General features: G+C 64.9%; 61 protein-coding genes, 1 pseudogene and 1 riboswitch (1 of these 63 cut by a window edge). Of the genes and pseudogenes, 23 read left to right on the forward strand and 39 right to left on the reverse strand.

Going from position 1 to position 52,444, the window contains the following annotated elements; genetic code table 11:
• A protein-coding gene (locus AC0L2F_RS26280; protein WP_473250452.1) for a hypothetical protein crosses the window boundary here: on the reverse strand, positions 1-436 show its 5' portion. It extends 407 nt beyond the left edge of the window; the window shows 436 of its 843 coding nt (coding positions 1-436); it begins with the start codon at positions 434-436; its stop codon lies beyond the left edge, outside the window.
• A gap of 321 nt (positions 437-757) precedes the next feature.
• Between AC0L2F_RS26280 and AC0L2F_RS26285 the strand changes: the two genes are divergently transcribed.
• Together AC0L2F_RS26285 and AC0L2F_RS26290 are read left to right on the forward strand one after the other, a co-directional pair.
• Positions 758-1,945 carry a L,D-transpeptidase gene (locus tag AC0L2F_RS26285; RefSeq protein WP_473250453.1) on the forward strand — a complete coding sequence of 396 codons (1,188 nt, stop codon included), beginning with the start codon at positions 758-760 and terminating at the stop codon, positions 1,943-1,945.
• A gap of 160 nt (positions 1,946-2,105) precedes the next feature.
• Complete coding sequence (locus AC0L2F_RS26290) at positions 2,106-3,074, forward strand: NAD-dependent epimerase/dehydratase family protein (protein WP_473250376.1); 969 nt, start codon at positions 2,106-2,108, stop codon at positions 3,072-3,074.
• A gap of 4 nt (positions 3,075-3,078) precedes the next feature.
• On the opposite strand, the gene AC0L2F_RS26295 is transcribed toward AC0L2F_RS26290, so the two are convergent.
• The gene (locus tag AC0L2F_RS26295; protein WP_473250377.1) at positions 3,079-4,041 is read right to left on the reverse strand and encodes a D-2-hydroxyacid dehydrogenase family protein; all 963 of its coding nucleotides are present in this window, start codon (positions 4,039-4,041) and stop codon (positions 3,079-3,081) included.
• Between the two features lie 104 nt (positions 4,042-4,145).
• Positions 4,146-4,361, reverse strand: coding sequence for a hypothetical protein (locus tag AC0L2F_RS26300; RefSeq protein WP_473250378.1), 216 nt, complete (start codon positions 4,359-4,361; stop codon positions 4,146-4,148).
• 232 nt (positions 4,362-4,593) lie between these two features.
• Here AC0L2F_RS26300 and ettA point away from each other — a divergent pair, with 232 nt between their 5' ends.
• Together ettA and AC0L2F_RS26310 are read left to right on the forward strand one after the other, a co-directional pair.
• The gene (gene ettA, locus AC0L2F_RS26305) at positions 4,594-6,243 is read left to right on the forward strand and encodes an energy-dependent translational throttle protein EttA (RefSeq protein WP_007613699.1); all 1,650 of its coding nucleotides are present in this window, start codon (positions 4,594-4,596) and stop codon (positions 6,241-6,243) included.
• Positions 6,244-6,250: 7 nt separating this feature from the next.
• Positions 6,251-7,477: a lytic murein transglycosylase gene (locus tag AC0L2F_RS26310; protein WP_473250379.1), complete on the forward strand. Its 1,227-nt coding sequence runs from the start codon at positions 6,251-6,253 to the stop codon at positions 7,475-7,477.
• A gap of 88 nt (positions 7,478-7,565) precedes the next feature.
• On the opposite strand, the gene AC0L2F_RS26315 is transcribed toward AC0L2F_RS26310, so the two are convergent.
• Positions 7,566-7,850, reverse strand: coding sequence for a hypothetical protein (locus AC0L2F_RS26315; RefSeq protein WP_007613695.1), 285 nt, complete (start codon positions 7,848-7,850; stop codon positions 7,566-7,568).
• Between the two features lie 212 nt (positions 7,851-8,062).
• Positions 8,063-8,401, reverse strand: a complete 339-nt coding sequence (locus tag AC0L2F_RS26320) for a hypothetical protein (RefSeq protein WP_473250380.1) — start codon at positions 8,399-8,401, stop codon at positions 8,063-8,065.
• Positions 8,402-8,535: 134 nt separating this feature from the next.
• Here AC0L2F_RS26320 and AC0L2F_RS26325 point away from each other — a divergent pair, with 134 nt between their 5' ends.
• From AC0L2F_RS26325 to bfr, 3 genes are all read left to right on the forward strand, one after another.
• Entirely contained in the window at positions 8,536-8,835 is a 300-nt protein-coding gene (locus AC0L2F_RS26325; protein ID WP_473250381.1) for a hypothetical protein, read from the forward strand.
• A gap of 161 nt (positions 8,836-8,996) precedes the next feature.
• Positions 8,997-9,269 (forward strand): (2Fe-2S)-binding protein, encoded by a 273-nt coding sequence (locus AC0L2F_RS26330; RefSeq protein WP_007613692.1) that lies wholly within the window; start codon positions 8,997-8,999, stop codon positions 9,267-9,269.
• A gap of 132 nt (positions 9,270-9,401) precedes the next feature.
• On the forward strand, positions 9,402-9,890 hold the full coding sequence (bfr, locus tag AC0L2F_RS26335; RefSeq protein ID WP_473250382.1) for a bacterioferritin: 489 nt from the start codon (positions 9,402-9,404) through the stop codon (positions 9,888-9,890).
• Positions 9,891-10,008: 118 nt separating this feature from the next.
• Here bfr and AC0L2F_RS26340 read toward each other — a convergent pair whose 3' ends face one another.
• The 4 genes from AC0L2F_RS26340 to AC0L2F_RS26355 all read right to left on the reverse strand — a co-directional run bounded on the left by AC0L2F_RS26340 (position 10,009) and on the right by AC0L2F_RS26355 (position 12,699).
• Positions 10,009-10,611: an MSMEG_1061 family FMN-dependent PPOX-type flavoprotein gene (locus AC0L2F_RS26340; RefSeq protein ID WP_473250383.1), complete on the reverse strand. Its 603-nt coding sequence runs from the start codon at positions 10,609-10,611 to the stop codon at positions 10,009-10,011.
• 31 nt (positions 10,612-10,642) lie between these two features.
• The gene (locus AC0L2F_RS26345; protein ID WP_473250384.1) at positions 10,643-11,077 is read right to left on the reverse strand and encodes a DoxX family protein; all 435 of its coding nucleotides are present in this window, start codon (positions 11,075-11,077) and stop codon (positions 10,643-10,645) included.
• Positions 11,078-11,118: 41 nt separating this feature from the next.
• Entirely contained in the window at positions 11,119-11,463 is a 345-nt protein-coding gene (locus AC0L2F_RS26350; protein ID WP_063995172.1) for a hypothetical protein, read from the reverse strand.
• Positions 11,464-11,607: 144 nt separating this feature from the next.
• Positions 11,608-12,699 carry an alpha/beta fold hydrolase gene (locus AC0L2F_RS26355; protein ID WP_473250385.1) on the reverse strand — a complete coding sequence of 364 codons (1,092 nt, stop codon included), beginning with the start codon at positions 12,697-12,699 and terminating at the stop codon, positions 11,608-11,610.
• Between the two features lie 125 nt (positions 12,700-12,824).
• Between AC0L2F_RS26355 and AC0L2F_RS26360 the strand changes: the two genes are divergently transcribed.
• Together AC0L2F_RS26360 and AC0L2F_RS26365 are read left to right on the forward strand one after the other, a co-directional pair.
• Positions 12,825-13,091, forward strand: a complete 267-nt coding sequence (locus AC0L2F_RS26360) for a DUF2277 domain-containing protein (protein WP_063995174.1) — start codon at positions 12,825-12,827, stop codon at positions 13,089-13,091.
• A gap of 96 nt (positions 13,092-13,187) precedes the next feature.
• On the forward strand, positions 13,188-13,403 hold the full coding sequence (locus AC0L2F_RS26365; RefSeq protein ID WP_007613682.1) for a hypothetical protein: 216 nt from the start codon (positions 13,188-13,190) through the stop codon (positions 13,401-13,403).
• Between the two features lie 9 nt (positions 13,404-13,412).
• Here AC0L2F_RS26365 and AC0L2F_RS26370 read toward each other — a convergent pair whose 3' ends face one another.
• On the reverse strand, positions 13,413-13,928 hold the full coding sequence (locus AC0L2F_RS26370) for a collagen-like protein (protein ID WP_473250386.1): 516 nt from the start codon (positions 13,926-13,928) through the stop codon (positions 13,413-13,415).
• 157 nt (positions 13,929-14,085) lie between these two features.
• On the opposite strand from AC0L2F_RS26370, the gene AC0L2F_RS26375 reads away from it, so the two are divergent.
• Entirely contained in the window at positions 14,086-14,367 is a 282-nt protein-coding gene (locus AC0L2F_RS26375; RefSeq protein WP_473250387.1) for a hypothetical protein, read from the forward strand.
• A 9-nt stretch (positions 14,368-14,376) separates the two neighbouring features.
• Here AC0L2F_RS26375 and AC0L2F_RS26380 read toward each other — a convergent pair whose 3' ends face one another.
• The gene (locus AC0L2F_RS26380) at positions 14,377-14,625 is read right to left on the reverse strand and encodes a helix-turn-helix domain-containing protein (protein WP_018454141.1); all 249 of its coding nucleotides are present in this window, start codon (positions 14,623-14,625) and stop codon (positions 14,377-14,379) included.
• A gap of 221 nt (positions 14,626-14,846) precedes the next feature.
• The gene (locus AC0L2F_RS26385) at positions 14,847-15,614 is read right to left on the reverse strand and encodes an SDR family NAD(P)-dependent oxidoreductase (protein WP_473250388.1); all 768 of its coding nucleotides are present in this window, start codon (positions 15,612-15,614) and stop codon (positions 14,847-14,849) included.
• A gap of 111 nt (positions 15,615-15,725) precedes the next feature.
• Here AC0L2F_RS26385 and AC0L2F_RS26390 point away from each other — a divergent pair, with 111 nt between their 5' ends.
• Positions 15,726-16,211: a J domain-containing protein gene (locus tag AC0L2F_RS26390; protein WP_473250389.1), complete on the forward strand. Its 486-nt coding sequence runs from the start codon at positions 15,726-15,728 to the stop codon at positions 16,209-16,211.
• 4 nt (positions 16,212-16,215) lie between these two features.
• Here the strand turns inward: AC0L2F_RS26390 and AC0L2F_RS26395 are convergent, their stop codons facing one another.
• The 4 genes from AC0L2F_RS26395 to AC0L2F_RS26410 all read right to left on the reverse strand — a co-directional run bounded on the left by AC0L2F_RS26395 (position 16,216) and on the right by AC0L2F_RS26410 (position 18,242).
• A complete protein-coding gene (locus AC0L2F_RS26395; protein WP_473250390.1) occupies positions 16,216-16,851 on the reverse strand; it encodes a hypothetical protein in 636 nt (211 codons plus the stop codon).
• A 101-nt stretch (positions 16,852-16,952) separates the two neighbouring features.
• On the reverse strand, positions 16,953-17,204 hold the full coding sequence (locus AC0L2F_RS26400; RefSeq protein ID WP_007613674.1) for a hypothetical protein: 252 nt from the start codon (positions 17,202-17,204) through the stop codon (positions 16,953-16,955).
• Positions 17,205-17,441: 237 nt separating this feature from the next.
• Positions 17,442-17,702, reverse strand: coding sequence for a hypothetical protein (locus AC0L2F_RS26405; RefSeq protein ID WP_007613673.1), 261 nt, complete (start codon positions 17,700-17,702; stop codon positions 17,442-17,444).
• A gap of 153 nt (positions 17,703-17,855) precedes the next feature.
• Entirely contained in the window at positions 17,856-18,242 is a 387-nt protein-coding gene (locus tag AC0L2F_RS26410) for a RidA family protein (protein WP_473250391.1), read from the reverse strand.
• A gap of 452 nt (positions 18,243-18,694) precedes the next feature.
• Between AC0L2F_RS26410 and AC0L2F_RS26415 the strand changes: the two genes are divergently transcribed.
• Positions 18,695-19,129 (forward strand): hypothetical protein, encoded by a 435-nt coding sequence (locus AC0L2F_RS26415; RefSeq protein ID WP_007613671.1) that lies wholly within the window; start codon positions 18,695-18,697, stop codon positions 19,127-19,129.
• Positions 19,130-19,219: 90 nt separating this feature from the next.
• Here the strand turns inward: AC0L2F_RS26415 and AC0L2F_RS26420 are convergent, their stop codons facing one another.
• Together AC0L2F_RS26420 and AC0L2F_RS26425 are read right to left on the reverse strand one after the other, a co-directional pair.
• A complete protein-coding gene (locus tag AC0L2F_RS26420) occupies positions 19,220-19,915 on the reverse strand; it encodes a glutathione S-transferase family protein (protein WP_473250392.1) in 696 nt (231 codons plus the stop codon).
• Positions 19,916-19,986: 71 nt separating this feature from the next.
• Entirely contained in the window at positions 19,987-20,634 is a 648-nt protein-coding gene (locus AC0L2F_RS26425) for a glutathione S-transferase family protein (protein WP_473250393.1), read from the reverse strand.
• Between the two features lie 267 nt (positions 20,635-20,901).
• Here AC0L2F_RS26425 and AC0L2F_RS26430 point away from each other — a divergent pair, with 267 nt between their 5' ends.
• The gene (locus AC0L2F_RS26430; RefSeq protein WP_473250394.1) at positions 20,902-21,339 is read left to right on the forward strand and encodes a VOC family protein; all 438 of its coding nucleotides are present in this window, start codon (positions 20,902-20,904) and stop codon (positions 21,337-21,339) included.
• A gap of 164 nt (positions 21,340-21,503) precedes the next feature.
• On the opposite strand, the gene AC0L2F_RS26435 is transcribed toward AC0L2F_RS26430, so the two are convergent.
• From AC0L2F_RS26435 to AC0L2F_RS26470, 8 genes are all read right to left on the reverse strand, one after another.
• Positions 21,504-22,067 carry a mismatch-specific DNA-glycosylase gene (locus AC0L2F_RS26435; protein WP_473250395.1) on the reverse strand — a complete coding sequence of 188 codons (564 nt, stop codon included), beginning with the start codon at positions 22,065-22,067 and terminating at the stop codon, positions 21,504-21,506.
• 49 nt (positions 22,068-22,116) lie between these two features.
• Positions 22,117-22,407: a hypothetical protein gene (locus AC0L2F_RS26440; RefSeq protein ID WP_473250396.1), complete on the reverse strand. Its 291-nt coding sequence runs from the start codon at positions 22,405-22,407 to the stop codon at positions 22,117-22,119.
• A gap of 221 nt (positions 22,408-22,628) precedes the next feature.
• On the reverse strand, positions 22,629-24,527 hold the full coding sequence (gene thiC / locus AC0L2F_RS26445) for a phosphomethylpyrimidine synthase ThiC (RefSeq protein WP_473250397.1): 1,899 nt from the start codon (positions 24,525-24,527) through the stop codon (positions 22,629-22,631).
• A gap of 181 nt (positions 24,528-24,708) precedes the next feature.
• Complete coding sequence (locus tag AC0L2F_RS26450) at positions 24,709-25,317, reverse strand: thiamine phosphate synthase (RefSeq protein WP_473250399.1); 609 nt, start codon at positions 25,315-25,317, stop codon at positions 24,709-24,711.
• Positions 25,304-26,086: a thiazole synthase gene (locus tag AC0L2F_RS26455; RefSeq protein WP_473250454.1), complete on the reverse strand. Its 783-nt coding sequence runs from the start codon at positions 26,084-26,086 to the stop codon at positions 25,304-25,306. The genes AC0L2F_RS26450 and AC0L2F_RS26455 overlap by 14 nt, the downstream gene beginning before the upstream one ends.
• Positions 26,087-26,290: 204 nt before the next feature.
• Positions 26,291-26,488, reverse strand: a complete 198-nt coding sequence (gene thiS / locus AC0L2F_RS26460; RefSeq protein WP_063995188.1) for a sulfur carrier protein ThiS — start codon at positions 26,486-26,488, stop codon at positions 26,291-26,293.
• The gene (locus tag AC0L2F_RS26465; RefSeq protein WP_473250400.1) at positions 26,479-27,489 is read right to left on the reverse strand and encodes an FAD-dependent oxidoreductase; all 1,011 of its coding nucleotides are present in this window, start codon (positions 27,487-27,489) and stop codon (positions 26,479-26,481) included. Before AC0L2F_RS26465 ends, thiS begins: the two co-directional genes overlap by 10 nt.
• A riboswitch (TPP riboswitch) is annotated at positions 27,477-27,605 on the reverse strand. Its footprint overlaps the gene before it by 13 nt.
• Positions 27,606-27,805: 200 nt before the next feature.
• Positions 27,806-28,354 (reverse strand): transglycosylase SLT domain-containing protein, encoded by a 549-nt coding sequence (locus tag AC0L2F_RS26470; protein ID WP_473250401.1) that lies wholly within the window; start codon positions 28,352-28,354, stop codon positions 27,806-27,808.
• A 242-nt stretch (positions 28,355-28,596) separates the two neighbouring features.
• Between AC0L2F_RS26470 and AC0L2F_RS26475 the strand changes: the two genes are divergently transcribed.
• Positions 28,597-28,827, forward strand: coding sequence for a hypothetical protein (locus tag AC0L2F_RS26475; RefSeq protein WP_473250402.1), 231 nt, complete (start codon positions 28,597-28,599; stop codon positions 28,825-28,827).
• Between the two features lie 308 nt (positions 28,828-29,135).
• Complete coding sequence (locus AC0L2F_RS26480) at positions 29,136-29,681, forward strand: PRC-barrel domain-containing protein (RefSeq protein ID WP_473250404.1); 546 nt, start codon at positions 29,136-29,138, stop codon at positions 29,679-29,681.
• Between the two features lie 210 nt (positions 29,682-29,891).
• Here AC0L2F_RS26480 and AC0L2F_RS26485 read toward each other — a convergent pair.
• The 8 genes and pseudogenes from AC0L2F_RS26485 to AC0L2F_RS26520 form a co-directional block, all read right to left on the reverse strand.
• Positions 29,892-31,105 (reverse strand): annotated as a pseudogene (locus tag AC0L2F_RS26485) (ABC transporter substrate-binding protein).
• A 236-nt stretch (positions 31,106-31,341) separates the two neighbouring features.
• Complete coding sequence (locus tag AC0L2F_RS26490; protein WP_007613647.1) at positions 31,342-32,172, reverse strand: ABC transporter permease; 831 nt, start codon at positions 32,170-32,172, stop codon at positions 31,342-31,344.
• Positions 32,169-33,431: an ABC transporter permease gene (locus AC0L2F_RS26495; RefSeq protein WP_473250405.1), complete on the reverse strand. Its 1,263-nt coding sequence runs from the start codon at positions 33,429-33,431 to the stop codon at positions 32,169-32,171. Before AC0L2F_RS26495 ends, AC0L2F_RS26490 begins: the two co-directional genes overlap by 4 nt.
• Before the next feature lie 307 nt (positions 33,432-33,738).
• On the reverse strand, positions 33,739-34,788 hold the full coding sequence (locus AC0L2F_RS26500; protein ID WP_473250406.1) for an ABC transporter substrate-binding protein: 1,050 nt from the start codon (positions 34,786-34,788) through the stop codon (positions 33,739-33,741).
• 86 nt (positions 34,789-34,874) lie between these two features.
• Positions 34,875-35,999: an ABC transporter ATP-binding protein gene (locus AC0L2F_RS26505; RefSeq protein ID WP_063995196.1), complete on the reverse strand. Its 1,125-nt coding sequence runs from the start codon at positions 35,997-35,999 to the stop codon at positions 34,875-34,877.
• Between the two features lie 119 nt (positions 36,000-36,118).
• Positions 36,119-37,687 carry a DUF4403 family protein gene (locus AC0L2F_RS26510; protein ID WP_063995197.1) on the reverse strand — a complete coding sequence of 523 codons (1,569 nt, stop codon included), beginning with the start codon at positions 37,685-37,687 and terminating at the stop codon, positions 36,119-36,121.
• Positions 37,688-37,824: 137 nt separating this feature from the next.
• Entirely contained in the window at positions 37,825-38,463 is a 639-nt protein-coding gene (locus AC0L2F_RS26515) for a Vgb family protein (protein WP_473250407.1), read from the reverse strand.
• Between the two features lie 30 nt (positions 38,464-38,493).
• Positions 38,494-39,726, reverse strand: coding sequence for a helix-turn-helix domain-containing protein (locus AC0L2F_RS26520; RefSeq protein WP_473250408.1), 1,233 nt, complete (start codon positions 39,724-39,726; stop codon positions 38,494-38,496).
• A gap of 147 nt (positions 39,727-39,873) precedes the next feature.
• Here AC0L2F_RS26520 and AC0L2F_RS26525 point away from each other — a divergent pair, with 147 nt between their 5' ends.
• Positions 39,874-40,656 (forward strand): DUF899 domain-containing protein, encoded by a 783-nt coding sequence (locus tag AC0L2F_RS26525; RefSeq protein ID WP_473250409.1) that lies wholly within the window; start codon positions 39,874-39,876, stop codon positions 40,654-40,656.
• A gap of 5 nt (positions 40,657-40,661) precedes the next feature.
• Positions 40,662-40,934: a hypothetical protein gene (locus tag AC0L2F_RS26530; RefSeq protein WP_473250410.1), complete on the forward strand. Its 273-nt coding sequence runs from the start codon at positions 40,662-40,664 to the stop codon at positions 40,932-40,934.
• 31 nt (positions 40,935-40,965) lie between these two features.
• Here AC0L2F_RS26530 and AC0L2F_RS26535 read toward each other — a convergent pair whose 3' ends face one another.
• On the reverse strand, positions 40,966-41,379 hold the full coding sequence (locus AC0L2F_RS26535) for a c-type cytochrome (protein WP_473250411.1): 414 nt from the start codon (positions 41,377-41,379) through the stop codon (positions 40,966-40,968).
• 110 nt (positions 41,380-41,489) lie between these two features.
• Complete coding sequence (locus tag AC0L2F_RS26540) at positions 41,490-42,197, reverse strand: L,D-transpeptidase (protein ID WP_473250412.1); 708 nt, start codon at positions 42,195-42,197, stop codon at positions 41,490-41,492.
• A gap of 274 nt (positions 42,198-42,471) precedes the next feature.
• On the opposite strand from AC0L2F_RS26540, the gene AC0L2F_RS26545 reads away from it, so the two are divergent.
• The 3 genes from AC0L2F_RS26545 (at position 42,472) to AC0L2F_RS26555 (ending at position 45,163) form a co-directional block, all read left to right on the forward strand.
• On the forward strand, positions 42,472-43,524 hold the full coding sequence (locus tag AC0L2F_RS26545; protein ID WP_473250413.1) for a glycosyltransferase family 4 protein: 1,053 nt from the start codon (positions 42,472-42,474) through the stop codon (positions 43,522-43,524).
• 35 nt (positions 43,525-43,559) lie between these two features.
• A complete protein-coding gene (locus AC0L2F_RS26550; protein WP_007613627.1) occupies positions 43,560-44,249 on the forward strand; it encodes a class I SAM-dependent methyltransferase in 690 nt (229 codons plus the stop codon).
• 254 nt (positions 44,250-44,503) lie between these two features.
• Positions 44,504-45,163 (forward strand): hypothetical protein, encoded by a 660-nt coding sequence (locus tag AC0L2F_RS26555; protein WP_007613626.1) that lies wholly within the window; start codon positions 44,504-44,506, stop codon positions 45,161-45,163.
• 185 nt (positions 45,164-45,348) lie between these two features.
• On the opposite strand, the gene AC0L2F_RS26560 is transcribed toward AC0L2F_RS26555, so the two are convergent.
• Entirely contained in the window at positions 45,349-47,013 is a 1,665-nt protein-coding gene (locus tag AC0L2F_RS26560) for an aminotransferase class III-fold pyridoxal phosphate-dependent enzyme (protein WP_473250414.1), read from the reverse strand.
• A gap of 35 nt (positions 47,014-47,048) precedes the next feature.
• Between AC0L2F_RS26560 and asd the strand changes: the two genes are divergently transcribed.
• On the forward strand, positions 47,049-47,912 hold the full coding sequence (asd, locus tag AC0L2F_RS26565; RefSeq protein WP_007613624.1) for an archaetidylserine decarboxylase: 864 nt from the start codon (positions 47,049-47,051) through the stop codon (positions 47,910-47,912).
• Positions 47,913-47,976: 64 nt separating this feature from the next.
• Complete coding sequence (locus AC0L2F_RS26570; RefSeq protein WP_473250415.1) at positions 47,977-48,540, forward strand: NUDIX hydrolase; 564 nt, start codon at positions 47,977-47,979, stop codon at positions 48,538-48,540.
• Positions 48,541-48,732: 192 nt separating this feature from the next.
• Here AC0L2F_RS26570 and AC0L2F_RS26575 read toward each other — a convergent pair whose 3' ends face one another.
• Both AC0L2F_RS26575 and AC0L2F_RS26580 read right to left on the reverse strand, forming a co-directional pair.
• Positions 48,733-50,193 (reverse strand): FecR family protein, encoded by a 1,461-nt coding sequence (locus tag AC0L2F_RS26575; RefSeq protein ID WP_473250455.1) that lies wholly within the window; start codon positions 50,191-50,193, stop codon positions 48,733-48,735.
• 272 nt (positions 50,194-50,465) lie between these two features.
• Positions 50,466-51,248, reverse strand: coding sequence for a DUF2147 domain-containing protein (locus tag AC0L2F_RS26580; protein ID WP_473250416.1), 783 nt, complete (start codon positions 51,246-51,248; stop codon positions 50,466-50,468).
• 195 nt (positions 51,249-51,443) lie between these two features.
• Here AC0L2F_RS26580 and AC0L2F_RS26585 point away from each other — a divergent pair, with 195 nt between their 5' ends.
• Complete coding sequence (locus AC0L2F_RS26585) at positions 51,444-52,292, forward strand: DUF2147 domain-containing protein (protein WP_473250417.1); 849 nt, start codon at positions 51,444-51,446, stop codon at positions 52,290-52,292.
• Positions 52,293-52,444 lie beyond the last annotated feature (152 nt).

A 52,444-nucleotide genomic window follows, 5' to 3' on the forward strand; every position in this document is an offset into this window, starting at 1 on the left:
TCGTCTCGGCCTTGGCCTCGACGTTGGCCGGTTCGGCCGGGACGTCAGCCGGAGGTGCAACGACCTGCGGCTGACCGTCGGTCTCGGTTGTCACCATGACGACCGGCTCGGGCTCGCTCATCGGCAGCGCGATGGTCGGGACTTGATCGCGCAGCGACGGCGTCGGATCGGTGGCGGCCTCCGGCTCGGCGCGGAGGACCGCGAGCACCGGCTGGGCCGGCTCGGGAGCTTGTGCAAACACCTGCTCCTGCGGACCATTCCGCCAGGAGGGGTTGCTGACATACTGCTCGTGGCTCGCCCGCAGCAGCGCGGCGGCGCCCAGTCCGAATACCAGGATGGAGGCTGACAGCAGGATCGCGGCAAACAGGAAGCGAAAGCCGGGAAGCATCGAGGGATTGCGAATTTCCGCCCCGGCGGCGAAGTGGCCAGGGCCCATGAGCCATCTGAACGCGGTGACGGTACTGCTTGCCGCGTTCGCCACGCGGGGATCGAAGCTCAAAGCGGAGGCGAATCAGGCTAATTCGAACATACCGCAACGATTCCGCGCCGTTCCGTAAAAAACGGAGCCGGCGACTCCGGCGATCTCACGCACGGACTGATTTTCGTCCCCTGATGCAAGGAGGCAACGGTAGTCTTGCGGATCACAAATTGGCAAATCAGGCACAAATCCGCCTGTAGTGTCTTGAATGTGCCGCTATCTTCGGTCATCTGGCCGTTAACGGTCCGGACGGGGCCCGGGGACTATACAAGAGCGATGATGATCAAACATTTTCTGACGATATGCGCTGCCGCAACAGTCGCTGCGGCGGGAACCTCGCTCGCACAGGCCCAGAGCTATCCGGTCCAGCAGGCGCCGAGCTATGGCGCGCCGGCCGAATATCGGCCCGGCGACCGCGCGCCGAGTTTCGACGCACTGGACGATGAAGACGATTCGATGCCGCAGGCAGCGCTGCCGCCGCCTGGCCCGGATCCGCGCTACGGCCGTCCGCCCGGCGCTCCGCCGGTGTATTCCGCCGCGCCGCCGCAGGGTCCGGTGATGTCGCCCGATGATCCCCGTTATGGCCGTCCCGCCGGCGCCCCCGTCTACTCGGCCGCGCCGCCGCAGGGTCCCGTGACGTCGCCCGACGATCCGCGCTACGGCCGCCCCGCCGGCCCGCCCGCGGTGATCTACGCCGATCGTCCGGATCAAGCGTCCGGCAGTGACGGCCTCCGTCCGCCGGAGGCAGTCGGTGGTCCCGGCGCGACCGGAACGGTCCAGGCCGGGCAGCCGCCCGCGGGTGCCGACGGCCGGCCGATGGCGATCGCCTCGCTGCCGCCCGAGGAGCAGCCTGACGCTGCTCCGGCGCAGCTGCCGCAGAACCTGCGCCGCCAGGAGGTCTCGCTGGTGACCAAGGAGCCGGCCGGAACACTCATCGTCGATACCCCGAATACCTACCTCTATTACGTGCTCGGCAATGGCCGTGCGATCCGCTACGGCGTTCGCGTCGGCCGCGACGGCTTCACCTGGACCGGCGTGCAGAAGATCACCCGCAAGGCCGAGTGGCCGGATTGGCATCCGCCGACCGAGATGATCGAGCGCCAGCCCTATCTGCCGCGCTTCATGGCCGGCGGTCCCGGCAATCCGCTCGGCGCCCGCGCGATGTATCTCGGCTCGACCGTCTACCGCATCCACGGCACCAACCAGCCCTCGACCATCGGCAAGTTCGTGTCCTCCGGCTGCATCGGCATGCTGAACGAGGACGTCTCCGACCTGTTCGATCGCGTCAAGGTCGGCACCCGCGTGGTCGTGATGCCGGGTGGTCCGCCGCCGGGAACTGCGACCGCATCCGCCGCGCCCATGCCCGGCGCTGCCGGGCCCGCTCCGATGGCTGCACAGGCCGGCCCGGTCGGAGGCACCCAGCCGACAGTGGTGCCGCCGCTGCCCGCGCCCGTCACCGTGCGCTGAACCGGCCTCGCAAGAATTGATCTGATGACGGCGCGTGACCTTCGGTCACGCGCCGTCATCATTTGACGAATGCGCACATGTCTCGCTTGCGCATGCCTCCTTGAACGGCTCCGCACCTCGATTACGTCCGGGAGGATTGCAACGAATTGAGGAGCACAGGATGCGCATCTTTGTTGCGGGCGCGACCGGCGCGGTCGGTCAGTATCTTGTTCCGGCGCTGGTCGCAGCGGGTCATTCCGTGATCGGCACGACACGGAATGCGGCAAAAACAGAGCTTGTGCGGCGGTTGGGTGCGGAGCCGGTCGTTGCCGACGGCCTCGATGCCGACAGCATGCGCGCTGCGGTGATTGCGGCACAGCCCGACGCCGTCATCCACCAGATGACAGATCTCGCGGCCGCCACGGACCTCCGGCATTTCGATCGGGCTTTCAAGCGAACCAACGAGCTCCGCACCCGCGGAACCGACATTCTGCTCAACGCTGCACGCGAGGCCGGCGCCAGGCGCTTCATCGCGCAAAGCTTCTGCGGCTGGATCTTCAGTCGCGCCGGGGGAACGGTGAAGACCGAGACCGATGAGCTCGACCCGCATCCGCCGCGAGAGCTGCGACGCACGCTTGAGGCAATCCGGTATCTGGAGCGAAGCGTCACCGCTTCGACGTCGCCGGAGGGCATCGTGCTGCGCTATGGATTCTTCTATGGACCGGTCACCGGCACACTCTCGCCGGCGATGATCGACCAGCTGCGCCACCGGCGTGTGCCCGTGATCGGCGATGGCGGCGGCACGTGGTCGTTCATTCACACCGAAGATGCCGCCTCTGCCACGCTTGCCGCGCTCGAACGCGGGCGCGCGGGCAGCATCTACAATATCGTCGACGATCATCCGGCGCAGGTGAAGGATTGGTTGCCCGCGCTGGCCGAATTGCTCGGTGCCAAGCCGCCGCGTCACATTCCCGCCTGGCTCGGGCGCCTGCTCGCAGGCGAGCATATGGTTGCGATGATGACGGAGGTGCGTGGAGCCTCCAACGGCAAGGCCAAGCGCGAGCTCGGCTGGCTGCCGGCGCATGCCTCCTGGCGCGACGGCTTTGCCGACGCGGCACGGCAGCCCACCAGTCACCGCTCGGCGGCCTGAGGCTTCAGGCCAGCTTCCGCGGCAGCTCGCCGCCCTTGGTGAAGGCGTCGATCGCCTCGACCATCTGGCCGTAATGGATGCGCAAGCCGTCCGCGGTGGCGTAGCCGAGATGCGGCGTCAGCACGAGATTGTCGAGCTTGCGGAAAGGATGGTCCGTCGGCAGCGGCTCGACCGAGAAGACGTCGATGCCGGCGCCTGCAATCCTCTTCTGCTGCAACGCCTCGAGCAGCGCCTGCTCGTCCACGATCGGCCCGCGCGCGGTGTTGACGAGGAAGGCCGTCGGCTTCATCCGCGCGAGGTCGGCAGCCCCGACCAGCCCACGCGAGCGCTCGCTCAGCACCACATGGATGCTGACGATATCGGCCTTGGCGAACAGCTCCTCCTTGGTGGCGTAGCCGACGCCGGCGGCCGCGCACTTCTCCGGGGTCAGGTTCGGGCTCCAGGCGATCACGTTCATGCCGAACGCCTTCGCAATGCCTGCCATCTTGCTGCCGAGCTTGCCGAGCCCGACGACGCCGAGCGTCAAGCCCTCGATCTCGACGCCGGCAAAGGCCTGCCAGGGCTCGCCCGCATGCATGCGCGCGTTCTCGCGGCCGATGCCGCGGGTCAGTTCCAGGATCAGGCCCATGGTGAGGGGCGCGGTCGGATCGCGCGAATATTGCGTGCCGCCGATCGTGACGCCCCGCGCCTTGGCGGCCTCCATGTCGATCGAGGCGTTGCGCATGCCTGACGTCAGCAGCAGCCTCAGCTTCGGCAGGCTCTCGAACAGGCTCTTCGGGAACGCGGTGCGCTCGCGCATCGCGCAGACGATCTCGAAATCGGCCAGCGCGCTCGCTGCGGCCTGCTCGGAGGCGAAGGGATGGCTGAACACGGTGACGTCGATGCGGTCGGACAGGCTTTGCCAGTCGGCGACGTCGAGGGCGAGGTTGAAATAGTCGTCGAGAATTGCACAGCGCAGCCGCGTCATCAGCGTTCATCCATGGCGAGAGGTGGAACCAGGCCATGGTTGCGCGCAATCAGGACCGTGCGCAAGCCGTTCGCGTCTTCAAAAATCCGACAGGTGGTAAAGGCTCAGAGGTCGCGGGGCTTGAGCCGGAACGGCGCATTCATGCCGTGCTTGGCGCGCCAGGCGGGGCCGGGGCCGCGCATGTAATGCAGTTCGGGCCGGTAGGGGTTGAAAGCGGTGGCGAAGAAGCCCTTCCAGAAGCCCTTGATCTCCGAGGCGAACGCGGAGGCGCTGCCGGCTTCCACCGGAACGGGAAGGAAATTGGTCTCGATCATGGCCATGACGCTGTCTCGCTGTGCTCCCGTTCATTCTGAGCGGGTGGCGCTGTTTCCGCGCGAAACCGAGCTTTGGCCTGATTTATTAAAAGATGGTTTCAATTGTCCGGATCGACGGCGGGATGGTGTCCGTCCCGTATTCATCCGTGGTGAACGGAGGGAAAACATTGCCCTTTGGGGGCGGGATCGCTACATCGGCGGCAAGCAAATTTCCTCAAATCGAAGGTTTTCGGGACCGATGGCGCGCCAGTTCATCTATTTCATGCAAGGCCTGACCAAGAGCTACCCGACCCGGAAGGTGCTCGATAACATCCATCTGTCGTTCTATCCGGACGCCAAGATCGGCGTGCTCGGTGTCAACGGCTCGGGCAAGTCGACGCTGCTCAAGATCATGGCTGGCCTCGACAAGGAGTACAACGGCGAGGCCTGGGTCGCCCAGGGCGCCCGCGTCGGCTATCTCGAGCAGGAGCCGCATCTCGATCCGGCACTCAGCGTGCGCGAGAACGTCATGCTGGGCGTCGCCAAGCAGAAGGCCATCCTCGATCGCTACAACGAGCTGGCGATGAACTACTCCGAGGAGACCGCCGACGAGATGACCAAGCTGCAGGACGAGATCGAGGCCCAGGGCCTCTGGGATCTCGACAGCAAGGTCGACCAGGCCATGGATGCGTTGCGCTGTCCGCCCGACGATGCCGACGTCTCGAAACTCTCCGGCGGTGAGCGCCGCCGCGTCGCGCTGTGCAAGCTGCTGCTCGACCAGCCCGAGCTCCTGCTGCTGGACGAGCCGACCAACCATCTCGATGCGGAGTCGGTGTCGTGGCTGGAAGGGCATCTGCGCAACTATCCCGGCGCGATCCTGATCGTCACCCATGACCGCTACTTCCTCGACAACGTCACGAGCTGGATCCTTGAGCTCGATCGCGGCAAGGGCATCCCCTACGAGGGCAATTACTCGTCCTGGCTGCAGCAGAAGCAGAAGCGGCTGGAGCAGGAGGGCCGCGAGGACGCTGCGCATCAAAAGACGCTGGCCCGCGAGCAGGAATGGATCGCGTCCTCGCCGAAAGCCCGCCAGGCCAAATCCAAGGCGCGCTATCAGCGCTATGACGAACTGCTGAAGCAGGCGAGCGAAAAGCAGACACAGACCGCGCAGATCACGATTCCAGTGGCCGAGCGCCTAGGTCAGAACGTGGTCGATTTCGAAGGCCTCAGCAAAGGCTTCGGCGATCGCATGCTGATCGAGGATCTCACTTTCAAGCTGCCGCCCGGCGGTATCGTCGGCGTGATCGGCGCCAACGGCGCCGGCAAGACCACGCTGTTCAGGATGATCACCAAGCAGGAAGAGCCGGACAAGGGCACCATCACGGTCGGCGAGAGCGTTCACCTCGGTTACGTCGACCAGTCGCGCGACGCGCTCGATGGCAGCAAGAACGTGTGGGAGGAGATCTCCGGCGGCAACGAGCTGATCCTGCTCGGCAAGAGGGAAGTCAATTCACGCGGTTATTGTTCGTCGTTCAACTTCAAGGGCGCCGACCAGCAGAAGAAAGTCGGCGCGCTCTCCGGCGGCGAACGCAACCGCGTGCACCTTGCGAAAATGCTGAAATCCGGCGCCAACGTTCTGCTGCTCGACGAGCCGACCAACGACCTCGACGTCGACACCCTGCGTGCGCTCGAAGAGGCTCTGGAAGATTTCGCCGGCTGCGCCGTCATCATCAGCCATGATCGCTGGTTCCTCGATCGCATCGCGACCCACATCCTGGCCTTCGAAGGCGATAGCCATGTCGAATGGTTCGAGGGCAACTTCCAGGACTACGAGAAGGACAAGATGCGCCGGCTTGGCCAGGACAGCATCATCCCGCACCGGGTGAAGTACAAGAAGCTGACGCGGTGATCTCGGCATGATGCGGCGGGTGCTCATAGCTGCGGTGATCATGATCACCTGCGGCCTGTCGCCCGCCCGCGCCGCCGACGCCGCCTTCACGCAGTTCATCGCCTCGCTCTGGCCGGAGGCGGAGGCCGCCGGCGTGTCGCGCGCGACGTTCGAGCGAGAGACGCGTGGGCTCGAGCCTGATTACAAGCTGCCCGATCTGATCCTGCCGGGACGGCCAGCGACCGGTGCGCCGTCGCAGGCCGAGTTCGTGCAGGTGCCGGCCGACTATGTCAGGGAGGCCTCGATCGCGCGGCTTGCGGGCGAGGGGCAGCGGCTGCTGCAAAAATATCGTCAGGCCCTGACCGAGATCGAGAAAAGCTCCGGCGTGCCCGCCACCGTCATGCTGGCGATCTGGGGCCGTGAGACCGACTACGGCCGTTATACGTTGCCTTACGATCTCGTCCGCGTGCTGGCGACGCAGGCCTATGTGGGCCGCCGCAAGGACACCTATCGCAACGAGTTCATCCTCTCGCTCAAAATTCTCGGCGACGGCGTGGTGACACGCAAGGACATGCGCTCGTCCTGGGCCGGCGCGACCGGGCTCACGCAATTCCTGCCGTCCGAATATTACAAGCACGGCGTCGATTTCGATCGTGACGGCCGCATCGACATCTGGCACTCGGTGCCGGATGCGCTGGCATCCGCCGCCCAGCAGCTCGTCAACAAGGGTTGGCAGAGCGGCGTACGCTGGGCTTACGAGGTGCAGGCACCGGCCAAGGTCGATTGCACCGTCGGCGTGCCCGAGGTGACGAAGCCGATCGGCCAGTGGCTGCGCGAAGGCTTTGTGCCGGTGCGCGGACAAAAGCTCACCGCCGCCGAGCAGGCACAGCCGGCTTCGCTGCTGCAACCGGAAGGCATCTACGGCCCGTCCTTCCTGACCACGAAGAACTACTTCGTGATCAAGGAATACAATTTCTCCGATCTCTACGTGCTGTTCGTCGGCCATCTCGCCGACCGCATGACGAGCCCGCAACCGTTCGCGACGCCGTGGTCTGCCTCGAAGCAATTGCGAACCAAGGACGTCGAGGCGATGCAGCGCGGGCTCACACGCGTCGGATTCTACAAGGACAAGATAGACGGCAAGGCCGGCATGCAGACGCGCGCTGCGCTCGGCGCCTACCAGAAGTCGGCAGGGCTCAAGGTCGATTGCTGGCCAAGCGAAGAGGTGCTGCGCTCGATCCAGGCGACGCGATAGCTGCTGCAGGGCCAGCTAAAAGAAAAAGCCCGGCCGAGGTGCTCGGCCGGGCTTCGATCGCGGCGCTCATGAGCGCCGTGCGATCAGATCAGTAGCAAACGCGAACCGGGCGGACGGTCCAGCCGTAGCCGTCCCAGTAGCGCTGGCGCTGCCAATAGCAGGGCGGGGGCGGCGGGCCGGGCTCGGCCACGTAAACCGGTCCGCCATAGGCGGGACGGCTCGATGCGATGGCACCGCCGACGATCGCGCCGCCGATCAGGCCGGCTGCGATGCCGACGCCGACGCCGTCATGGGCCTGGGCGGACGGCGTGGCGGTCACCAGCGAACCGGCGATCGTCGCAACCGTGAGGGCGGCAACTAAAGTCTTCTTCATACGCTTGGCTCTCCTGAGAGATGGATGCTCCTTGTTAGGAGCGTCCGGGGTTCAAAGGTTCACGCAGACTCTGATGGAATTGGCCTTGCAGCTAGGAAGCGCGCAAATGGTCAATCCGCGGTAAACGCACACGGAGCTGTGACGAGAAAAAGCGGTCTTTTTCAGGCCCCTGGATGAACGGCGCATCTGGAATGAACCGGCTTGCAGCGACTTCAGCCGCAGACTCTGGCGCGGCGGACGCGCCAGGCATAACCGTCCCAGAAGCGCTGCTTCTGCCAGACGCAGCCGTTGCCGTAATAGTCGTCCGCGACATAGCCCGGGCCCGGCGCATAGTAGCGCGGCGGATAGTAGCCGGGGCCATATCCGGGACCATATGCGTAGCCGGGGCCGGGCCCGTAATAGTACGGAGAGGCCAGCGCCCCACCGACAATGGCGCCGCCGATGATCCCCGCCGCCACGCCTGCGGCGACGCCGCGTTGCGCCTGGGCTGGTGTAGCGGCGCTAAGGGCCACAGCGGCGACGGCAGCGATTGCCAGGAGCGACTTCTTCATTGGCAGACCTTTCGAACAAAACACGCGGGAACTCTTGAGGGTAAAGTTCCATATTTCGTTTGAATGATCAATGAACGGCACCTTTGCCAGGGGCGACCAATTAACATGGACCGCAGCTCAGCCAAGGGAGGGTGATGGTGGGCAACGCGATGATAAATGCATTGATCGCTGCCGGGATCGTCTCCGCGATCGGCTACGGCTGGATCACCCATCTCCAGAACCGCGGCCAGCGGCGCTCCCGCGCCGAGGCCGGCGGCAATAGCGGTGGCGAGACCGCCACCGGCACGAGCGACGGCTTCTCGTTGGGGAGCTGGTTTTCCAGCGATGGTTCCGGCAGCGCGGCCGACAGCGGCAACTGCTCCAGCAGCGATAGCGGCAGTAGTGGCGGAGATTGCGGGGGCGGCGGCGATGGTGGAGGAGGCGGCGGCGACTAGATCCACCGCATCTTGATCCAGCGCAAAGCGCTATTTTAGAGCCGTTCTAGGCTGTTTACGGGGCCAGTTTGGAATAGCTTCAAATTCCGCTTTTTCCTTTTGCATCCGGCCGGCCCCTTAAATATCGATGATGGCGCATCACCAAAGGGCCTGCCGCTTCCATGATCGTTTGTTCCTGTAACGTGCTGAGCGATGACGACATCCGCGCCGCCGTCGCCGAGTCCGACGACGCCGTGCGCCATGCCAAGCAGGTCTATGGCTGTCTCGGCTGTAGCGCCGAATGCGGCCGCTGCGCCCGGACGATCAAGACCATTATCGACGAAGCGCTCGGCCCCTGTGCCACGTCCTGCTGCTCCGGCTGTCCGCACAATCACAGTGTGGCCGCCAATGACGAGACGGCCCAGCCGGCCGAGTTTGCCCTCGCGGCCTGCTGAAATCTTCCGCAACCTGGCTGAGCTTTTCCCCGGCTGCGTCCCCGTAGCCGGTTGTCCCAGTCTTTAAACTCATTTAGAAGCGTTCTAAATTCGGTTTACGGCCGATTTGGACTGCAAGAGCTGGAGTGAACCATGCAGGGCGACGCAAAAGTTATCGACTATCTCAACAAGGCACTGCGTCACGAGCTGACTGCGATCAACCAGTACTGGCTGCACTACCGCTTCCTCGACAATTGGGGCCTGCGGGACATGTCCAAGGTCTGGCGCAAGGAGTCCATCGAGGAGATGGAGCACGCCGACAAGCTCACCGAGCGGATCCTGTTCTTCGACGGCTTCCCGAACATGCAGGTGCTCGATCCCTTGCGTATCGGCCAGAACGTCAAGGAGATCATCGAGTGCGATCTCGCCGCCGAGATGAGCGCGCGGGCGCTCTACCAGGAAGCGGCGGCCTACTGTCATAGCGTCAAGGACTACGTCACGCGCGACCTGTTCGAGAAGCTGATGAGCGACGAGGAGCACCACATCGACTTCCTCGAGACCCAGCTCGACCTGATCGGCCGCATCGGCCTCGAGCTCTACACCCAGAAGCACGTCGGCGGGCTCGAGGGCGAGGGACATTAGGCCCCTAACTCCGCACTCTCCATTCGTCATGGCCGGGCTTGTCCCGGCCATCCACGTGCTACCCGGATGCCCGGGACAAGCCCACGGCATGACGGCCGTGCGCGGTCGGAAAGCCCGGCTATAGCTGCGTCTTGTAGAGCGCTTCCACCACGTCCTGACTCTGCGGCTCACCAAGGCCGGTCTGCTCGTGGACCACCTCGACGATGCTCGGCATCACCGAGCGCGGCACCTTCTCGGACGACCACAGCTTCGAGCGCATCAGGGCCTTGCCGCAGTGGAAATAGACTTCGCTGACGGCGATGTTCAGTACCGCGCGGGGCGACTTGCCAAACTCTACCATCGAGGCGAGCAGGTCCGGATCGGCCGACAGCGTGCCGCGGCCGCCCACGCGCAGCGTCTCGTCGATGCCGGGGACGAAGAACAATAGATGCACGAAGCCCGAGCCCTCGACGACGTTCCGGAAACTGTCGATCCGGTTGTTGCCGGAGCGATCAGGCATCAGCAGCTGGTTGGGGCCGGCGACGTGGACGAAGCCAGTGCCGCCGCCGCGTGGTGAGGCATCGACGCTGCCGTCCGCTCCCGACGTCGCGAGCACGCAGAACGGCGACATCTCGATGAATTTCTTCGCGTGCGCATCGATCGCGGGGCGCGCTTTCGCGATCACGCGCGGGCTCGGCGGGGCATAGATGGTGGCGAGGTCTTCGGCGCAAAGATCAGTCACGAAGGTCTCCCTGGTGGAATGCCCGAGAATATCATCTCCCAGCGCGATCGCTATCCCCCTTGTCGCGCCGCCACGGCCAGTCGATCACGCCAGCGCAATACAGAGCCCACCAGATCAGGATTGGCTGCAGCGTCAGCCGCGGTCCGTGGTAGAGCCAGCTGTTGGGGACGGGTGGAAGGTCGATGCCCTGCAGGGCATGCTTGATGTTTGCCGGCCACACGCAAAGCGCATAGAGCGCGAGCGCAACGCCCGCCCACCAGCGCAGCGGCTTCGTCACCAGCGCAATCGCGCCCGCGATCTCGCATACGCCCGTGATGAGGATCAGCTGTGTTGCAAACGGAACCCAGGCCGGCGTGATCGCAAGCAGCTTGTCGGGGGCCAGGAGATGCGCGATGCCGGCCGCGATGTAAAACGCTGCCAGCACAAAGCGCATCACAGCGCGCGTTCTGTCGTTCGCAGGAGCCATCGGCCGAACTAGCACGCGCGGCGCCGAGGCGCTACCGCGCGCTACACCGCATCGGCCGGCACGAAGCAACTGATGATGATGGCGCCGCGGTGATGGACGTACCACACCACGGCCTCGCCGACCGGATTGCCGCGGTCGCGGATGATGGCGCGCTCGGGCACCTCCATCCATTGTCCCTCGATCGGCACCCAATAGGCGCCGCTGCGCACGTCGTACTCAGTACGATGGCCGTCGGAGACGTCGCAGCAGGGTACGCCGTTCGGTGCGATCACGCTCTTGAACCAGGCGCGGATGTCGGGCGGGACGTGATCATATTGCCCGTTGTCGAACGCGAACGCGGCGCTTGTCAGCGCGGCCAGCCAAACGCACAGTACGAGCCTGTGCATGCGATCCTCCTCATCGCGTGTCGTGCCATTGGTGCGCGATTGTCCCGCGCGTCGATTCGTATATCGATGCGATTAAGCCCGAGCCGTCAGCCTAATGCATGCTCAAATAATATGCGGGTAGATGGCCCTTGATGCGATGCAAAATCAGCGGCGCGCAGATTCGATCGTTTGCTGCGGCGCGGCTTGCAGAAACTGCCGGACCTGCTCGCTGTAGAATTTGGCGTTCCCGGTGGTGCCGTGGCCGCGCGTCTCCGTGCTTGCCGGGATGAGATACAGCTTGCCGTTCTTGACCCGCGTCATCGCAGCGTCCGTGATGCCGGTCTCAGGCGGGTTGCGTTCGTCGTCGGCGGAATTGATCAGCAGCAGCGACGCCTCGATGGCCTCCAGCTTCTCGCCGGCGTTGTAGTCATGCGAGGACTCCCACTGGTAGACGAAGTCGTTGGCATCTGCCGCGATCGGCATGGCCAGCCGCTCGTCGACGATCTTGTCGGCCTTGGCCGCCGTCGGCGCCTGCGATTGATAGGCCAGCGTTCCACCGATGCTCGCGATGCCGTAGGCGGTGATGGCGTATTTCATCATGCGCGGCTGGCCGGTGTAATTGCCGCCGTTGTAGTCGGGGTCGCTGCGGATGGTGTCAAGCATGATCCGCCGCAGCATCCAGTTGCGCGACGCCATTTCGGTCGGCTGCGAGGCCATCGGGATCAGCGCGTCCATCGCCATCGGGTATTTCTCGCCCCACAGCCAGGTGTGCATGCCGCCCATCGAATTGCCGATGATGAGCCGCAGGTGCTTGACCCCGAGCCCTTCCGTCACCAGGCGATACTGGGCTTCGACCATGTCCTCGTAATCGTATTTCGGGAAGCTCGTCTTCATCCCGTCGGACGGTTTTGACGATTTGCCATGACCAATATTGTCGGGGATGATGATGTAATATTTGGAGGCATCGAGTGGCTGCCCCGCGCCGAACAGCTCGCCGGCAAAGGCTGATGACAGCATGCTCGCGCCCGAGCCGCCGGTGCCGTGCAGCACCAGGACCGGCTGGCCGCTCGGCTCACCCACGGTGGTGTAGTGCAGCTTCAGCTCCGGCATGGTCTCGCCGGTGTGGAACTTGAAATCCCTGGCGATCCAATCGCCCTGCTTCGGCGCCGGATAATCGGCCGCCCATCCGGATGTCGAGATGGCCGCCAACGAGACGGTGAACAGGATGGCTGACAGCGCCGCGCAAGAAGCTTTCATGTCTATTTCCCCCGTGCGGCTCTGGTCGGCGGCCGCGTTGCGGCGGAACTTAGCAGAACTGTCCGGAAGGATGTAGGATTTCGTTTTCGCCGGTCGTCCTCGAGGGAAAGGTCAGGAGAGACTGCATGTGCCGCAACATCAAGACGCTGTTCAACTTCGAGCCGGAGGCGACGGAGGATGAGATCCACGCCAGCGCGCTCCAGTTCGTTCGCAAACTGTCCGGCTTCAACAAGCCTTCGCAGGCCAACGAGGAGGCCTTCGATCGTGCGGTGGCGGAGGTCTCGGAGGCTGCGCGAAAACTCCTGACGTCGCTGCACACCCACGCCCCGGCACGCGACCGCGAGGTCGAGGCGGAAAAGGCCAAGGAACGTTCGCGGCTGCGGTTCGGTTAGGCGGCTCGAAGGTCCGTTCCGTGACCTGGCTCACGGTGAAAGCGGTCGCAACGCGCGATGATGTTCGCCGGGCTTTTGACACCCCGGAGCACGACCATGAGCCGCCCCCTTCTTCCGCTGAAAGCAGGTGCCATCGTTTTCACACTGCTGTGGACAGCGTGGATGACGTGGTGGAGCGGCTCGTTCTCGAGCGCGAGCGTCGTGATCCTGGCCTTGTGCGGCGCAGCAGTCGGCTATCTCTGGTACCGCGCCATGCGCTGGCAGTTCGAGCGCATGGGCATGCTGCCGCGACGCGAGAATGGGACGAAATAGATTCGTCTGTCATTCCTTGCCGTGCTTCTTCTTTTTCTTCTTTTTCCTGTGAGCGTCGCCTTCGCTGCCGTCGTCCTCGTCATCGAGGGGCATTTCGTCGGTCTCCTGCACGGCTGCCTCCAGCGCCTCGCGCTCGGCGGCTTCACGCTCGCGCTGGCGGCGGCGCTCGTCCCAGGCGTCGAACAGCTGATCGAGCCACGGCAGCACCTGCTCGATCGACGGCAATGGGCCGGGCGGCCCGGGCTCGCCGCGCGGGCCTTGCGGCCCCGCCGGCCCTTGGGGTCCCGCAGGTCCCTGTGCACCGGCCGCCCCGCGCGGGCCGGCTTCGCCCTGCTTGCCTTGCGGGCCGGGCTTGCCCAGCGGTCCGGCCTTTCCGATCGGACCCGGCTTGCCCTGCGGACCCGGCTTGCCGCGCGCCCCGTCGGGGCCCCGCTTGCCCGGATGACCCTGCGGGCCCGGCCGCCCCGGTTCGCCCTGCCGTCCGCGCGGTCCCTGAGGTCCCTGCCGTTTTTGTTCGTCTGCCACGCCACTGCTCCCTTGACCGGAGCAAGCTAATTAGCGGCGTTTGACGACAGCGGCAATTCCGCCCGGGCATGGCGTAGGGCTTGATCAACATCAATCGACGGCACGGAGCGCCGTGTCATTGATTGTGCGCGGCCACGATCCCAGCGAGGGGCGACCGATGCGCGCAGCGTGGAACGTCTTTTGCCTGTTCGCTGTCATCCTTGTGGCGGCGCTCGGCCTCGCTCACCTGCTGGTGCCTGACATCGTCCTAGTCGCATTCGCCGAGGAGCCGCAGCCGACCTGGGCGGTCATGACGGCCTTCCTGCTCCGCACGATCGAGATGATCGCAGCGGCGGTTGCGATCATCTCCCTTGCGCTCTTCGCCGGCGCACATTTGCGGCACGAGCTGCGCCGCTGGTCGCGCAGCGCATCGTCACGCAAGGCGTCGCAGGCAGACTGACGTCGCGCGCTAGTCGTGATAGGCCGGCACCTCGATGCCGGAGGCGGCGTAGAGCCTGATCTTGTTGCGCAGCGTGCGCACCGAGAGGCCGAGCACGCGCGAGGCGCGCGTGCGATTGCCGTCGCAGCGGGCGAGCGTCTGCAGCACGAGCTCACGCTCGACCTCGTCGACGGTCGCGCCGATCAGCAGCGGAACGATCTGGTTCGGTGAAAGGACATACGCGCCCGGCTCGGACGCAGCGACATGAACAGTGGTCATCGACACACTCCCCGATCAACGCCCGCTTCCGTCTTTGGAAGCGGATCGAGAACAAACGACCCCCAAGCCGTAGATCTACGGTGGGCGGGTTTGGTTAACGAAAGGTTAACCGAAGGCGATCGCACCAATTGACCTTGGGAATGCCGCCGCATCGCCGCGATTGGCACGGAATGCATATTCCTGCGAGCATACTCCGCGTTACCAAGAAGGCATCATCCCGCTCACACCGTCCGGTATCCGCCGTCCACCATCACGATCGTTCCCGTGACGTAGGCCGACATGTCCGACGCAAGGAAGATCGCGGGACCCACGATGTCCTCGGGCTTGCCGGTGCGCGCCAGCGGGGTGTGATCGACGAAAGCCTGCACCAGCGCCGGATTGGTCGCGCGCACATTGGCGTTGATGTTGGTCTCGATGAAGCCCGGCCCGATCGCATTGACGCGCACGCCCTCCTTGCCGAGCTCGACCGCGAGCGCCTTGGTGAAGCCGAGCACGCCGTGTTTCGAGGTGGTGTAGGCCGCCGAGCTCGGCGTGCGCAGATGCACGAAGGACTGGATCGAGCCGATATTGACGATGCGGCCCTTGGCTGCGCGCAACGGGTTGAGGAACGCCTGCGTCATGTTGAAGACGCCGTTGAGGTTGAGCGAGATGATGTCGTTCCAGTCCTTCGCCACTGTCTCCGGCTCCGCGGTGAAGGCGTTGCGGCGGGTGATGCCGGCATTGTTGACGAGGATCGAGACCTGCCCGACCTTGTCGGCGACCTCTTTGGCGAGCGCAAAGCAGTCGTCGCGTTTGGTCACGTCGAGCGCAAAGCTCTCGGCCTTGCCGCCGGACTTGCGGATCTCCTCGGCGGCTTCCGCGGCCGTGTCGGCGTTGACGTCGAGCAGCACCACCTGCGCGCCCTCGCGGGCGTAGCCGGCCGCGATGGCCCGGCCGATGCCCGAACCGGCGCCCGTGATGACGGCGATATGATTTGCGAGCAATGCCATGACAATTTCCTCCCGATTTATTTTCGAAGTTTCATGAAAGGCTAACTCGAAATTAAGGGGTCGGAAACGGCGGCCTTGGCATACTGGTCTTGATTGCTAAACGTTGCGCGCATGATGGAACGGCTTGAATCCTGGAAACTCGCACTCGAACGCCTGCGGTCGGCGCAAGGCGCCGATTGGGCCGAGGCGGGCCGCCTCGTGACCGAGATCGCGCGGATGAGCACCGACACCATGCTGCGTCAGGCCGCCGAGCAGGCGCTTCCGGTGCTGCGCCAGGCCGTGGACAACGACGATCACAGTGTCACGCTGGCGGCCCGGCGCCGTCTCGGCGTGGTGCTCGATGTCGTTCACGATCTGACCGCGCCGCGCTTCGGCCGCCGCAATGCTGCGCCGAAAAAAATCTCCAGCGAGGATCGCGCCCGCAAGGTGCTCGGCCTGCCGCTCGCGGTGCAGCTCACCTGCGAGGACATCAACCAGGCCTATCGCCGCGCCGCCAAGGGCATGCACCCCGACCAGGGCGGCAGCGCGCAAGCGTTCATCGACCTCGCCGCCGCACGCGATATCCTGATCCATCCCCGCGCCTACAAGGACGCGTGAGGCCTCAACTCTTGTTCACGCAGCTCGGATAGGGCGCGGCTTCGCCGGCCAAAATCGGGCAGAGCTCGATCGGGCTAAGCGCGCGCAAACGCGTCTGCCAGCGGTCGTCGTTCACCAGCGGCTCGTCGGTTTCGGGGCCGCGCTCGGCCCACTGGACGGTGTAGTAGTCGCTCGTGCCCTGGAGCGTGACCAGGAGTGCGGTCTCGCTGTGCCGCGTCGGACCGCTGTCGACGCGACCGCAGCCGATCACGGCGACGAAACCCTCGAAGCGGCCGAACGTGCTGGCGCCGAGCGGCCTTGCCGCGAAGCTGTCGGGGCAGGCGGATTTGAAACCGCTTGCGATCGAGCCCGCGAATTTCTCCGGCGATGAACCTGGAGTCGTCGTCATGCCCTTCTCGCCGGTCACGGTGATCATCTCGGTCCAGCGTTCGGGCGTCTCGCCCTTCAGCACGGACTCGCGGATGTAATGGCCGCCCTTGGTGTTCTCGAACACCACGGAAAAATTCGAAGGCATCGCGAAGCTGACCAGCTGGCCGAAGACCGGCGAGATCACGCGAAAGGATTGCGGGGCCTGCGCGTACGCCGTTGCGGTGAGCAGGAGCGATGCGGCGAGAATGGTTGTTGTCGCCGGTGCGCGCATCGATTGGCTCCAAAGGTGAAAAAACGAGCGGGCAAAAACAAGCAGGCAAGGATGCTGGCATCGCATCCTTGCCCGGACCTTGTCGTCCGCCGATCGAATTCCTACCAGGTGCAGTGGCCGTTCTTCAACGCGTGATCCTTCAGCATGATCGCGTCGCCAAGGGTCGGCACGGTCGCGCTGACGCGGGAATAGCCGGAGGGCCACGGCGTGGTCGGGATGCCCTCGTCCCAGATCTGGCAGAAGCCGGTGTCCTGCCAGCGGATCAGGTGATAGCTGGCCTCGGCAGGGCTTGCGGCGACGAAGGCGGTGACGGCAAGGCCCACAGCAGCGCACAGCACGGAAATACGACGCATGATCAGCTCCTCGAAATGAAAGTTGTGATGCGCCTCCCGACAATGATGGGGAGGGCGGCGCGGGACGCTTGGGGTGCGCCCCGGACAAGATGTGAGTAGGTCCGCCAACGGGCCGGGTTCAAAGCAGGTGCGCGGAAAATGCGTGATTTCGGCAGAAAAAATCAGTGGTGCGTCCAAAGAAAAAGGGCAGACCGCTTGCGCGATCCGCCCTTTGAAATCCGGTCAGTTGCCTCACGCCTAGAGCGTGCAGCGGCGCTCTGCGCGCAGCTTGATCTGGAGCTCCGAGGCGGCCGTGAAGGTCGGGAGCGGCTTGCTGACGACCTTGTAGGTCGACACGCCCCACTGGAACGGCTTGTACTTGAGGTCTTCGTTCCAGACCTGGCAGATGCCGGTGTTGTCCCAGCGGATCACGTAATAGCCGACCGCCGCGGAGGCCGGCACGGCGAACACGGAGGTGGCGATGCCGGCAACGGCACAGAGGGCGAGAACGCGACGCATGAAATATCTCCTGATGGGGAACGTGAGACGGAAACTGGTGCGGCAAAATGGTGCGGGTGGCAAGCGGGGCGGCGACCGTTCACGGACATGTCAGCCGTTGGTCGGCTGTTCGGATGAGCCTTATCGCTTGACTGTCGCTTGTCTATCACTCGTCTATCCCTCGGCCAGCGACGCCACCGCCTCGATCTCGATCAGCATCTTCGGATCGGGCAGTGCGTGGACCACGCAGGTGGTGCGGGCGGGGTAGGGCGGCGGCCCGAAGGCGCCGGCATAGAGCGCGTTCATGGCGGCGACGTCGGAGGCGCGGGTCAGCAGCACGTTGACCTTGACGAGATCGCGGATCTCGGCGCCGGCCTCCGCCAGCACGCGCTTGATGTTGACGGCGACGTTGGCGAACTGCGCCTCGAATCCATCAGGCAGCGCGCCGCTCGCGTCGAAGCCGGGAATGCCGGAGACGAACAGGAGATCGCCGGTGCGCGTGGCAAAGGACAGCGGCGGCGCCTTGACGTGCGGCGGGGGTGCGAAATGCTGGATCGGCATGGGATCACCTCGGATGGACGGCTGACAGCGCAAGCGTAGCGGCAGCTCGGGGCGCCTCCAACAAAAAACGCGAAAACAACCCCATGCACAGTAGACATCCGGCGAGAATCATTGAGCTTTCTTTTTGGATTCGGGAAAAGCAAAATAATCGCTTGCTCCGTCGGGCAAAACAGGGGCAGAATGGCATGATGGCGGGTGAGCGTCTCGTCGCGCCAAACTCCGCCGTCATGCCCCGGCCCGACCGGGGCATCCAGTACGCCGCGGCTTCTCGGTTCACCATCGCCCCTCTGGAATACTGGATCGCCCGGTTAAACCGGGCGATGACAGTTGAATGCGCTGCTGCACCTTGGCCCTGAGAGCCGCCCCCCATCATGTTGCCGCCGCGATGCATCGGATACATTCGCTGCGTCTGATTCGTTTCCCTCCTTGAAGAATAGCCCCCGGAGACTCCCATGAAGTTCGCATCCACCCTTCGTGCCGCGCTGGTCGGCATTGCCGCGCTTGCCGGCCTCTCGACCTCGGCGCTGGCCGACGGCGGCACCGTTGTGCTGACGATCTACAAGGCGGGCTGGATCATCGGCGGCTCCGGCGGCTCGGGCGTGCTGAACTTCCGTGGCCGGGCCTATTCGCTCTCGACCGGCGGTCTCGACTACGGCCTCGTCTTCGGCGGTTCCAAGACCGTGCTGCGCGGCCGCGTGTCCAACATCAACCGGCCCTCCGACATCGCCGGCGTCTACGGCGCCGCCGGTGCGGGCATCGCGGTGGGCCGCGGCGCGCGCGCCATCGTGCTGAGCAACCAGAAGGGCGCCGTGCTCGAGCTGTCCGGCACGCAGGTCGGCCTGATGGCGAATGCGGATCTCAGCGGCCTTGCGATCACGATGCGGTAGGGACGGCGATCAGCTCAATTCGTAGCCCGCATGAGCGACAGCGACATGCGGGTCACCCTCAGCCCCGGATGTCGCTGTCGCTCATCCGGGCTACGTTCCCCTCACCGCCGCGTGAATCCGCTCGCAATGTGCGACGAGATTTGCGTGCGCATCGACGAACGCCTTCAGCGGCGTCGGGATCGGAAAGAATAAAATGTTGGCGATGAAGCCGTAGATGCCGGCATCGACGCTAGTCGGCGCCGCGCCGTGCACGAAGCCGTTCGCCGGCACGATCTCCGCCAGCACCTGCAGATCGGCGAGCCCCCGCGCATAGGCCTGCTCGGGCGTGTAGCGGCCGATGCCCTGGTAGTGATAGCGCTGCGCATTATACGCCTTCGCCTTCTCGAATCCTGCCGCATCGATCTGCCTGTGCTGCGCGATGAAGGCGTCGCGGAATGCCGGATAATAGCGCTCGTCCTTCCAGCGCGAATACGACATCACCCAATAGAGATCGTCGAGCATGCGCGTGACGAAGTGATTGGTGCGGCGCTGCTCCGGTGAAAGCCCCGCGTCGATGGTGAGGCGGTATTTCGCGGTCGCGTGCGTGATGATGGTCTCGCTGTCGCCGATCGTCTCGCCGTCATCCACGATATAGGGCAGCTGCCCGCGCGGTGCGGCGGAGGCATCGAACACATGCTCGTGCACGAACGGCACGCCCGCGAGCTTCAGGAAGGCATAGACCTTGAGGCCGTAGCCGTTGTTGTCGGCGACGCCGAACAGCTCTGGATAGGAGTAGAGGGTCAGCATGGGACGGACGCTCCTCCGCGGTGGAGGGCAGCATGCAGGTGTGCCCCGGGCAACGCAATGGGAGAGTGCCCCTACGAATGCGATGCCGCCGTAAAGACCGCCAATTGCGCGTCGAAAGCGCGCCTGAATGCCGGCCGCGCTTCACCGCGGGCGACATAGGCGGCGATATCGGGATATTCATCCAGCAGACCTGATGCATTCAACCGGCGCAGCACTGTCACCATCATGAGATCGCCGGCGCTGAACGCACCGTCGAGCCAGTCGGCATCGCCGAGGTGGCGGGACAATTCACCGAGCCTGACACGGACGCGATCCTGCAGCAGCGGCAGCCGCTCCGCGTACCAGCTCTTGTTGCGCTCGAACAGCATCGCCATGCCGAGTTCGACGATCGGCGGCTCCAGCGTGCTGAGCGCGGCAAACATCCACGTGATCGCGCGGGCCCGGGCGTTCGGCTCCGTCGCCAGCAGCCCGGCATGACGCTCCGCGAGATGGAGCACGATCGCGCCGGACTCGAACAAGGGGAGGTCACCGTCCTCATAGGTCGGGATTTGCCCGAACGGATGCAGGGCGAGATGGGCGGGCCCCTTCATGTCCGAGAACGAAACCAGACGCACGTCGTAGGGCTGGCCGACCTCCTCGAGCGCCCAGCGCACCCGCATGTCGCGGGCCTGTCCGCGGCCGCGGTCGGGCGAGTTTGCGAAGGCGGTGATGGTGGGCATCTGGAGGGCTCCGGGGTTGATCGCGTTTTGCGTTCGGAGGACGAGTGGAATGAGTGGATTCCGACAGGTCAATGCGTTTTCGTGGACCCCGTAGCCCGCATGAGCGATAGCGATATGCGGGGCAGCTGCCGGCCCCGGATGTCGCTGTCGCTCATCCGGGCTACAGGAAAATCCCGCCGCCACTGTCGGATCGTTGCCCCCTGCCTCGTCCTTGGAACACCGGGCGCGCTCCCGCGTGTCCAGCCTGAGGCAAAAGGATACACGTTCATGATCTCCATCACGCCGTTTCTCTGGTTCGACAACAACGTGCCGGAGGCCGTCGCCTTCTACAAATCGGTGTTTCCCAATGCCAAGGTCGAGACCGTCAGCGACTTCATGGCGGTGTTCGAGCTCGAAGGCCAGCGCTTCAATGCGCTCAACGGCGGGCCGCAATACAAGTTCAACGAAGCGGTGTCGTTCTTCATCAGCGTGGAGACGCAGGCGGAAGTCGATTATTTCTGGGACAAGCTCACCGCCGACGGCGGCGAAGAATCCCGCTGCGGCTGGCTCAAGGACAAGTTCGGGCTGTCCTGGCAGGTGATCCCATCAGCGCTCGGCCGCTACCTCGGCGACCCCGACCGCAGCAAGGCGAACCGCGTCATGCAGGCGATGATGCAGATGAGAAAGATCGTGATTGCGGATTTGGACAAGGCCTATGCTGGGTGAGGCAGGTGCCCGTGCCCCGGACGCAGCGCATCGCGCCGCTCTTCGCGGCGTGGTGCGCTGCAGAGCCGGGGCCCATGCCGCATCCGTGCAGGAGCTTCTGGGTCCCGGGTCTGCGCTTCGCTTGCCCGGGACACGCGAGCAGGCCAAAGCGGGGACACTCTCGACTATTCCGTTGCAGCGATCCACGCCGCAAGCTCACGCCACGGCTCCAATGTCCAATGCCCGGACGCCGCGCCCGACGGTGAGGGCAGCACGAACATTTCGGGCAAACTCTCATCGCGCAGCTGCCGCCCCAGCGCAATCACGCTCGACGGCCTGCCGTAAAACAAGCTCGCCGCCTTCTTGCTCGTGAACGCAATTGTCCGCGGTCGATACTTCTCGATTTTGGCCCTGAAGCCGGGCACGTCGATCGAGGCGGCCTCGATCTGGTGATCCATCCCGGCGCCCGATTTGGAGAGATCGGTGAAGCCAATCCCGAGATCGAGCAAGCTCGCGAACTCGCCCGGCTGATACCGCCGCGGGGTGATGCCGACCTCATGGATCGCGCGCCAAAAGCGGTTGCCGGGATGGGCGTAGTAGTGCCCGAGCTCGGCCGAGCGCGTGCTGGCGGCGGTGCCGACGAAGACGAGGCGGAGGTCGGGGCGGAGTTGGTCGGGGAGGCGGTGCAGCGGGGCTTCGGGCAAATTGTCTATCCGTGGAGCTGCAGCCCGTGTGAGCGGGGGCGGCATTTGGGTGGGCTGTCAATGCGGGATGTCGCTTCGCTCATCCCGGCTACAGTCAATGCGCTCCGCGCTCTTTCAGTCTATCGATCCACTCGCCGTATAGGCCATGGAGAGCACCTTCAATTGGCCAGCCGGGAGATGTCTCGATCAAATGAAGCAGCGACCAAGCAATTCCGAGACAATCATCTGGCCCGAACAGCCGCACCAAAGCTTTTGCCTCGTCATCCGTAATCGGTGTTTGCACTTCGCCGAGCAAAACTTTCAGTTCCCGCAATTCCGGCGCGGTGGCAGCACTTGAACTCGGCAACGGGCCGATTTGAGCAAGGCGCTCAACGGCTGGCTGCATTATTGCTTTCTCCTCTCGTCTTCTCATCGGCTCGGGAAAGGCTCCACGACGGATACTCAAGGCTACGAAGCGTCCGTTGTGGGTTCAAGTATTGTGCCGGTCGGACCTATTCGGAAGCTGTACATCTAGATGGATGTCATCAAAAATGAAGCCGAGCTCTCGCCCGGCTTCGCTTCCGATGGATGCCCGAGCAAGCCCCGCCATGGCGAGGAAGGGCCGGCTCACAACACCCTATTGCTCTCCTTCACCTTCTCCGCGTCCAGATAAACGCTGCTCCCCATCTCCTTGAACTTCGCGCTCATCTTGGCCATGCCGTCCTCGGCGGTCCCGCTCATCGACATGCCCACGCCGTTCGGATCATTCAGTGTCGCGGCATAATCCCGCACGTCCTGCGTGATCTTCATCGAGCAGAATTTTGGGCCGCACATCGAGCAGAAATGGGCGACCTTGTGGGCTTCCTTCGGCAGGGTCTCGTCGTGGAAGTTCTTTGCGGTGTCGGGATCGAGGCCGAGGTTGAACTGGTCGCTCCAGCGGAAGTCGAATCGGGCGCGGGAGAGCGCATCGTCGCGCAGCTGAGCGGCCGGGTGGCCCTTGGCGAGATCGGACGCGTGGGCGGCGATCTTGTAGGTGATGACGCCGACCTTGACGTCGTTGCGATCGGGCAGGCCGAGATGCTCTTTCGGCGTGACGTAGCAGAGCATGGCGCAGCCGAACCAGCCGATCATGGCGGCACCGATGCCCGAGGTGATGTGGTCGTAGCCCGGCGCGATGTCGGTGGTCAGGGGCCCGAGGGTGTAGAACGGCGCCTCGCCGCACTCCTTGAGCTGCTTGTCCATGTTGATCTTGATCTTGTGCATCGGCACGTGGCCGGGGCCTTCGATCATGACCTGGCAGCCCTTGTCCCACGCGATCTTCGTGAGTTCTCCGAGCGTCTCGAGTTCGGCGAACTGCGCGCGGTCGTTGGCATCCGCAATCGAGCCCGGACGCAGGCCGTCGCCGAGCGAGAACGAGACGTCATACTTGCGCATGAGGTCGCAGATCTCGTCGAAATGGGTGTAGAGGAAGCTCTCCTTGTGATGCGCCAGGCACCACTTCGCCATAATGGAACCACCACGAGAAACAATGCCGGTGACGCGGTTGGCGGTGAGATGGATATATTGCAGGCGCACGCCGGCGTGGATGGTGAAATAGTCGACGCCCTGCTCGCACTGCTCGATCAGCGTGTCCTTGTAGAGCTCCCAGGTCAGCTTGACCGGATCGCCGTCGCACTTCTCCAGCGCCTGATAGATCGGAACGGTGCCGATCGGCACCGGCGCGTTGCGCAAAATCCATTCGCGGGTGGTGTGAATGTTGCGCCCCGTCGAGAGGTCCATCACGGTGTCGGCGCCCCAGCGGATCGCCCACACCATCTTCTCGACCTCTTCCTCGACCGATGACGTCACCGCCGAGTTGCCGATATTGGCGTTGATCTTGGTCAGGAAGTTGCGGCCGATGATCATCGGCTCGAGCTCGGCATGGTTGATGTTGCAGGGGATGATGGCGCGGCCGCGGGCGATCTCGCTGCGCACGAACTCCGGGGTGATGAAGGCGGGGACTTCGGCGCCAAAGCTTTCGCCGTCGGCAAGGGCTGCTTCCGCGCGCTCGAGCTGCTGCTTGCGGCCGAGATTTTCGCGCGCCGCGACGTAGATCATCTCCTTGGTGATGACGCCGGCGCGGGCGAATTCGAGCTGCGTGATCTTGTGGCCGTCGAGGCCGCGTAGCGGCTGGTGATAGGCCGAGAAGGCGCGCGCGGCCTTGTCGGTGGAGACGCTGCCATTGTCCTCCGGCTTGATCTGCCGGCCCTGATATTCCTCGACGCCGCCGCGCTCCAGCACCCAGGCCTTGCGGTCGCGCGCGAGACCGGCGTTGACGTCGATGGTCACGCTCGGGTCGGTGTAGGGACCGGAGGTGTCGTACACCGGCAGGTTCGGCTCGCCGGCGCCTTCGGACAGGATGATCTCGCGCAAGGGCACGCGCAGATCAGGCGCGGCGTCGGGCGAGGCGAAGATCTTTCGCGACGAGGGCAGCGGGCCGGTGGTGACGGCGGGGACGGTCTTGTCGGGGTTGGAGCGGATGTTCATGGGATCCTCCTTGATTCAGTTCGTTGGCGTTGCTGCGCGAGAGACAAATCGGCTGTCATCCCCGCGAAAGCGGGGATCCAGTACTCCGAGGCAGTGCGGCCAGAGCCGAGAGGCCGCGGCGTACTGGATCGCCCGGTCAAGCCGGGCGATGACAGAGGTGTGTGGGTGAGGGCGAGGCGCATCACGCCGCCTCCGCGGAGAGGCCGAGCCATTGCCGTACCCGCGCATCCGGGTCGGCGTTCTGGGTGACGTCGCTGACGACGGCGATGGAATCCGCGCCGGCGGCAAAAATCTCCGCGGCGTGCTCGAACTTGATGCCGCCGATCGCGACCAGCGGGATATTGCCGATGCGCTTCTTCCATTCCGTGATCTTTGGAATGCCCTGCGGCTCGAAGCGCATCGATTTGAGCGTGGTGAAGAAGATCGGCCCCAGCGCGACATAATCGGGCTCGGCGGCGAGTGCGGTGTCCAGCTCATCCTCGTCGTGAGTGGAAACGCCGAGCGACAAGCCGGCCTCGCGGATGGCAGCGAGGTCGGCGTCCGCCAAGTCCTCCTGGCCGAGATGCAGATATTTTGCGCCGGCGACGATCGCCGCGCGCCAATAATCGTTGACGACGAGCTTGGCTTGCGTGCCCGCGGTGATCGCCAGCGCATCGGTGACCATCTGCAGCGATTGCGAATCGTCGAGGTCCTTTGCGCGCAGCTGGATGGTGCCGACGCCGAGCCTGGTCAGGCGCTCGACCCAGGCGAGGCTGTCGACGACGGGATAAAAGCGATCAGGATACGGCATGCCAAAAAGGTGTCCCAACGACAGGGGTGGAAGGCGAGGCGAAATCGCGGGCGTTCATCAGCCCGGCCTCATAAGCGGTGCGGCCGGCCTCGATCCCGAGGCGGAAGGCGTTGGCCATCGCGACGGGATCGGCGGCTTTGGCGATGGCCGTGTTGAGCAGCACGGCGTCGTAGCCGAGCTCGAGCGCCTGCGCCGCGTGCGACGGCGCGCCGATACCGGCGTCGACCACCAGCGTGATATCGGGCAGCCGCTCGCGCATCAGCTTGAGCGCATCGCGGTTGGTGATGCCTTTCGCGCTGCCGATCGGCGCGGCCCACGGCATCACCACCTTGCAGCCGGCATCGACCAGGCGGTTTGCGACCGAGAGATCCTCGGTACAATAGGGGAACACTTCAAAGCCGTCCTTGATCAGGATGCTTGCGGCTTCCACAAGTCCGACCACGTCGGGTTGCAGCGTGTCGTTGTCGGCGATGACTTCGAGCTTGATCCAGGATGTGCCAAACAATTCGCGCGCGAGCTTGGCCGTCGTCACCGCCTCGCGCACGCTGCGGCAGCCGGCGGTGTTCGGCAGCACGGTGACGTCGAGCTCGCGGATCAGATTCCAGAACGCATCGCCGGTCTTGCCGCCGGCGGATTCGCGCCGCAGCGACACCGTGACGATGTTCGAGCCCGAGGCGCGGATCGCCGCCTGCATGATCGCAGGCGAGGGATAGAGCGCACTGCCGATGAGGAGGCGGGAGGGGAAGGTCTTGCCGTAGAAATTGACCATCATCAGTGTCTCCGCGATTTGCGGTCTGCTCCCTCGCCCCGCTCTTCGCGGGGAGAGGGTTGGGGTGAGGGGCTGTATCCGCAATGGAGGTGGGAGTCGGACTCGCGGAGAGTCCCCCTCACCCGAAAAAATTCGCGCTCGCGCGAATTTCGACCTCTCCCCGCAAGCGGGGCGAGGTGAAGAAAGGCGACAGCGTCGTTCACATCATCCTCCCTGCCGCGGTGTGATGATCTCGATCTCGTCGCCGGCCTTCAGCGCGGTTTCGGCCCAGCGGCTTTTCGGCACGACGTCGTAGTTGAGCGCGATGGCGAAATGGGTGCCCTCGTAGTCGAGCTCGCTGAGCAGCGCGTCGACGCTGGCGGAATTGATTTCGCGCTGCTCGCCGTTCACCATCACGCGCATTGCATCACCTCATTGTCGATCTGGCCGCGCTCGACAAAGCCAAGCGTCAGCTCGGCCAGAACAGGCGCGATCAGAAAGCCGTGGCGGTAGAGGCCGTTCACGCTGATCGTGTTGCCGCGAATGCCGATGCGCGGCAGATTGTCGGGGAAAGCGGGGCGCAGGCCGGAGCCGAATTCGACGATGCGGGCCTCGCCGAAGGCGGGATGCACGGCGTAGGCGGCGCCCAGCAGCTCCAGCGCGGAGCGCACGCTGACGCCGGTGTCCTCGGCCTCGATCGAGGTCGCGCCCAGCATGAACAGATTGTCCTCGCGCGGGATCACATAGAGCGGCCAGCGCGGATGGATCAGGCGCACCGGGCGCGCGAGCTGCACCTCGGCGGTTTCGATCAGGATCATCTCGCCCTTGACGCCGCGCAAGCCAGGCTGCTCGTCGCGCGCGGCAAGGCCGCGACAGTCGATCACGATGCCCTCCAGGTCTGTGGCGGCGACGTCGCTTTCGAACTTGATGGTGCCGCCGGCCGCAACGATGCGCGCGTGCAGTTTCGGCAGCACGCGGCGCGGCTCGACATGGCCCTCGGTCGGGAAGAACAGCGCGTCGCGGAAGCGGCCTTCGAGCGACGGCTCGAGCTCGGCCAGCGCCGCCGCATCGAGCCGGCGGTGGCCCGCGGTCATCCGGGCAAAGCGCTCGAAATCGTTGCGCTCGCGCGGGTGGGCGACCACCAGCGAACCGTTGAAGGGCGTGTCGGGCAGCTCGCGCCGCCAGATGTCGAGCGAGCGCAGGCCGAGCCTGGAGATGATCGGTTCGGAAACTTCCGCCTCGCAATAGGGCGCGAGCATGCCGCCGGCCCAATGGCTGGTGGCATCGGTCATGTCGGCGTCACCGCGCTCGTGCAGGGTGACGGCATGGCCGGCCTGCGCGAACAGCAAGGCCTGCCAGGCGCCGGCAATGCCCGCGCCGATGATGGATACCGGGGAATCCGGTCGCTTGGTCGTCTGCAACATCCCTGTCCCTTCGCCGGCATGACCCGGATCAGGTTCAAAGGGTCACCGCGGTCCTGGGCGGATTTGCCCATTTAGCGGTATCTCAGCTCCTCCTCGGAGCACCCCTCGGAACGGCTCTAATGTATGCCAGCAGGACTGGGTGGTCAACGCGCTTGGCGGGAACCCACCGCTCTCGTGCCCCGGACGCAGCGCAGTGCGTCGCCTTCTTGGCGACGTGGTGCGCTGCTGAGCCGGGGCCCATTGCTGTGGGAGTAAGTGGGTCCCGGCTCTGCGCAGCAGCGTTGCACGCTGCAGCGCGTCCGGGACACGGAGAGAGCTATCTCGGCGCCTGCGCCCGGGCGTTGCGAACGCGCTGGGCGAGCTTCCGGTGTGGGGCGGTGCCGAATATCGGCTGCGGATTGCCGTTCGGCTCGAGCCAAGGGGCGCCCATATTGGCCTCGCTCATATTGGCGACTTGGACGGCCTCCTGCCGCTGCCGCTTTGCGGCGTAGTAATAGCCGCCGGCGAAATAACGAACGGCGCGGGCGTGATCGCCATTGGCGGCGTGATAGGCGCCGGCGAGATATTTCACGGCATAGGTGAGGTTGGTGTTGGGATCGCGCAGGCCGGCGGCGTCGCCGGTGTAGCCGACCCCGCGGGCCGTCGCGAGCTTGATCTGCATCAGCCCGATGGTGCCGCCATGGCCGACCAGGCCGGGCTGGTAGCGGCTTTCGCGCATGATGACGCGATGCACCAGCGCCTCCGGCACACCGTTGGCGCGCGCATGGGCCGCGACCATCTCGGCGTACTCCGCTTGGCCCGCGAATGCAGCCTGCGGCAACGTCAGTCCGGCCGCGAGCAGCGCGGCGACACGTAAAATTTTCATCAGATATCCCGGAGGTCCTGAGACTGATTGAAGGCCTGCGCCCGGCTGCCGTTTAGGCCCCCGAACGCGGCAATGATGTGACCAAACGCCGCCGTAAATTTTTTCGCGGCGCCGAGCCGCAGTGACGACTCAATGCTGGCGCAGGAGTTCCCTCAGGCGGACAACTCGCGACAGAAGGCCTGTCTATTCGCATGGGCGCACGAAAGCGAGTATGTCACGGCCAGCGAATCGGGAGAGGTGCCATGACAAAATCAACCATGGTCAAGGCCCACAGCGGCGACATGTCAGAACACGATTTGCCCAGAAACAACCCCTGTGCCCAATGCGGCACGCTGATCCCGACGCCCGACTGGACCGAACCGGGCGAAGGGCGCGTCTCCTATCTCTGGACGTGCCACGCCTGCAATTATCGCTTCGAGGCGATTGCGATCTTCGACGAGGCTGCCCTCGAGCACCCGCCGCTCGCGGCCTGAGTTTTGTTCCTTCGGGCATGATTTCGGAAAACCGCTGCACACTTTGCGTTGGCGCGGCCCTTCGGGTCCGGATCATGCCTTAAGCCGAAGCTGCGGCTGTTGCCATGCCGGCAATTGCATCCGCACGATCACGCGCACGGCGATCGTCGGTGAGAACGATGCGCTGCAAAATGTTCCTGGGTGACTTAGGAACAATGCACGCGGCTCCGATACTCGCGCAGCACGCGACGAAATTGCAGCACGCGCGGAACTGGGATTGATCCGAGCTGTTTTCTCCGCACGAGTTTTCTGCTGAAGGAGAGGACAATATGTTGATGAAATCGCTCGCGGCCGGTCTCGCCGGTACCGCACTGCTCGCAACCGTTGCGTTCGCGCAAAATCCGACCGCCACCACCGACAAGGCGCCGGCTGCCGCCGCCTCGACGACGACCACGACCGCGTCGGGACAGTGGCGTACGTCCAAGATGGACGGCATCAAGGTCTATAACGACGCCAACGAGAACATCGGCTCGATCAATGATCTGCTGATGGACAAGAGCGGCAACATCAAGATCGCCGTGATCGGCGTCGGCGGCTTCCTCGGCCTGGGCGAGCATCTGGTCGCGGTGCCCTATGAGAAGCTGAAGTTCGTCAACGAGGCGGTTGCCTACACCGGCGCTGCCGGCAACAACCCGAACAGCGCGGCCAACCGGCCCGCGGCGACCACCACGACGGGTGCCGCAACCGGCACCGACAACAAGCCCGCGACCACGACGACCGCGTCGTCCTCGTCGAAATGGTATCCGGACCACGCCGTGTTCAATGCGAGCAAGGACGAGCTGAAGAACATGCCCGAGTTCAAGTACTCGGAGTAACGCGGCTCTTAACGTCTAACGAAGCGCGCCCGGTTTTTGCCGGGCGCGCTGTCGTGTTTTTTTATCATGCTAGCTGTTGACCCTCACCCTGAGGAGCGCGCCTTTGCGCGCGTCTCGAAGGGCGAGGCCACCGGCCGGGCCTTCATCCTTCGAGACGCGCGAAGACGCGCTCCTCAGGATGAGGAATTGATGCCGGCCCGTTATCTATCCCTAGTTTCCCTTCACCAGCGGGCAGCCGCCCTTGTCGAGCGGGCGGAAGGCCTCGTCGCCGGGCACGGTGGCGATCAGCTTGTAGAGGTCCCACTCGCCCTTGGAATCCTCGGGCTTCTTGACCTCGAACAGATACATGTCGTGGACCATGCGGCCGTCGATGCGGATCTTGCCGTTCTTGGCGAAGAAGTCGTTGACCGGCGTTTTGCGCATCTGCTCCATCACCTTCGGTGCCTCGTCGGACTTGATGGCGTCGATCGCCTTCAGATAATGCATGGTCGCCGAATAGAGCCCCGCCTGGATCATGGTCGGCATGTGGCCGACCTTCTCGTTGAAGCGCCTGGAGAAAGCGCGCGTCTCCTCGTTGGTGTCCCAGTAGAACGCGTCGGTGATGATCAGGCCTTGCGTCGACTTGATGCCGAGCGAATGAACGTCGGTGATTTCCATGAGCAAGGCGATCATCTTCTGGCCGCCCTGCGTCAGGCCGAACTCGGCCGCCTGTTTCAGCGCGTTGGTGGTGTCGCCGCCGGCATTGGCCAGCGCGACCACCTTGGCCTTGGAGGCCTGGGCCTGGAGCAGGAAGGAGGAGAAGTCCGACGAATTGAGCGGGTGTCGGACCTCGCCGAGCACCTTGCCGCCGCTCTCCTTGACGACGTTGGCGGCGTCGCGCTGCAGCGCCATGCCGAAGGCGTAGTCGGCGGTCACGAAGAACCAGGAGTCCTCGCCGCGCTTGACCATCGCCTTGCGGCGACGTTCGACAGCGCATAGGTGTCGTAGGTCCAGTGCACCGTGTTGGGCGAGCAGGCGACGCCCGTGATATCGGATGAGCCGCCGCCGGAATTGATGTTGATCTTGTTCTTCTCGCGCGTCAGCGCCGAGATCGGCAGCGCCACCGACGAGGTCGGCACGTCGAAGATCGCGTCGACCTTGTCGTTGTCGTACCAGTTGCGCGCGATGTTGACGCCGACGTCGGGCTTGTTCTGGTGATCGGCGGAGACCACCTGCACGGGCTTCCCCGCGACCTTCGCGCCGTAATCGGCGACCGCCATTTCGACGGCGGCGAGCGAGCCCTTGCCGGTCGCGTCCGCATAGAGGCTCGACATGTCCGTGAGCACGCCGATCTTGACGACATCGTCGGAAATCTGCGCCCGCGCGGCGCCTGAGGTGGCGGCGAGAGCGAGACCGGCCGCGATCGCGGCGATGAGTTTTTGCATTTTGTTTTTCTCCCTTTGTGTTGCTATTCGGGTTTGTTGCGGGCACGTTCTAGCGACAAACCGACGCGGCAGCAAAGCCCGCGATGCCTGAGGGGGTTGAGAAATAAGCAGGGGTGTTTCCGTCATTCCGGGGCGCGCCCTTAGGCGCGAACCCGGAATCCATTCATCCACCGTCGCTGCGGCACGATGGATTCCGGGCTCGCGCTACGCGCGCCCCGGAATGACGATGAGACAGCTCACGCGCTGCTGCCCTTGAGCCGTTCGTTGCGTCGGCGCAGGCCTTCCAGGGTGGCGAGCAGGATGACCGAGACGGTCGTCAGGATCACCGCCGCTGCCGTGATGGTCGGGCTGATGTTCTCGCGGATGCCGCTGAACATCTCGCGCGGCAGGGTCCGCTGTTCCGGACCTGCCATGAACAGCACGATCACCACTTCGTCGAAGCTGGTCGCGAAGGCGAACAGCGCCCCCGACGCCACGCCGGGCAGGATCAGCGGCAGGATCACCCGGCGGAAGGCATCAAGCGGTGAGGCGCCGAGTGAGGCGGCTGCGCGTGCCAGATTGGTGTCGAAGCTCTGCAGCGTCGCGCCGACCGTGATCACCACGAAGGGCGTCGCCAGAGCGGTGTGAGCCAGGATCAAGCCGAGATAGCTGCCGGTCAATCCGATCGGCGCGAAGAAGAAATACAGGCCGACCGCGGTAATGACGCCGGGCACGACGACCGGCGACAGCACGAAGGCCAGCACGAGCGGCTTGAACCGGCTCTTCCACTGCGCCAGCCCCAGCGCGGCCAGCGTGCCGAGCACCATCGAAAGCAGGGTCGAGGCCACACCGATGATCATGCTGTTCTTCAGCGAATTCATCCAGCGCGGCGAATTGATGAAGTCGTCGTACCAGCGCAGCGAGAGGCCCGGCAGCGGATAGGTGAGGTACGAGCCCGAGCTGAAGGACAGCGGCATGATCGCAAGGATCGGTGCGATCAGGAAGATGAACACCAGCGTGGAGACAATGATCGTCGCGGTCCACGCGATCCGTTGGCTCGGCGTGCGGAGGGAGGAATTGTCGCTCAATTCTTCATCCCTCCCGTCACCTGCTGTCCCTGCACCAGCTTGCCGTAGATGAGCGCGAGCAGAATGGTGGCGAGCAGCAGCACCGCACCTAGTGCCGACGCAAGGCCCCAATTGGCGGTCTCGGTCGTGTAGAGCGCGATGAAGTAGCTGATCATTTGATCGGCGGCGCCACCGACCAGTGCCGGCGTGATGTAGTAGCCGAGCGCCAGGATGAAGACGAGCAGGCTTCCCGCGCCGATGCCGGGCAGCGTCTGAGGCAGGTAGATGCGCAGGAAGGCGGTGAGGGGTGGCGCACCGAGCGAGGCGGCGGCACGCATGTAAGCAGGCGAGATCGCCTTCATGCTGCTGTACAGCGGCAGGATCATGAACGGCAGGAGAACGTGGGTCATGGCCACGCAGACACCGAAGCGGTTGTAGATCAGGCGCAACGGCGCGTCGATGATGCCAAGCCAGAGCAGGCTGTCGTTCACGACGCCTTTGCCCTGCAACAGAACGATCCAGGCGCAGGTGCGGACCAGAAGCGACGTCCAGAAAGGCAGCAGGACGAAGATCATCAGCAGATTCGACCGGCCGGGCGGCAGCGCCGCCAGTAAATAGGCGACTGGAAAGCCCAGGATCAGGCACAGCGCCGTGACACTGAGGCTGATGAGGAAGGTGCGGACGAAAACGTCGCGGTAGATGGCCTGATCCGGCGGGGCTGCGACGATCGTTCCGTCCACGTTCCGCGTCAGGTCGAGCGCCGACAAAAGGTAGAAGCCGGTCACGGGGCCGCTGGCGTCCTTGATCGTGGTCCAGGTGGCGCGTTCGCGCCAGGCCGGATTGATCTTGCCCAGCGTCTCCCTGGCCGTGCCGGGCTCGGGCGCGGTCTTCAGATTGCGTGCCGTGCTGGTCAGGATGGTACGAAAACCGTTCAGCGCGTAGTTCAGCCGCTTGGCCGCAATCGCAATGGCGCCGGAGGCGCGCGCCGCCAGGACGTCGCTTGCCAGCGCAGCGTAAGCCTTCTCGTCCGGCAGGTCCTTGCCGTCCCAGTCGGCGAGAGCAGCCACGGTTTGAGGCAGAACCTGACGCACCTCCCGGTCATCGACCGCGCGCCACAGCATTCCGGCGATCGGGCCCGCGAAGGTGAAGAGCAGAAAGGCGAGAAGCGGCAGAATGAGTGCCAATGCCTTGAGCTGGCGCGCGCGCTCCGCCTGCTTCAAACGGCGCTTGAGCGGCACCTCGGTCCGGGCATCGGCGCCGGTCAGGAGCGAGGCTGTCATGGGATGAGCCTCTTTGACCGGGCATCCCTCGCCATTTCAGTCAGCGCTATCCCACATGGTGTTTTGGAGCGGTCTGAGCGCGCCCCTCGTCCTTCGAGACGACCGCGGAGCCTGTCATCGGGCCGCGCTTTGCGCGGACCCGGTGGCGGTCTCCTCAGGATGAGGCTCATCGACATTGGTGCCTGTCGTGAAATCGCCGCCGCACGCTCCCTCCTCATCCTGAGGAGCCCGCCTAAGGCGGGCATCTCGAAGGATGGCCGCGACGAAACTGCTGCCAATGCGCGCCGCATGCCGGTTCGGCCGTGCGCTATTTCGCTGCCCATTTGTTGAAGCGCTCGGTCAGGCGGTCGATGTTCTCGAGCCAGAAGGCAACGTTGATCTCGACCGCATTCTTGATGTTATCGGGCGCTGTCGGCAGGTCCTTCAGAACAGCAGGCGCGAGCAGGGCGGCTGCGTTCTTGTTCGAGGTGCCATAAGCAATGTTCTCCGACAGTTTCGACTGGTTCTCCGCTTTGCCGACGAAGTCCAGGAACTTGTAGGCCGCGTCCTTGTTCGGGCTGCCTTTCAGGATCACCCAGCTGTCGAGGGTGAACAGCGCTCCGTCCCAGACCATGCCGAAATTCTTCTTCTCGTTCTTGTTCGCTGTGTCGATGCGGCCATTGTAGACCGAGGTCATCGCCACCTCGCCCGAGGCGAGCAATTGCGGCGGCTGAGCGCCGGCCTTCCACCAGACGATGTCGCCCTTGATGGTGTCCAGCTTCTTGAATGCGCGCTCGATGCCTTCGTCGGTCGCCAGCACCTTGTAGACGTCCTTTGGCGCGACGCCGTCGGCCATGAGGGCGATCTCCAGCGTGGTCTTCGGCCCCTGACGAAGGGCGCGCTTGCCCGGGATCTTCTTGGTATCGAAGAAGTCGGCCCAGCCCTTTGGGGCCTCCTTCAGCTTGTCCTTGTCGTAGCCGAGAACGAAGTCGTAGAGGATGGCGCCAACGCCGCAAGCGTTGACTGACGGTGGGATATAGGCTGCCTCGCCGCCGATCTTCGAATAGTCGAGCTTCTCGAACAGGCCTTCCTCGCAGCCGACTGCGAGCTCGTCGCTTTCGACCTGGACCACGTCCCAGGTGGCGGCACCACCCTGCACCTTGGCGCGCAGCACGCCGACGCCGCCGTCCCAAGATTCGTCGTTCATGGGCACACCGGCCGCTTTCTTGAACGGCTCGAAATAGACCTTCTTCTGGGCATCCTGATAGGCGCCGCCCCACGACACGACGGTGAGGTCACGCGCCTGCGCGACCGTGGCCAGCGCCGCGCTGGCGGTGAGTGCCGCGGCGAAACCCAGAACAATCTTGCGCTTCAGCATGGTCTTTGTCCTTCTTCTTCAAGTGACTTGCGTTGAGCTTGGTTGGTGCAGGTCCGCCCGCGTTGGAGCGATGCTGCATGACTGGATCAGACGGGATCGAGGGCCAGGCAGTCCTCCGGGCGGAAGGTGATGAACACGTCATCGCCAGGTGTAAGGCTGCCAGCTCTCAGACTGTCATGCGTCCCCGGCTGAAGCTTGACCATGAACTCCCTGTTGTCGGCGACGTCGAGCACGGCCAACGCGTGGTCGCCGAGATAAATGGTGTTCTGCACCTTGGCTGGCAGTCGGTTCGGTTCGTCGCCGGAGGTGCCGTCCGGGATAATGGCGATCCGCTCCGGCCGCACCGACAGCGAGGTCGATGCGCCCGCGCCTGATACGTTGACCGCTCGTGCGGTCACGGCGCCGCCGCCCGCCAGCGCAACGCGGCAATATTGTTTTTCGAGCGTCTCGACGGTGCCGGACAGCACATTGTTCTCGCCGATGAAATGGGCGACGAAGCTGTTCACCGGATGCTCATACAGCGCGTCGGGCCTGTCGATCTGCTGCACGATGCCGTCGTTGAATACGGCGATGCGGTCCGACATGGTGAGCGCTTCACTTTGATCGTGGGTGACGTAGACGACAGTGATGCCCATCGTCTCGTGCAATTGCTTGATCTCCAGCTGCATCTGCTCCCGCAGGCGCTTGTCCAGGGCGCCCAGGGGCTCGTCCATCAGCACGAGTTGCGGATTGAAAACGAGCGCGCGGGCCAGCGCCACGCGCTGCTGCTGACCGCCGGACAGCTGCCCGGGCCGCCGGTGCGCCAGGGCTTCCATCTTGATCATGCGCAACGCCGCTCCCACGCGCTCCTGCGCTTCGGCCTTGTTCGTGTTGCGGACGGACAGCGGGAAGGCGATATTCTCCGCAATCGTCAAGTGCGGAAACAAGGCATAGTTCTGGAACACCATGCCGATATCGCGCTTGTGTGGCGGTACGTTCTTGATGGGCCGGTCCGCCAGGTAGATCTCGCCATGGGTCGGAACCTCGAAGCCGGCCAGCATCATCAGCGTGGTCGTCTTGCCCGAGCCCGACGGACCAAGCAGCGTGACGAACTCGCCCTTCCTGATGTCGAGATCGAGGTTCTTCACCACGAGGTGCTCGCCATCGTAGGTCTTCTGAATGCCGGAAAAGCGCACCAGTGCCGGCGCAGGCGTGACCATGCCGGCTTCCATGTCGTCCTCGCGTTGTCAGCACCTCGTCCCCGGGGGTGCGAGGAACAGCTTAGCATCCTCCGTCCAGATTGCCAGCGGCGCAAGTGACTGAGCGCACGGAGCCGTCGAGGAAAGGCGCGCTACATCCCGGACAATTTCGTCACGGACACATTCAGCGAGCCGCCGGCTTCCGCGATCACACGCAGCGTCTTGGAATCGAAGGCGATATCGGCGAGAGTCAGGCTGTCGATCTTCGCCTCGACCTTGATGCCGTCCTCGTTCTTCTGGTAGTCGGCGATCGCGGCGGCGATCTTCTCGCGTGCGTTGGCGGCAATCGGCTTCAGATCGACCGTCGCTTTCTGCACCAGCGCCTGCTGCATCTGCGGCACCACCGCGCGCGCCGCGGCACCCAGCAGGCCGAAGGCCGCCTCGGACTCCACCGCGAGCTGGATATCGGCGAGCCGCAGCGTCTGCTGCGCCTGGTCGAGCATCGGCCGGCCCCAGATGTGCACGGTCGCTTCGGCGCCGAGACCGAGCCAGCTCTTCTTCTCCTTGGCGCGCACCAGCAGCGAGATCAGGAGGCGTTCGCCCGACGGGATCACGTTGACGCTCTTGACGGTGACGTCCACGGGACCGGAGCCGTCCTCGGGATAGGTGTGGCCGACCATCTGCGCCGCGATCAGCTTGTTGATCTCGGTGAAGGGGACGTCGATCGGTACGCCGATGTTCACGCCGGTGCCGGTCGGCGGCACGATCGAGATCTTGTCGGGGAACGGGCAGTCGGGCTTGGTCGGCGTCGAGGTGACGCGCGTCTCCGCTTCCAGGCCCAGCAGCAGGGTCACGGCCTGAGCGTCGACGCGCGGCTGCGCCGCGATGGCGCGGATCGGCTTCATCTCCAGCCAGAGTGGCGGCAGCGCGGCCGAGGAGCCCGAGCCTTGCAACGGGATCGAGCGGCAGGCCTTTGCCCATTGCAGCTTCGCGTTCTCCCGCAAGGTCGGATCGTTGCGCATGCGTTCGGAGACGGCGTTGATTTGTTCGCCGACGGTCTTGTCGATCAGCGGCTTCACCTGCGCCGGCACGTTGACCTTGGCGCCCGAGATGTTGAGGTTGGTGTCGCCAAGATTGACCTGGGCGCCGAGATTGGGCTCGAGATGCCAGCTGGCCGCGAGCTTCGGCCGCGAGGTGACGACGACGTTGCCCTTGATCTCGGCGCTGGCGTTCAGGTTCTTGATGTTGACCGCGCCGATCTGTTTCGCAGCATTGCCGCCGAGCACGCTACCGAGCGCCTCGCCGAGCGCACCGGTGGCTTTCGACGACAGCGAGCCCGTCACGTTCAGCTTGCCCGTGAGCGGCGTCGAGATTGTCAGCACGTCCTTGTCGCCGGCAGTCGCCATCGGTCCGCGTACGGCCGACCAGCCGATGTCGGCGTTCTCCAGGATTTGCGAAATCGGGTTCTCGGCCTTGCCGGCGAAATTGCGCGGGGCGGCCTTCTCGGCCTGCTCGCGGATCGCCGACAGCGCGATCGCGACCGGCGCCACCACGATCGAGCTCTTCGCGACCGGCGGCAGCGGCGGCAGTTGCGCCACCGGCGGTGCGGAATTCGTCGCACGCGGCGACAGCCAGTCCATCGCCTTCAGGCTGATGAAAAACGACGCCGCGAGCACCGCGACGGCGATCAGGACAGTTTTCAAGTTCAGCGTCAGTCGCATCAATCCCCCAGGCCGCCCCGGGGCAGAAGTCTACAGGGCAGGCGAGGAGGGCGCTAGAGCTCACCAATGGGGTGGGATTGGGGCGAACATATTAACGGCTGCGAACGCGCCGTTGCCGCGCATTCGTCCTTACGCAGCTAGCTGCGCTTCGGACGGCGTACCGTTCTCACATTGCCGCGATCCCCGCCACCGCAGAAGAAGCGGTCGCCGCCATCGGACTCCAATCCTGACACCATCGTCCCGGCGGGCAGGTCGAGCTGCTCCAGCACCTTGCCCGTATCGGGGTCGATCCGCCTGATGTCGCTGTCCTCGCCTTCCCACGTGCCGTGCCAGAGCTCGCCGTCGACCCAGGTCACGCCGGTGACGAAGCGCTTACTTTCGATGGTGCGGAGAATCTTTCCCGTCTGGGGGTCGACCTGATGGATCTTGCGCTCCCGATACTGCCCGACCCAGAGCGAGCCCTCGGCCCAGGCCAATCCGGAGTCACCACCGCCGCCGGGTGCAGGGATGGTGGCAAGCACCTTGCCGGTCGCCGCGTCAATCTTCTGGATGCGGTCCTCGGCGATCTGGAACAGGTGGCGCCCGTCGAACGCCGTTCCCGCATGCGCGGCGACATCGATGGAGCGGGTGATCTTGCCATCGGCCGGATCGACCGCGTTCAATCTGTCGCCGGACGCGAACCACATTTGGCTGCCGTCGTAGGTGACACCATGCACGGCTTCGACGCCCGCAAAGGGCCCGTATTCCCTGACGATCTCGGCGGCTGAACGTTTCATCTGCTCGGTCCCTGTGGGGTGAATTCCACCTTACGTCTTCATGAGCGGTCCGGGGAGTAACAAGCCTGTCGGGAAACCCGGGACGGGCGGCGTCATCCAGCGCCGCGCCCGTCCGTGTCCGAAGGACTGCACCTTGTTCGATCGCGCCAGCTCTTCGAGGGCCCGTTGCACGGTGCGCGCGCTCGTTCCCAGCGCCAGCGCGAGCGCCGAGCTCGACCAGGGCTCGCCATCGGAGAGGAAGGCGAGCACATTGGCGTGCTTTTCCTCGACGGGTCGTGCCAGCACCAGAACCTGCGGCGTCTTGCGCGGTGTCTTGCGCGGCGTCAGCGCAAAACCTTGCCTGGTCGCGCTGACATCGGCGAGAGGCTTGAGCTTGGTGCGGAGCCGCCCGATTTCAACACGCAGCCGGGCGCGATGCGATTCATCGACGTGCCTTGCCTGAAACGCTCCTGTGATCAACGCCTCCCGCGAGACGTCCGAGGGCCAGGCCTGCGCCAGCATGCGGGCGAGCGCGAACAGCACCGGCCGCCTTCCAAGCGGCACGAGGATGCCTCGCCTGCGAACCGTATGATGGAACGTATCCACCACGAGCGCCTCCGATGTCGCGAGGTCCTCGACCTCTTCGAGCAGTAACGGCCGTTCGTGCCCGCGCGTGACCAGGCGCGCTGCGGGCGTGTCGAGCACGCGGCTCGTGGCTTCGACCTCGGCTGCAAGCGCTGGAATGCCGGCCTGCCGTGCTGCGCTCGCCGCGCGCCCGAGCGCCGCGCGCGCGGCTTTCGTTCTGAGCCGCCGGAGGGCGATGCCGGCGACCACGAGCTCGCGGGCGACCTGCGAAGCCGGGGGCAGCGGAGTGGACTTGATCTCGGCCAGCGTGCGCTCGGCCTCGTCGAGGCGTCCGAGAAGGAGAAGTCGGCGCGCCTCGATGTGACCCGCATGGGCGGCGTTGGCGAGGTCACCGTGGCTTGCGAGCGTCGCCCGCGCCGCCGCGAGCGTCTTCGCCGGCCAGTTCAGGTCGCGCGAGACGAGCGCGATCTCGGCCTCCGCCACCACACATCTGGCGCGCGCGACCGCCTCTCTCGGGCCGAAGGCGCGTGCGGCGCTGCGCAGCAACGTCTTCGCCTTCGCGAGATCGCCGAGCTGCGCCATCGCGATGCCGCGCAGCGCCAGCGAAGGCGCATCGTTGCGCAGCGCAACGCGGTTCAGCGCGCCGAGCGGATCGCCGGCTTGGAGCGCGCGCGCCGCGGCCGTGATCAGCGACTCCATTCAAATCCCGCCACACTTGTTACTCCCACCACGCAACCGTCCGGTGCGAGAGATCGTTGACGGCCGACAATGTGCGGCGAGGGGCGAGCGGTTCCGCATCTTGCATAGCGAGATACGGAACGGCCGCCCGGGAAAAGTTGGAGAGCCATGATGACATCAGCTGACAACGCAGGAAATAACGGACAGGCCGCCATGCAAACACCGCCGGTGGTGTCGCCGCAGGACTGGGAGGCCGCCCGTCAGCAACTGCTCGTGAAGGAAAAGGCGCATACCCGTGCCCGCGACGCCCTGGCCGCCGAGCGCCGGCGCATGCCGTGGATGGAAGTCACCAAAACCTATGCGTTCGAGGGGCCCGGCGGCAAGGTCAGTCTGCACGACCTGTTCCAGGGCCGGCGGCAGCTGATCGTCTATCGCGCCTTCTTCGAGCCGGGTGTGTTCGGCTGGCCGGATCACGCCTGCCGCGGCTGCTCGATGGTGGCCGACCAGGTCGCCGATGTCGCGCATCTGAACGCCCGCGACACCACGCTGGTGTTCGCCTCGCGCGCACCGCAGGCCGATATCGGCAGGCTGAAGCAGCGGATGGGCTGGACCATGCCATGGGTCACCGTCACGGACAGTTTCGATGCGGATTACGGCGTCGACGAATGGCACGGGACGAATGTGTTTTACCGCGACGGGACGCGCATCTTCCGCACCTACTTCGTCAAGAGCCGGGGCGACGAGCAGATGGGCGGTACCTGGAATTATCTCGACATCACGTCGCTGGGACGGCAGGAGGTCTGGGAGGATTCACCGAAGGGCTATCCGCAGACGCCGACCTACAAATGGTGGAACTGGCACGACAGCTATACCGAAGGTGCCGCGCCCGACAAGAAATGGGTCGAGGTGTCGACCGCCGGAGAGAAGGCGCTACGCGAGGCGGGCGGCTGAAGGACGTGACTAGTCCCGTCAACGCAACTGCCGGCGCGAGCCGCAACGGCGTGGTGGCAGCGCGCCACCTCGCCAGATGGTTGGGGCTAGCGGCGACGCCGACCTTCGCGATCATGGCCGTGCTGACGGCCATGCTTGATGGCCCGGCGGACATGCTGTGTGCCGCCGGGCATGGGGCGATGCTGGGCGGGATGGTGCCGATGTATCTCTTGATGAGTGCGTTTCATTCGGCGGCATGGCTGAGGCTGATGGCGGAGGGGCGGGGCGGCGCGCGGTGAGATGAATACGGCTCCGCCTCAGGCGGAGCCGTTACTGCGACCCCGCCGCCTGCAAATAAGCAACAATCCTGCCCGCTTCTTCCGCCGAGACGCCGCCATAGGGCTGCATCTTGTTACCGGATACGACCTCGTCCGGCTTGACCATGAAGCGGGTGAGTTTGTCCTGGTCCCAGACGAAGCCGGCTTCCTTCATCGACGAGGAATAATTGTAGTTCGGCAGCGAGCCGGCCTTGCGTCCGACGATTTTATTGAGGTTGGGGCCCAGACGATTGTCGCCCTCTCTCACCGAGTGGCAGGTGCGGCAGGAATTGTTGAAGGCCTGCTGAGCTGCGTCGTCCCTCGCCGGCTGCTGTGCGCGCGAGGCGGGCGCGGTCGGCAGCAGTGCCACTGCGCCGGCGAACACGCGCAGCCATGTGCCTTGCGGCGTTTGCGGACGTGATTGCATTCGCGCCTCCATCGGGGATCCGCCGCAGCACGCGCGCGCCGGGATGCCGAGGGCAAACGAAAACGGCCCCGGTGGGTTCCGGGGCCGTTTGCGTCACAATGTCCTGTCGCTTACCGCGTCGCGGCGCCGAGATCCGCGCGGCGTTCCGTCATCGGCAGCACGATGACCTTGGTGCCGACGTTGACGCGGGAGTAGAGGTCCGCAACGTCGTCATTGGTCAGGCGGATGCAGCCGGAGGAGACGTGCTTGCCGATGGTGTCGGGGGCGTTGGTGCCGTGGATGCGATAGATGGTGCCGCCGAGATACATGGCGCGGGCGCCGAGCGGATTGCCGGGACCGCCGGCCATGTGGCGCGGCAGATAAGGCTGGCGGGCGATCATCTCCGGCGGCGGGGTCCAATCCGGCCACTCCGCCTTCTTGGTCACCGACTGGGTGCCGGACCAGGTGAAGCCGTCGCGGCCGACGCCGATGCCGTAGCGGATCGCCTGGCCGTTGCCGAGCACCAGATAGAGATAGGTGTTGGGCGTATCGATGATGATGGTGCCGGGCGCCTCACGCGTCGCGTAGGAGACGGTCTGGCGACGGAAGCGGGCCGGCGTTTCGACAGCGTCCTGATCTTCGGACGGCGCGGCCTGATAGGGCGCGGCTTGATAGGGCTGGTACGGCTGCGGCGCTGCGATCGGCGGCAGCGGCTGGAAGAAGGGGAAGAGCTGCACAGGCGCGGCCCTGGCCGGGCCGGCGAACGCGATCGCGGTGACAGCCACTGCGCCAAACGCAACGGCGCGCGAATAAGTCCTCAACGTCTCCAGATTGATCATTGGTCGCCCCTGTCTGCGCGGTGTTTCTTGGTCACCCCGGCACCGTTTCGGTGCTCTGTTGCGTAAATCACTAACGGAAAGAAGTTTCGGGACGTTTGCGCGGAAAACCGAAAACGGCTTCATGGCGGCAAGGATTGTTTCATGACGGTTTCGTGGCTGCGCAGACCCGTTAACGAACAAAACAGCGGGCCGACACTTCCATGACGTCACACGCCTGAAATATCCGTGGTTGATGGTCCAAAGCCGAGAATCATAAAAATCTCGGGATTTCCCCATGCGGGTATTAATCGCGACTGACGCCTGGCATCCGCAGGTCAACGGTGTGGTCCGGACGCTGACCTCACTGGCTGGCGCTGCCAAGGCATTGGATGTCGAGATCGACTTCCTGACGCCGGACGGCTTTCGTTCGTGGCCGTTGCCGACCTATCCGGGGCTGCGCATTGCGCTGCCGAGCGGCAAGGAGATTGCGCGGCGGATCGAGAAGGCGGCGCCGGAGGCGCTGCACATCGCGACCGAAGGGCCGATCGGCTGGGCGGCGCGGGCTTATTGCCGTCGCAACCGGCTCGCCTTCACCACCTCCTACACCACGCGCTTTCCCGAATACGTCTCGGTGCGGACCGGCATTCCGGCGAGCGTCGGCTATGCCGTGCTGCGCCACTTCCATGATGCCGCCGCCATGACCATGGTGGCGACGCCCTCGCTGCGGCAGGAGCTCTCCGAGCGCGGCTTCAAGCGGCTCGGCTTCTGGACCCGCGGCGTCAACACCGAGCTGTTCCATCCCGACTCTCCGGCCAAGCTCGATCTGCCCGGGCCGATCTTCATGACGATGGGCCGCGTTGCGGTGGAGAAGAATCTCGAAGCGTTCCTCTCGCTCGACCTGCCCGGCACCAAGATCGTCATCGGCGACGGACCGCAGAAGGCTGCGCTCGAAAAGAAATATCCGGACGTTGTGTTTCTCGGCGAGAAGAAGGGTGCGGATCTCACCGCGCATCTCGCCGCCGCCGACGTGTTCGTGTTTCCGAGCCTGACCGACACGTTCGGCGTGGTGCAGCTCGAAGCGCTCGCCTGCGGCACGCCGGTTGCGGCGTTTCCGGTAACGGGTCCGAAGGACGTCATCGCCGATCATCCGATCGGCGCGATCGACAACGATCTGCGCGCCGCGTGCCTGCGCGCGCTCACCATGTCGCGCGAAACCTGCCGCAATTTCGCGCTGGAGCGTTCCTGGGAAAACAGCGCGCGCCAGTTCGTCGGCAACCTCACCTCACTTCAGCCCAGCCGCGCCTTGCGCGCCTCGCCTCGCATGGCGCGGCGGCCGGTGCGCGGTTGACCCCAACGTTTCGAACCACAGCGAGAACCTCATCGATGGCTAAGATCATGAACCTTGACGGCACCCAGCAGCTCGACCTCACCCGTGGTACTGTCGAGCAGGCCTATGATCGCTGGGCGCCGGTCTACGACCTCGTGTTCGGAGGCGTGTTCGCCAAGGGCCGGCAGGCCGCGATCGCCGCCACCAACAAGATCGGCGGCCGGGTGCTCGAGGTCGGCGTCGGCACCGGCATCTCGCTGCCGCTCTACGCGCCGCATCTGCGCATCTTCGGCACCGACATCTCGGAGGCGATGCTCGACAAGGCGCGCCAGCGCGTCGCTGAGGGCAAACTGAACAACGTCGAAGGCCTCGCGGTGATGGACGCCGAGAAGCTCGAATTCCCCGATAGCTCCTTCGACGTCGTGATGGCGCAATACGTCGTCACCGCCGTGCCGAATCCGGAAGTCGCGCTGGACGAATTCGCCCGCGTGCTGCGCCCGGGCGGCGAGCTGATCATCCTGACGCGCGTCAGCGCCGATACCGGCATGCGCCGCTTCATCGAGCAGAAGCTGCAGCCGGTGGTGCGTCCGCTCGGCTTCCGCACCGCCGAGTTCGCCTGGTCGCGCTATGCCAAATGGCTGGCGGGTGCCGCCGGCATCGAGCTCGCCGAGCGCCGCCTGATTCCGCCGCTCGGTCATTTCTCGCTGGTGCGCTTCCGCAAGATCGACGTCGCCAAGGCGGCTTGAAGAAGGCGGCTTGACTGTTTCTCCTCATGGTGAGGAGGCGCGCAAGCGCCGTCTCGAACCATAGAGGCCCGGCCGTCACCAGGCGGGCCTCGCCCATCGAGACGCTTGCTTCGCAAGCTCCTCAGGACGAGGGGATAGAGCGTAACCCGTGCGTCACCGCGTCGCTGCACATCGTCACATGACAAAATGATGATGTCACACGGCCTACATCGAATCTCTGTAAATCCTGAACCCGAAAGCATTTGGGGGAGAGCATGATCAAGAACTATCTCGAGCAGCTGCGGATCCAGCGCTGGGACGACCATCGCTACTATCACCACAGCCGCATCAATCAGGCCCTGCACTTCGTCAGTGCGCTGAGCTTCCTGTTCGCCTATGTCTGGCTGTTCATCGATCCCATGGTATCGGCGCTGGTCGGCTGGCTGGTCTCGATGACCTCGCGCCAGGCCGGTCATTTCTTCTTCGAGCCGCACGGCTACGACCAGATCAACCAGGCGACGCACGAGCACAAGGAAGAGATCAAGGTCGGTTACAATCTTCAGCGCAAGGTGGTGCTGATGTCGATCTGGGCGCTGTCGCCGCTGGTGCTCGTCGTCGATCCCACGCTGTTCGGGCTGTTCACGCCCTGGGCGGGCGCGACCGACTTCATGCGGCAGGTCGCCAAGATCTGGCTCGTGGTCGGCGGCGGTGGCCTCCTGTTCCGCACGGTGCACCTGTTCTTCATCCGCGACGTCGAGACCGGCCTCGTCTGGATGACGAAGATACTGACCGATCCCTTCCACGATTTGATGCTCTACCGCAACGCGCCGCTGGCGCTGATGCGTGGTGAGCTGATGGATCCCGGCCTGCACCTCAACCCCGAGCACACGCTGGGCCTGATCGGCGAGCCCACGCTCGAAGAGCAGCACGCCTGAACGCGCCGTTCTCACCAAGTCCTCCGATGTCTGATGGTTGCGTCATGCCCGGGCTCGTCCCGCCTGCGCGGCCGAAGCCGCTTCGGCGAGGCGAAGGCCCGGGCATCCACGTGTTGGAGCTCTCGCGCAGAAGCGCGTGGATGGCCGGGACAGGCCCGGCAACGACGCCATCGGCGGAGTTGGCCTCAGCGCCCGAAGCGCTTGGCCAGCATCTCTTTCAGGATCTGCCGCTTGATGGTCTTGTTGGTGAGGACGCCATCGTGCCACCAGAAGCCGTCGGCCTTCATCTTCTCGGCCGCGCGGACGAAACGCTCGGCGACCTCGGCGAAATCGGCATCGGTGTAGTTCAGGCTGAAGATCAGCCGGCCGGTGCCGACCCAGCTCAGGGACAGGCCTTCGGCGCGCAGGTAATATTGCAGCATCCAGTTGTAACGGGACGGCGTGGTGTATTTCACCGTCCAGATCGACGAGAAGTTCGCGAACCGCACCGGCAGGTCGGCCTCCGTCATCATCCGGTTGAGCTTTTGCGCGCGCTCATTCCAGGTCTCATCCAACCCTTCATAGACGGCACGGAAGTTCGGGCTGGCGAGCCGGCTCAGAAACTCGTCCATCGCCGTCATGACGTAGGGATGCGAGTTGAAGGTGCCGCGGGCGAAGCAGACGTCGGCGGGACGATCGTCGCGGAAGCGGCGCATCAGCTCGCGTTTGCCGCAGACCACGCCGATCGGCAAGCCGCCGGCGAGGCTCTTGCCGTAAGTCACCATGTCGGCGCGGACGCCGAAGTACTCCTGGGCGCCGCCTGCGGCGAGGCGGAAGCCGACGAAGACCTCGTCGAAGATCAGCACGATGCCGCGCTCGTCGCAGACCTCGCGCAACTGCTTGAGCCATTCGGTGTAGGCCGCGCGATCGAAATTGCCGCCGCGGGAGGAATCGACCAGCGAGGAATCGCCGGGCGCGTTGCCATTCGGATGCAGCCCCTGCAGCGGATTGACCAGCACGCAGGCAATGTCCTTGCGCGTGCGCAGCACGTGCAGCGTCTTCTCCGACATCTCGGCGAGGGTGTAGGTCTCGTGCGCGGGAATCGGATTGCCGACGCCGGGCTGCACGTCGCCCCACCAGCCATGGTAGGCGCCGGCGAAACGAACGAGATGGGTGCGCCTGGTGTGGTAGCGCGCGAGCCGCACCGCCTGCATCACGGCCTCGGTGCCGGACATGTGGAACGACACTTCGTCGAGGCCCGAGATCTGGCACAGCCGCGCCACGTTATCGAGGATGACGGGGTGGTAGGGGCCGAGCACCGGTCCAAGCGCGTGCGCGCGCTTCTCGGAGCCCTCGATGCACTCCTTGTAGAAGTCGTTGCCGAAGATGTTGACGCCGTAGGACCCCGTGAGGTCATAGGAGGTGTTGCCGTCGACATCTGTGACGGTGACGCCGCGCGAGGACTCCACGAAGGTCGAGGTGCCCAAATGCTCGCGGACGAGACGCGAGAACTGGAACGGCACGCGGTAGGTTTCGGTGAAGTGCAGGTCGGAGATCTTTTCCGCCGCTTCCTTCGTCATCGCGCGGCCCTTGGGGTAGCGCTCGGCGTAGAGGCTTGCGAGGCGGAAGAAGCCGTCCTTGCGCAGGCCTGCGATGTTCGCCGGCGCGCCGTCGCAGGCGAAGTACGCATCGCCTTCGAATTCGTAGAACGGAAGCAGCCTGGCCACGCGGCGCGACATCTTGGAGTGCCCGGCGAGCGAGCGGTGCTTGGCGCGGGACAATGCGATCCGCGCCTTGATCTTCGGGAAGGCGGCGGCAGCGGACGCTGCGGCGGCCACGGACAAAGAAAGAATCGGGAGTGTCGTTTCCATGACAACAAGCGCTAATACTGCGAGCTGACAGATTCATGACAGTCAAAGCCCTCATCGCCTCTTTCACCCAGCAGGAAGACCTCAACTTCCTGCTGACCAACCGCATCCCCCGCGCCGCGCTGACCCGCTTCATGGGCTGGTTCTCCAAGATCGAGAACCCGCTTGTGCGGGACGGCTCCATCGCGCTGTGGAAGCTGTTCTCCGACCTCGATCTGTCGGAGGCGCGGAAGACCCATTTCAGGAGTCTGCACGACTGCTTCACCCGGGAGCTCAAGCCCGGCTTGCGGCCCTTTGATCCGGACCCCTCGATTGTCGCCAGTCCGTCCGACGGCATCGTCGGCGCTCATGGCCGGATCGCCGACACCGAGCTGTTCCAGGTCAAGGGCGCGCCGTACTCGCTGCTCGATCTGCTCGGCGATTCCGTGCTGGTCGACCAGCACCGCAACGGCTCCTTCGTCACGCTGCGGCTGACCTCGAGCATGTATCATCGCTTCCATGCGCCCTTTGACGCACATATCGAGCGCGTCACGCTGATCCATGGCGACGTCTGGAACGTCAACCCGATCGCGCTGAAGCGGGTTGAGCGTCTCTTCTGCAAGAACGAACGCGCGGTGATCCGCACGCGTCTATCAACTGGCGAAGCCGTGACGCTGGTCCCGGTCGCCGCGATCCTGGTCGCAAGCATCCGTCTGCATTTCCTCGACATGGTGCTGAATGCGCAGACGAGGGGGCCGGTCAATTTTCCCTGCGACGTCAACGTGAGCAAGGGCGAGGAGCTCGGCTGGTTCGAGCATGGCTCGACCATCATCATCCTCGCGCCCGGCGATTTCACCTTCTGCGACGGCATCGCCGAAGGCACGCGCATTCGCGCGGGTCAAGCGTTGCTGAGAAAAAACTAGCCTTCAATCCGCCGCGTCGGCCGCCTATATCGTTCGTGGGGACTTTTCTACGACGGATTCGGTGATGGCACGGGCGCCGGTCATGGCGGCGGGTGGTATTGTGCTGCGGCAAGGTGCGCCGCCGCTGATCGCCGTCGTGCGCCAGCGCAAGCGCAACGAATGGGTTTTGCCCAAGGGCAAGCTCGACGACGGCGAGACGCCGAAGCAAGCCGCGCATCGCGAGGTGCTGGAAGAGACCGGTCACGAGGTCGCCATCCACGAATTTTTGGGCACGCTCGTCTATCAGTCGGGCGGACGTTCCAAGGTCGTACATTTCTGGCGGATGGAGGCCGGGGACGGTCCGGTCCGCAAGCTGATGAACGACATCAAGGCAGTCGACTGGCTCACGCTGGAAGACGCGCTCGCGCGCCTGTCGCGCGAGTACGAGCGTGTGTTCCTGACCCAGGTTGGCCCGATCGCGCTTGCGGCGGCGGGGCTTGCATCGTCGTCCGCGCCCGAGCCGACGCTGGCAACCAGCGAGGTCGACGCAGCTTTGCAGACACTGACACCGGCTGAAGCGGCCTCGGTGGGCGAGTTGCGGCACGGTCTGTTGCAGAAGATGAAAGCCTGGCTGCGCGGCGAGGCGTGAGTTTAGCAACATCGCTGTCGAGCCGCGCTGACAGTTCCCCTCTCCCCTTGTGGGAGAGGGTGGCTCGCCGCGAAGCGGCGAGACGGGTGAGGGGTTCTCTCGGCGCGCGAATCTGTTGCAGTTGAGTTCGCTGAAGCGACCCCTCATCCGGCGCTTCGCGCCACCTTCTCCCACAAGGGGAGAAGGAAGAAGTCACCGCCGCTCCTTCTCCTTCGGGACCGGCGCTGGCCTTCGCGGCGCTGCGTGGCGTTGTGCGGCGGGGAGACGTTGCTGGAATCCGCCCGGGCGCTGCAGGCCCGGCTGTTGAGCAGCGGGCGGCTGGCCGGGCTGCATGCCGGTGCGCGGAAGTTGCGGCTGCGGGCCAAGCTGCTGCTGCGTTCCGGCCGGCTGCGGCGGCGCGACTCCGCCGGGCTGCGTCGGAATCTGTCCACCGCGTCGCGGCGGGGTTTGCGGGGTGCCGTCAGGCTGCGTGCCTTGACCGGCGCGCGGTGGGCCCGCCGGACGTCCCGCGCCTTGCTTCTGGCCTTGTTGCTGTTGACCTTGACCCGCGCGCGGCGTCCCCGGTTGCACCGCGCCGCCTTGACCCTGTCCTTGCCCCTGCCGCTGCGGCGGCTGGGCGCCTTGACGGCCTGGCGCGCCCGGCTGCTGCTGGCCTGGACGGTTGTTCTGACCGGGCTGACCGTTCGGCCGCTGCGGCTGTTGCGGCTGTTGTCCTGGCGCCGTGTTCGGCCGCAATTGTTGCTGTTGCGACGGCTGGAACGGCCGCGGAATGCGCGGGCTCGCGGTCGGATTGGCGCGGCGGAAGTCGCGCTGCTCGGTGACGATCTGCCGGCCCGTGGTCTGCGCCAGATGCACCTGGCTGACGAAGCCGCGGTCGCGCGCGATCTGCTGTGCGGGAATCGTGATCGGCACCGCGGCAAAGCGCATAACGCCGGCAGCGGCGGCGCCCGGCCGGATCGCAAAACCGCTCGCGCCTTGCGTCAGCGCGCCGAGCCGCGTCCCGCTCGTGCGGTCGTCGACGTCGATGTGTCCGACCCGGCCGTCGGCGTCGGGATAGAGCTTGATGTTGACGTTGTTGGCGTTGTTCGCGGCCGCGCCTTCCGGCACGTCGACGACGCCCGTGGTGCCGCGAATGCCGAGCGTCGCCGTCGGCGTCGTGATCTTCATGTCGCCGGTCTTTGCCACCGCCGCCGCGACGAAGGCGACGGTGCCCTTGCCGATGTCGAAAATGCCTGCGTTGTGCTTGCCGCCGTCCTCATAGACGTAAGTGTCGATGGTGATCTTCGTGCTTGCGGAGAGGTTGAACGTGGTCGCGTCGTCGAAGGTGATACCGAGCGAGGAGTTCGACGAAGTCTGCACGACGTCGTTGAGATAGATGTCGTCGCGCACCCGCAGCGGATAGGAATTTTTGTCGCGGATCACGGTCGCGATGCCCGTCACCGTCGCGACGTTGCCGATCGGCTCGACGGCGGCGGGCTGCGCCTCGGTCGCGGGAGCGGGTGAAGCCGATGGCGTCGGCGAGGGGGCGGGCGACGGCTGCGCTTGTGGCTGCGCCTGCGCAAGCTCGATCGCATCGAATGCGAACGCAACGCTCGCGCCGGCCGGCAACGCCAGCAGCACAAGCGCGAACAAGAAGCGGCGCCAGGCCACGATAAAAGTCACGAGGAGGTCCCGGTGAGAAACGCGAGGCGAGATCGACCGATATCATCCTGATGCAGGTGAACGGCGGATGAATGTCTATCGCACGGCGGCGGTGAACGTTCAAACGGTACGCGATGCTAGCTTGTGGCCAAGCCTGTCCACCGTCATGGCCGGGCTTGTCCCGGCCATCCACGCCTTGAAGCGCGGGACTAAGAACGTGGATGCCCGGGACAAGCCCGGGCATGACGAAGAATGCGGATGTGTTGGAGACGACACCTTTGGCTTCAGCTCACGCGCTTCCAGGTCTGGCCGCCGCAGAACATGCCGCCAAAGGCGCAGCCCTGCACGCGCATTGCATTCGGGCCTTTCATCGCGATCGTCGAGTCGTAGTTGCGGCCGGAATCGGGATCGTGGATGCGGCCGCTCCACTTCGCGCCGTCGGGCTTCATGTTGATCAGGATGCGCTCGTTGGTCTTCGCGGCGTAGCCGCAGAGATTGACGCCGCACTGTTCGACGCGAACATTGCCCTTGTTCTCTTCGGTGGCCCAGACGCCGATCGGCGTGTTGGCAACCGCGACAGGCGCGGCGGGCACCGGGGCCGGAGCAACCGCGACCGGCGCGGGCGCAGCAGCGGGAGCGGGAGCCGCAGCGGGCGCGGTCTGTGTCGTGGCGTCGTAGCCGGCGGACGGGGCAGCGGCAACCGTCGTGCTCGGTGCCGCGATAGCGGGCGCTGCCGGTGCGTTCGCCTGCACGGGGGCCTGCTGCACGGGCTGCTGCTGCACCGGAGCCGGCGCGGGCTGCGCGGTCGTGGCCGGAGCCGGAGCCGGCGTGGTGTCGATGTCATCGTCCTTCGAGCCCAAGCCCTTGAGGTTGATGTTGTTCAGCTTGATCGGCTTGTCCGAGAGGCCCGGCGCCACGATGGTCACGCAATTGAGCGAGGCGCAGTTGCGCGGCGTCTCGATGCGGATGTGCTGCCCCTCGATCTGGAACGAGAGCGAATTGCCGGCATGCGCGGCGGCGGTGGACGCGAGGAAGAGGGCAGTGGCGGCGATGGTGAGCTTGTTCATGACAACCTCCGAAGAATGTGTGGGTCCCGATGGGACTGAAGTCGCGGGTGGATGAAGCGTGGTTCGACCCTACGCCGGGCTGGTCGGACGTTCTGTGATAGACGTCACAACGGCTCGCCGCGGATGGGTGACGCAGCGCACATTCAGCCGCGATTCCATCCGGGTAACCTCGTCGCCATACAGAGGGAGGCGCCGATGATGCGGCTTGTGACTTCGCTTGGCACATTGATCGCGCTGATGGCGATTGCGCCCGCAGCCGAGGCCGGGTCCTATGCGTTCTCGATTGGCGGTCATCGATTTCAGGTCGAGGCGCCCAGCCATTGCCGATCGGCTTCCTGTGTCTCGGTTTCCTCCCATCGCAGCTTTCGGCCGAACGTCGATACGACACCGGCGCCGACGCCGGTGCTTCCGCCGCCGCAGCCGCTCTATCCCGTGGCTCCGGTCAGGCCGGCGCAAGCCATTGTGGTCGCGCCTCCACCGGCGCCGGCGGCTCCTGTCCTTGCTTCAACGACGTCGCAGCCAATTGTCCCGCCGCAGGCCGCAAGCTCCAATCCGCCACGGGTCGAGCTACCGCGGATGGATCCGCCGAAGATCGTCGCGCTCGATCCGCCGCGCATGGAGGCGCCCGTCGTCGCGTCAAGGCCGGAGCTTGAGCAGGCCGTGACGAGCCCGGAGCGCGGTGACGATGAGCAGGCCTATTTGCCGCTCGGCGAATGGGAGAGCGCAGGCGCCAAGGGCACGGTCCGCATCGAACGCTGTGGACCGGCACTGTGCGGCTTCGCGCTGACTGAAGCGTCGACCAGGGGTGAGAGCGTGCTTGTCAACATGAAGCCGAAAACGCACGACGTTTGGACCGGCAACATCTACAGCCGCTCGAGCGGCAGCACCTATTATGCGACGATGACGCTGAAGAACTCCGGCAAGCTCCACGTCGAAGCCTGCGCACTGGGCCACTTCTGGTGTTCCGGCAACGACTGGACGCGCGCCGAAGAGCGGCCGGAGAAGCTGATCACGACGTCGCGGCAATGGAGCGCGCGGTCGTAAGGGAAGCGTTCGGTACCTCCGGCTGAAGCCGCTAGATCATGCCGAGCACGATGGCGCCGACAAAGGCCATGGCGAGGTACGCGGTGATAACGCTCAGTCTCCCGGCGAACGTCATGAGGTCGCTCCCGCTGTCGCGCCGCCTTGCGCGAGAG

It is taken from the genome of Bradyrhizobium sp. Ken64 (assembly GCF_055807555.1).

What these genes read in the sequence shown, in the direction of transcription:
- AC0L2F_RS26510 (WP_063995197.1), bottom strand. Translation starts at nt 37,687, where the DNA reads ATGCGACTGACGCTGAACTTGAAAACTGTCCTGATCGCCGTCGCGGTG.
- AC0L2F_RS26420 (WP_473250392.1), bottom strand. Translation starts at nt 19,915, where the DNA reads ATGCTGACCCTCTACTCCTATCCAGAGCTGTTCGGCGTCGCCGACAAC.
- AC0L2F_RS26400 (WP_007613674.1), bottom strand. Translation starts at nt 17,204, where the DNA reads ATGCGTCGTATTTCCGTGCTGTGCGCTGCTGTGGGCCTTGCCGTCACC.
- AC0L2F_RS26495 (WP_473250405.1), bottom strand. Translation starts at nt 33,431, where the DNA reads ATGACAGCCTCGCTCCTGACCGGCGCCGATGCCCGGACCGAGGTGCCG.
- AC0L2F_RS26315 (WP_007613695.1), bottom strand. Translation starts at nt 7,850, where the DNA reads ATGAAGAAGACTTTAGTTGCCGCCCTCACGGTTGCGACGATCGCCGGT.
- AC0L2F_RS26395 (WP_473250390.1), bottom strand. Translation starts at nt 16,851, where the DNA reads ATGCGCGCACCGGCGACAACAACCATTCTCGCCGCATCGCTCCTGCTC.
- thiS (WP_063995188.1), bottom strand. Translation starts at nt 26,488, where the DNA reads ATGCGCGTGATGGTGAACGGCGAGCAGCGCGAAATCAATTCCGCCAGC.
- AC0L2F_RS26480 (WP_473250404.1), top strand. Translation starts at nt 29,136, where the DNA reads ATGTTGATGAAATCGCTCGCGGCCGGTCTCGCCGGTACCGCACTGCTC.
- AC0L2F_RS26300 (WP_473250378.1), bottom strand. Translation starts at nt 4,361, where the DNA reads ATGGCCATGATCGAGACCAATTTCCTTCCCGTTCCGGTGGAAGCCGGC.
- AC0L2F_RS26545 (WP_473250413.1), top strand. Translation starts at nt 42,472, where the DNA reads ATGCGGGTATTAATCGCGACTGACGCCTGGCATCCGCAGGTCAACGGT.
- AC0L2F_RS26285 (WP_473250453.1), top strand. Translation starts at nt 758, where the DNA reads ATGATCAAACATTTTCTGACGATATGCGCTGCCGCAACAGTCGCTGCG.
- AC0L2F_RS26425 (WP_473250393.1), bottom strand. Translation starts at nt 20,634, where the DNA reads ATGCCCACCATCACCGCCTTCGCAAACTCGCCCGACCGCGGCCGCGGA.
- AC0L2F_RS26405 (WP_007613673.1), bottom strand. Translation starts at nt 17,702, where the DNA reads ATGCGTCGCGTTCTCGCCCTCTGTGCCGTTGCCGGCATCGCCACCTCC.
- AC0L2F_RS26455 (WP_473250454.1), bottom strand. Translation starts at nt 26,086, where the DNA reads ATGGTCAATTTCTACGGCAAGACCTTCCCCTCCCGCCTCCTCATCGGC.
- AC0L2F_RS26310 (WP_473250379.1), top strand. Translation starts at nt 6,251, where the DNA reads ATGATGCGGCGGGTGCTCATAGCTGCGGTGATCATGATCACCTGCGGC.
- AC0L2F_RS26540 (WP_473250412.1), bottom strand. Translation starts at nt 42,197, where the DNA reads ATGATCAATCTGGAGACGTTGAGGACTTATTCGCGCGCCGTTGCGTTT.
- AC0L2F_RS26290 (WP_473250376.1), top strand. Translation starts at nt 2,106, where the DNA reads ATGCGCATCTTTGTTGCGGGCGCGACCGGCGCGGTCGGTCAGTATCTT.
- AC0L2F_RS26415 (WP_007613671.1), top strand. Translation starts at nt 18,695, where the DNA reads ATGAAGTTCGCATCCACCCTTCGTGCCGCGCTGGTCGGCATTGCCGCG.
- AC0L2F_RS26365 (WP_007613682.1), top strand. Translation starts at nt 13,188, where the DNA reads ATGAGCCGCCCCCTTCTTCCGCTGAAAGCAGGTGCCATCGTTTTCACA.
- AC0L2F_RS26440 (WP_473250396.1), bottom strand. Translation starts at nt 22,407, where the DNA reads ATGCAGCCAGCCGTTGAGCGCCTTGCTCAAATCGGCCCGTTGCCGAGT.
- bfr (WP_473250382.1), top strand. Translation starts at nt 9,402, where the DNA reads ATGCAGGGCGACGCAAAAGTTATCGACTATCTCAACAAGGCACTGCGT.
- AC0L2F_RS26345 (WP_473250384.1), bottom strand. Translation starts at nt 11,077, where the DNA reads ATGGCTCCTGCGAACGACAGAACGCGCGCTGTGATGCGCTTTGTGCTG.
- AC0L2F_RS26360 (WP_063995174.1), top strand. Translation starts at nt 12,825, where the DNA reads ATGTGCCGCAACATCAAGACGCTGTTCAACTTCGAGCCGGAGGCGACG.
- AC0L2F_RS26585 (WP_473250417.1), top strand. Translation starts at nt 51,444, where the DNA reads ATGATGCGGCTTGTGACTTCGCTTGGCACATTGATCGCGCTGATGGCG.
- AC0L2F_RS26500 (WP_473250406.1), bottom strand. Translation starts at nt 34,788, where the DNA reads ATGCTGAAGCGCAAGATTGTTCTGGGTTTCGCCGCGGCACTCACCGCC.
- AC0L2F_RS26355 (WP_473250385.1), bottom strand. Translation starts at nt 12,699, where the DNA reads ATGAAAGCTTCTTGCGCGGCGCTGTCAGCCATCCTGTTCACCGTCTCG.
- AC0L2F_RS26410 (WP_473250391.1), bottom strand. Translation starts at nt 18,242, where the DNA reads ATGCCGATCCAGCATTTCGCACCCCCGCCGCACGTCAAGGCGCCGCCG.
- AC0L2F_RS26535 (WP_473250411.1), bottom strand. Translation starts at nt 41,379, where the DNA reads ATGCAATCACGTCCGCAAACGCCGCAAGGCACATGGCTGCGCGTGTTC.
- AC0L2F_RS26380 (WP_018454141.1), bottom strand. Translation starts at nt 14,625, where the DNA reads ATGACCACTGTTCATGTCGCTGCGTCCGAGCCGGGCGCGTATGTCCTT.
- AC0L2F_RS26450 (WP_473250399.1), bottom strand. Translation starts at nt 25,317, where the DNA reads ATGCCGTATCCTGATCGCTTTTATCCCGTCGTCGACAGCCTCGCCTGG.
- AC0L2F_RS26390 (WP_473250389.1), top strand. Translation starts at nt 15,726, where the DNA reads ATGATGGAACGGCTTGAATCCTGGAAACTCGCACTCGAACGCCTGCGG.
- AC0L2F_RS26515 (WP_473250407.1), bottom strand. Translation starts at nt 38,463, where the DNA reads ATGAAACGTTCAGCCGCCGAGATCGTCAGGGAATACGGGCCCTTTGCG.
- AC0L2F_RS26330 (WP_007613692.1), top strand. Translation starts at nt 8,997, where the DNA reads ATGATCGTTTGTTCCTGTAACGTGCTGAGCGATGACGACATCCGCGCC.
- AC0L2F_RS26350 (WP_063995172.1), bottom strand. Translation starts at nt 11,463, where the DNA reads ATGCACAGGCTCGTACTGTGCGTTTGGCTGGCCGCGCTGACAAGCGCC.
- AC0L2F_RS26555 (WP_007613626.1), top strand. Translation starts at nt 44,504, where the DNA reads ATGATCAAGAACTATCTCGAGCAGCTGCGGATCCAGCGCTGGGACGAC.
- AC0L2F_RS26325 (WP_473250381.1), top strand. Translation starts at nt 8,536, where the DNA reads ATGGTGGGCAACGCGATGATAAATGCATTGATCGCTGCCGGGATCGTC.
- AC0L2F_RS26470 (WP_473250401.1), bottom strand. Translation starts at nt 28,354, where the DNA reads ATGAAAATTTTACGTGTCGCCGCGCTGCTCGCGGCCGGACTGACGTTG.
- AC0L2F_RS26295 (WP_473250377.1), bottom strand. Translation starts at nt 4,041, where the DNA reads ATGACGCGGCTGCGCTGTGCAATTCTCGACGACTATTTCAACCTCGCC.
- asd (WP_007613624.1), top strand. Translation starts at nt 47,049, where the DNA reads ATGACAGTCAAAGCCCTCATCGCCTCTTTCACCCAGCAGGAAGACCTC.
- AC0L2F_RS26375 (WP_473250387.1), top strand. Translation starts at nt 14,086, where the DNA reads ATGCGCGCAGCGTGGAACGTCTTTTGCCTGTTCGCTGTCATCCTTGTG.
- AC0L2F_RS26525 (WP_473250409.1), top strand. Translation starts at nt 39,874, where the DNA reads ATGATGACATCAGCTGACAACGCAGGAAATAACGGACAGGCCGCCATG.
- AC0L2F_RS26465 (WP_473250400.1), bottom strand. Translation starts at nt 27,489, where the DNA reads ATGTTGCAGACGACCAAGCGACCGGATTCCCCGGTATCCATCATCGGC.
- AC0L2F_RS26475 (WP_473250402.1), top strand. Translation starts at nt 28,597, where the DNA reads ATGACAAAATCAACCATGGTCAAGGCCCACAGCGGCGACATGTCAGAA.
- AC0L2F_RS26580 (WP_473250416.1), bottom strand. Translation starts at nt 51,248, where the DNA reads ATGAACAAGCTCACCATCGCCGCCACTGCCCTCTTCCTCGCGTCCACC.
- AC0L2F_RS26430 (WP_473250394.1), top strand. Translation starts at nt 20,902, where the DNA reads ATGATCTCCATCACGCCGTTTCTCTGGTTCGACAACAACGTGCCGGAG.
- thiC (WP_473250397.1), bottom strand. Translation starts at nt 24,527, where the DNA reads ATGAACATCCGCTCCAACCCCGACAAGACCGTCCCCGCCGTCACCACC.
- AC0L2F_RS26570 (WP_473250415.1), top strand. Translation starts at nt 47,977, where the DNA reads ATGGCACGGGCGCCGGTCATGGCGGCGGGTGGTATTGTGCTGCGGCAA.
- AC0L2F_RS26520 (WP_473250408.1), bottom strand. Translation starts at nt 39,726, where the DNA reads ATGGAGTCGCTGATCACGGCCGCGGCGCGCGCGCTCCAAGCCGGCGAT.
- AC0L2F_RS26320 (WP_473250380.1), bottom strand. Translation starts at nt 8,401, where the DNA reads ATGAAGAAGTCGCTCCTGGCAATCGCTGCCGTCGCCGCTGTGGCCCTT.
- AC0L2F_RS26435 (WP_473250395.1), bottom strand. Translation starts at nt 22,067, where the DNA reads ATGCCGCCCCCGCTCACACGGGCTGCAGCTCCACGGATAGACAATTTG.
- AC0L2F_RS26505 (WP_063995196.1), bottom strand. Translation starts at nt 35,999, where the DNA reads ATGGAAGCCGGCATGGTCACGCCTGCGCCGGCACTGGTGCGCTTTTCC.
- ettA (WP_007613699.1), top strand. Translation starts at nt 4,594, where the DNA reads ATGGCGCGCCAGTTCATCTATTTCATGCAAGGCCTGACCAAGAGCTAC.
- AC0L2F_RS26560 (WP_473250414.1), bottom strand. Translation starts at nt 47,013, where the DNA reads ATGGAAACGACACTCCCGATTCTTTCTTTGTCCGTGGCCGCCGCAGCG.
- AC0L2F_RS26550 (WP_007613627.1), top strand. Translation starts at nt 43,560, where the DNA reads ATGGCTAAGATCATGAACCTTGACGGCACCCAGCAGCTCGACCTCACC.
- AC0L2F_RS26385 (WP_473250388.1), bottom strand. Translation starts at nt 15,614, where the DNA reads ATGGCATTGCTCGCAAATCATATCGCCGTCATCACGGGCGCCGGTTCG.